This is a genomic window from Rhodococcus sp. IC4_135 (assembly GCF_011602025.1).
GTDB lineage: Bacteria > Actinomycetota > Actinomycetes > Mycobacteriales > Mycobacteriaceae > Rhodococcus_F > Rhodococcus_F baikonurensis.
Genome location: NZ_JAAOLG010000003.1, coordinates 57,672 through 115,342 on the forward strand (window position 1 = coordinate 57,672; position 57,671 = coordinate 115,342).

A 57,671-nucleotide genomic window follows, 5' to 3' on the forward strand; every position below is an offset into this window, starting at 1 on the left:
TCGAAACCGTATGTCGTGAACAGTGCGTCTTCCGTGCTCGCAGTGCGGGGAACAACGGAAACCACATCGCCGATTCGAACGGGACCTGTACTGACTCCCAGAATTTCGATGTCGGCGTCACCGATACGCACCTGCGCGATGGTCACGGGAGGTTGCACTCCGGCAATCGGAAACGCTGCAGTGCAATGCGATAAGACGGTCCCGGACTCTGCCAGTTCGATCTGCGACGCTGGGGCGTAGCACTTGGCGCAACGCTCACGGCAGGGGAAGCTGATGTTCTCGCACCGACTGCACTGCGAAGCCAGCAGTCTGATGCTCGTGCCTTCACACCGCAGGGCGGCATTGTCGAATGAAGGGTGCATTATTCGTCTGTCCTTTCGTCAGACTCGTCGAGCCTGATCAGCCCAGTAGAGTTCCCGGAGATCCTTCTTGAGGACCTTCCCGTTGACGCTGCGCGGGAGTCGTTCGACGAAGTCGATTCGCTTCGGAGCGCGGACGCCTCCGAGCTTGTTGCGACACAGGGCAATCAGTTCGTCGGCGCCTACTTCTGCGCCTTCGTTGAGCTCGACGACAGCGGTGACGGCCTCGCCCCATTCCGGGTCCGGGATGCCGATGACGGCGCAGTCCTGAACAGCGGGGTGCGACCAGATCACCTGCTCGACCTCTGCCGGAAAGACGTTGAATCCGCCCGAGATGATCATGTCTTTCTTGCGGTCGGTGAGCGTCAGGAAGCCTTCGTTGTCGAGGTATCCGATGTCGCCGGTGTGGAGCCAACCGTCACGTATGGTGTCGGCAGTCGCCTCGGGGTTGTCGTAGTACCCCTTCATGACCAAGTCGCCGCGTACGCAGATTTCGCCACGCTCACCATTCGGAAGCGCATTGTCTTCGTCGTCGCGGATTTCGACTCTGATCAACGGCGACGGCCGACCGCAAGACAGCAATCGGGCGTCGTCAGCGATCTCGCCGTCGACAAAGTGCTGCTCGGGGCGCAGGAAGCTGATGGAGCCGGGGGCTTCTGTCTGGCCGAAGCATTCGATCATCACCGGACCCAGAACCTTCAAGCACTTGCGCAGCTTCTCGGCCGACATCGGGGCAGAACCGTAGAGGAAGTAGCGCAGCGACGTGAGGTCGTACTTCGCAAGGTCGGGGTGTTCGATCAACCGGTAGATCACGGTGGGCGGCAGGAATAGGTCGGTGACGTTGTATCGGTCGATCGAATCGAGCAGGGTCTCCGGATCCGGCCGCTTCAGCACGACGACGGCGCCGCCGCGGGCAGTTGCCGGCAGGGTCAGCATTCCGGCGGAGTGCGTCATGGGAGCGGCCGCGAGGTTGACCACCTTCTCGTCGGCGCGATAGTGCATGGCAAGCATCAGCTGCGCAACACACATCGAGAAGCTGCGGTGGGTGTTCATCACACCCTTGGGAGCCCCCGTCGTGCCACCGGTCGGTGAAATCATCGCAACGGAATCCTGTGGAACGTCCACCGTCGGCCTCGTCGCCGGTACGACGCCGAGCCAGTCCGCCAACGCAACGGCGTACCCACTAGTGCCTTCGACAGAGCCACCCTCGAGACAGATGTACTGGATGCGGTCACCGACTGCACCGTGAATCTCGTCTACAGCTGCGGCGAGCGCAGGGTGATAGAAGAGAATCTCGCAATCGAACTGGTTGATGAATCCGATGCTGTCCGTGATCGGACTGTTCGGATTGAGAGGCACCCAGGTTCCACCGGCACGCCAGGCAGCGATGACGCACAACCACGCTGCGGGATCATTGGGCGCGAGAACGCCGATCTTGGTTTCCGGCTTCATTCCGTCTCGCAGCAACGCGTTAGCGACACGACAGGACAGCGAACCCGCTTCTTCGAACGTCCAGTCGACGTCACCGTGACGATATGCGATGGCGGCGGGATCGACGCTCCACCCTTGGTCGAAGAAATCGGAGAGGGCCATGGGAAACCATTCCTTCCCTCCTGCGGGCCGCAGCGTCCCAGGAAGTTGTCAGTAACTGTTTACATCTCGGTGAAACGTAAGCTCCCCCCAGCCAACCTGTCAACCATCAATGATGGCAAAACCGTTGCACAACAACACAATCCAGCCAACAGCCAAACAGGCTCAGCAGATCACCCCGTCTCGTACGCTAAACCATACGCCATTAGTTTTACCGACGGCGTACGCATTGACCATTTAACCGAACTGCGTTAGATTAACCAATGTGACTTGAGGCACACCGATTCAGTTCCCACACGAAAACTGCTGCTGGTGAACAACATCCGAGCGCACATTCCAAGCCACACCCGCAACCACCCCTTCCGACTAAGGAGCACGATGGCTTCAGCACGCGAACTGATCGATGCGTCTCCGCTCAGCAGACTCCAAATACGGGTAATCCTTCTGTGCACGCTGGTCAACATGGCCGAGGGATACGACATCCTTTCGATGTCACTCGCCATCCTGCCGATCACGGACGACTGGGGGATATCCGGCACCCAGTCCGGCATGCTTTTCAGCGCCGGCCTCATCGGCATGGCAGTCGGCTCGATCGCCTTGGGACCGGTCGGAGACCGATACGGGCGCCGCCCCCTCCTGATCGGTTCGCTGGTAGTCATCACAGTCGGTCTTCTACTATCCGCAGCCAGCGGGGACGTCACACAACTTGCGCTTGCGCGCCTGCTGGCCGGCGTCGGTATGGGCGGCATCATCCCGAGTTCGCCGATCATCGTCGGCGAGTACGCACCTGCACGCAAGCGCTCGACGCTCATCGCACTGTTCGCGATCGGCATTCCCCTCGGGGGTGTACTCGGCGGCGCCGGAGCAGCGGTGCTGATGTCGACCTACGGCTGGCACTCCGCATTCCTGCTCGGCGCGGTCGTCACGGCGACAATGGCGGGTGTGGCCTATTTCGGAATCCCCGAATCACCGGACTTCCTCGCAGCCAAGGGAACCGAGTCGTCGCGAAAGAAGCTGGACGAACTGATCTCCAAGATGAAACTGACCGGAGTCCCGGCTACGGGTAGTCACACGACACCCGCGCGGCGGTCACCGAACGTCTCCGGATCTGCGCACCTGAAGTCCTGGGCCCTGGCGACGACATGCATCGTCTTCGGCCTGGTCAACATCGCATACTTCTTCGGCAATACCTGGACACCGAAACTTCTCAAGCTTGCCGGCATGTCCAACAACGCCGGAATCAGTGGTGGACTGATGTTCTCGCTCGGAGGCGCGCTCGGAACTCTGGTCTTCGCCGGGCTGGCCCTTCGATTCGCCTCGATGTGGATCACGATGGGCTTCATCCTCGCCGGATCGCTACTGTTCGGCGTCCTCGCTCTGGTCTCGACTCAACTCAGCCCCGCGCTGGTGGCGTCAGCTCTGCTCGGGCTGTGTATGACCGCGGCCTACACCGGCCTGTACGTCATGGTGCCGATCCTCTTCCGCCCCGAAGCACGTGTCTCCGCTCTCGGAATCGCAGCGGGACTCGGCCGCATCGGAAGTATCGTGACGCCGTTGGGGATCGGTCTACTCGTCGACCGTTCGTGGACGACGGAATCCATCTTCTTCCTCTTCGTCGTACCGACCCTGCTCGCCGCCGCAACGATCGCGTACGCACAGATTCGCAATACCAGGGAATCAGTCGCCCTTGCCGTCGACGGCGAAAAGGCATCTGTACCTGCCGCTTGATCAGATCGAGTTGTCCACTTGGTCGGCGTGAAGAACCCCGTAGAGGAAACTTCGCATCATCTGTTCGTACAACTGCCTGGGCGTACGTTGATTCGACTTCAGTGCGGCGTCGAGGACCGGGTGGGCAATTCGATCTACGTTGGCAAAAACGGCGGAACGCTTGGCCTCGGGCCTCATCGCCTCCGTGAGGGTGACACCCAAGGTCAGCTTCTCGAGGCCGTCGAGGATCTGAACATGCAGCCGCACAGGAACTCCCGAACTCTCGAGGTAGTCTGCTGCCGCCTCGAACATGTCAGTCACGAGGTCTCTCGGAAGAAACTGCAACATCACCGGCGCGGCATTACGGTGTCGCAGAATCACATCCCGAAAGTTCAAGCCGTACGCGACAACCCAATCTTGCCAATCGCCCGACGCGGGTTGACGCGGAATCCTGGTCTCGAACACGATTGCTCGCGCAACCTCCGTCAAAATCTCGTTCTTGTCGGAGAAATGGTGATACAACGACGGAGCTTTGACGTCGAGGTACTTGGCCAGACGCGGAAGACTGAAAGCGTCCAAGCCCTCGGCATCGATAATCGAGATTGCCGCGGCAACTGCGGCGGTTCGGCTGATCAACGGTTTCGACGGTCGAGCCATGTCGCTCTTCACTCCTGATTTGCTCGGCGTCCGAAGATCGTACAAGCACCGATCGAAAGGTCAGGAAAGGCGCATCGAACCCGTGTCGATGTACCGCTGATGGAACGAGAAGGCCTCGCCCAGGAGGTGCGGAGTCTGCCCCGCACCCGGCTGAGCGTCGGCGCGAGCGATGTAATCGTGAAGTAGTGGCCGGAACTCCGGGTGAGCACAGTTGTCGACGATCAGGCGCGCGCGTCGCCGCGGAGACAGACCTCGCAGATCCGCCAATCCCTGCTCGGTGACAAGCACCTGGGTGTCGTGCTCGGTGTGATCGACGTGCGGGACCATCGGCACGATCGCCGAGATCTCACCGCCGCGGGCCGTCGACGGGCTCAGGAACATGGACACGTAGCCGTTGCGGGCGAAGTCTCCCGAGCCGCCGATTCCGTTCATGATCTTCGTCCCCATGACGTGCGTCGAGTTCACATTGCCGTAGATGTCGGCCTCGAGCATGCCGTTCATGGCGATGATTCCGAGTCTGCGCACCACCTCGGGGTGGTTGCTGATCTCCTGCGGTCGCAGCGTGATGTGATTGCGATAGAAGTCGATGTTCGCAGTCAGTTCCTCGATGCCTTCTTCGGTGAGCGCCAAAGCCGTCGACGACGCATGCGCGACGGTTCCGTCTTTGATGAGCTTCAGCATCCCGTCCTGGATGACCTCGGAGTAGCAGGTCAACCCTCGGTACGGACCGCGATCGAGACCTCCGAGCACCGCGTTGGCGACATTGCCGATGCCCGCCTGCAGCGGTAGCAACGTATCGGCAGGCATCCGTCCGGCACGAACCTCGAAGTCGAAGAATTCCAGGACGTGGCCGGCGATCGCCTCACTGACGGCGTCAGGCGCGGTGAGTGGGCTCGCACTGTCACGGCAGTTGGTCTCGACAACGGCCACAACCTTCGCGGGATCCACCCGGAACGTGGTCTGGCCGATCCGGTCCTCGACACGAATAATCTCGAGCGGCTTGCGATGCGGCGGCAACGCGGTGCCGTAATAGACGTCGTGAATACCTTCCATCGCCTCGGGGACCCATGAGTTGACTTCGAGGATGACCCTGTCGGCTACGTCGAGCCACGTCTTGTTGTTGCCGATCGACGCGGAGGGAATCAGTTCACCCGATTCGGTGATACCCGCGACCTCGACCACAGCGACGTCGACATTGCCGTAGTAGCCCTCCCACACCTGCTGAGCCACGTGGGATAGATGGATGTCCACGTAGTCCATGCGCCCGTCGTTGATCCGGCGACGTGCGGTGGCCTCGGACTGATACGGCATGCGCAGCGCGATTCCGTCGACCTCCGCGAGCAGTCTCTCGGTCTCGGTGGACACCGAAGCGCCGGTGAGGAGATTGATCGTGAAGTTCGATCCGTTGCCGCGGGTCTGGTGAATGCGCTCGGCGAGAGCCGGGATCACAACCTTGGGTGTACCGGCACTGGCGAAACCACTGATCGCGACGGTGTCACCCGGATGAATGAACTTCACCGCGTCGGCCGCGGACATCACCTTCGACGCAAAGGCTGTGGCGCGAATGCGGTTGGAGTTGGCTTTGTGTCCGGTCTCACCGAGGGATGAACTCACGCCACCAGGATAAACAGGGCACGTCGAAGCGATTTACGGGGATAAGCCAGACAGAATCGCTTCGACGTGCTATGCGCTGAGATCAGCTGACGACCCCGTAAGCGCCTTCGCCTACCAAGCTCGCGATCCGATACTTCTGGATCTTGCCCGACCCTGTCAGTGGAAACGCCTCCGCACTGAACCACTCCTTGGGTGCCTTGTGGCGAGCCAGTCGTTCGGTGCAGAATTCGACCAGTTCAGCGGCGGTCGGTTGGTCGGACTCGTCCTTCCACCGGATCACGGCGACGACCCGCTCACCCCACACCTCGTCGGGGACACCGACAACCGCGACGTCCAGAATCTTCGGGTGCGTGAAGATCACGGACTCGACCTCACGCGGATAGATGTTCTCCCCGCCGCGGATGATCATGTCCTTGAGGCGGCCGGTCACCCGGACGTATCCACGTTGATCCATCGTTCCCAGGTCACCGGTATGCAACCAACCGTCCTCGTCGACCGTGGCGGCCGAGGCCTCCGGATTGCGGAAGTACTCGGTCATGACGAGGTACCCGCGAGCACAGATCTCGCCTTGTTCGCCGAGCGGGGCGCTGTCCCCGGTCACGACGTCGGAGATCTTCACCTCGACCTGAGGCAACGCGAGGCCGACCGTCTCCGACTTGTCTTCGGGCCTGTCCGCCGGACTGGTTTGTGTGATCACGGGGCTGGCCTCGGTTTGTCCGTAGACGATGCTGAATCCCGCACCGAAGGCCGACTCCACCGTGCTGACGAGTTCGGGCGGCACCGACGATCCACCGGACACGACCACCGAGCAGGCCGAGAAATCGCGGCCGGCGAAGGAGGCGTCGTTGATCATGGCGATCAGCATCGTCGGCACTCCACTGACCACGTCGGCGTGAAAGCGTTCCGCCGCATCGAGAACCGCAGTCGGATCGAAGTACTGGATCAGGCCGATGGACATTCTTCGCTGTGCGGCGCCGAGAACCAGGATGCCGCACCCGGCGGTGTGGAACAGCGGCATGGCCGAGACCACCGAACCTCGTTCGGGGAATTTGCCTCGCCGACTGACGAAATCGGCATTGTTGACCAAACCTCGGTGGTGCAGCAGTGCCCCCTTGGGCGCGCCGGTGGTCCCCGACGTGTACTGGATCTGCGCATTGTCGTCAGGAGAGACTTCGGGCAGTACGCCCCGTTCGCCCGCCCAACCTCGAACCTGACGATCCCAATCCTCGAAGTTGACTGCGAGAACTTCCTCTCCCGAAATCGAAATCGCCTCGGATGCAACGGCCGCCATATCGCCGCCGCGGAACTTTCCGGTGTGGAAGAGCCCGCGAGACTGGGATTGTGACAAGACGTACGCCAGCTCCTCCGCACCCAACGCAGGATTGGCGGTCACCAGAACCATCCCGGCGAGCGCAGCGCCGTATTGCAGAATCATCCATTCCGGAACGTTCGGTGCCCAAACGGTGATCCGGTCGCCGCGGTCGAACTGCGACAAGAGGTAGTGCGCACATCCCTCCGCTTCCGCCAGAAGTTCGGCGAAGGTCCAGGTGCGATCTGTTTCAGCGGCCCCGGACAGCGAATGCGATTGCGCCGGAACCACTTCTCTGATTGCTGTCAGGTTCGGCGAGTCCGCGGCGCACTCTCGCAGCAGCCCACCCACCGTTTGTTCCGCAATCGGGTCCGACACGTCAGCAGGGAAGTACGACGTTTCGAGAACACTGCTCATCTCACATCCACTTTCTATCGAGGAGGGGTGTCGGATGCGGGGAGCGGCCCGCCTCCGTCTGGAATCTTGCGGCCGGAATCGCGGTACTGCACCGCGGCATGGAATCCGTCACGTTCGGCAAAATCCTTGAACCAGCGCCCTTCCGGAGAGTGACGCGTGATTCCGTCGAACAGGGTTGCCAGCACCTGGGTGCCCTGCAATCCCATGTTGTCGTACGCCTGATTGATCATCATCTTCTGCATTGCCAATTGATTGAGCGGGACACCGGCGATGCGATCCGCCAAGGCCTCCACCGCAGCGTCCAATTCGTCGGCGGGCACCGATTCGAGTGCCAACCCCCAATCGGCGGCGGTGACACCGTCAATGGTGTCTCCCGTCAACAACATTCGCTTGGCACGTTGGGCCCCGAGGCGGTACACCCACATCGCTGTTGTCGGGCAACCCCAGACACGCGCGGGTGGATACCCGATGCGGGCGTCGTCGGCCATGATCAGCATGTCGCAGGACAGCGCGATGTCACTCCCGCCGGCGATCGCGTATCCCTGGACCTTGCAGATCGTCGGCTTGAGCGATCGCCAGAGCGTGAAGAAGTCGTCGGTATTCTGCTTCATCCCGCGAAAGTCCTTGATGGGATCCCACACCGGGCCCTGGTTCCACTTTCCGTCGAGATCGCCCTCGGCAAACTTCTTGAGGTCGTATCCGGCACAAAACGCCGTACCCGCACCTTGCAAGATGATCACGCGAACATCGTCGTCGTCATTGGCCGCTGCCACCGCATGCCGAATGTCCGACGGCATGCGGTCGTCGATCGCGTTGAGCCGGTCGGGGCGGTTGAGCGTGATATATGCCTTACCGCTCGAGGTCTCGTATTTCAGAGTCGCAAAATCCGTCATCTTCGGTCCTGTCGACAGAGCGCACCTCGATCGAAACGAGTTGCGCTAGTTCTGGGTGAGGAGCAGGCGAACGACGCCTGCCCATTGACTGATCGAACGACGCGCAGATGCGTCGCTCTTCTGCACTGCCCGGGACAGCGCCAAACCACGGAGCATCAGCACCGTCAGATCTGCAATCTGCGAATAGTTCTCGGAAGCAACAATTTCGGGCCCGAACGCGTCGTGGACAACTCGCCGTAGATCCCGTCCGGCGATTCGCTCCGATTCCCGGAGTACCTCCGCCAAGACCGGCTCCGTGCGAGCCGCCGACCACAGTTCGAGTTCCGCTTGAAACGGCGGCTGAGTCAACGCCGAATACAGAGCGGAGATCGAGTTCTCGATCGTGTCCACCGACGAATCCTGCCGAGACATGGCAACTCGTACCGCCGCCTCGTTCCGCACGACGATGTTCGACACCAACGCCGCAGTGAGCTCCTGCATGTTCGGAAAGTGGTGCAGCAGAGCGCCACGACTGACTCCGGCAGCGGTTTGCACCGACTGCGTCGTCAGCGACGAATACCCGTCCGCTATCAATAAATCCGTTGCCGCATCGAGAATCCGGTGGCGCGTCGCTTCGCGCTGCGCATCGCGCAGGGTCACGGTCTCACCTCCAACTTCCCGAGTGGCATGGCTCACAGTTTCACAGTCCATTCAGACTGTCAACGGTCGAAACCTCCGGCGTACCCTCGATGCACCCGTCCTTCGGATTGATCGGAGCAACAAGTGAGGACCTCACCGCCGACCGTCTCGCTGACGCTCGACCAACTTGCTTCGCGCGCTGCTTCCCTGATCACCGACGACGGCCCGAGAATCCTCGGCATCACGGGCGCACCGGGAGCCGGAAAATCGACGGCATCACAGGCAATTGTGCGGAGATTGGGTTCTCGTTGCGCCATCGTCGAGATGGACGGTTTCCATCTTGCCAATCGGGAACTCGACAGACTCGGCAGGCGTGAACGCAAAGGCGCACCGGACACCTTCGACGTCGGCGGGTACGCGGCTCTACTACGCCGACTCCAAGCCTCGAACTCGACGGTCTACGCTCCCGTCTTCGATCGCGAGTTCGACGAATCGATAGGCAGCACAACGGCCGTCGATCCACGTACACCGCTGATAGTCACCGAGGGGAACTATCTCCTCCTGCCGAGTGGTGGATGGCCGGAGGTGCGAGCAGCACTCGACGAGGTCTGGTATCTCGACGTTCCGGAAGCAACACGCACGAAGCGATTGGTGAAACGCCACAGCCGCTTCGGAAAGAGTTCCGAAGCGGCTGCAGAGTGGGTGAAACGGGTAGATCAACCGAACGCCGAATTGATCAGCGGAGTCAGGTCACGCGCGGATCTGATCATCAGAATCGAACGGTCCGAGCGTCAGTGATGTCAGCCGAAAACCTGAGAACCGCCGCCGGTTCCGAGAAAGGTTGCCAGCCTGGCGACTCCGGCGATTCCGCCGAATATCGCCGCTAAGGCACCAGCGACGGCGATAACGCTGTCGAGCGCTTTGAGATCGGTGTCGGATGAACCCATGGCAGTCTCCTGGAGTCAGAATTCAACAGCTTGCAGATCCCCGAGTCACGACGACGGCCACCGGCCCGCAGCGCGGACAGGTGGCCGTCGTTGCGTATTGCCGAGGAGTCAGGCTCCCGTCACATGCATGACGTGCTTGACCCTCGTGTACTCCGCCAATGCAAATTCGGACAGGTCCTTGCCGTACCCCGAACTTCCGAATCCTCCGTGGGGCATCTCCGCCGTCAGCGTTCCGTGCGTACCCACCCAGACGCAGCCGAAATCCAGTTCTGCCGTCATTCTCATCGCAGTTCCATGGTCGGCGGTCCATACGCTCGAGGCCAGCGCATACTTCGTCCCGTTCGCAAGCTCGATCGCTTCGGCTTCAGTGGAGAAAGCTTGGACGGTGACGACCGGCCCGAAGAGTTCCTCCTGAACCAACTCGTCGTCCTGCTCGACCCCGGAGATTACCGTCGGTAGGTAGAAAAACCCAGGTCCTGCAGGTTTCCCTCCGCCAATACGTACGCTCGTATTGATCGATCGCCGGTTGACCATTTCCGCCACCCGGTCACGATGGGCTCGACTGACGAGAGGGCCGAGGCGATCAACCGCGTCAGGACCTCCCAATCGCAAGTCAGCCACCGCCGCAGTCAACCTCGCGGTGAACTCCTCCACGATCGGGTCTTGCACCAGAATCCTGGTCGCAGCAGTGCAGTCTTGACCGCTGTTGTAAAAGGCGCCGGCAACGATCCCCGCAACTGCGCCGTCGAGGTCCGCGTCGGCGAAAACAACAGCGGGGGCCTTGCCCCCGAGTTCCAGATGCAGAAGTTTCGTGTCCTCCGCCGCAGCTTTGGCCACCGCAACACCCGCCCTCGTCGACCCCGTCAGTGCAATCATTCGGGGCACTGGATGAGCAACAAGCGCGGCGCCCGTATCGCGATCACCGCACACCACGTTGAGCACTCCGGGCGGATAGATCTGTGCAGCAAGCACACCCAGCATCACCGCGGTTTCCGGAGTCTCCTCGGCCGGCTTGAGCACGAGAGTGTTCCCGGTTGCGAGTGCCGGCGCGATCTTCCAGACCGCCATCATCAACGGATAGTTCCACGGTGCGATCGAACCGACCACACCGATCGGTTCACGCCTGACATACGATGTCGCGCCCTCGGCGTACTCCATTGCGGCTGCACCGGGCAGCGAACGGGCAATGCCCGCAAAATACCGCAGGAAGTCGACACACTGAGGAATCTCGTCGTTCCGGACTTGCGCCAAAGGTTTTCCCGTACTACGACATTCGACCTCCAGAAAATACTTCGCGTTCGATTCCAGTGCGTCCGCGAGCGCAAGCAGCAACTCTTGACGTTGCGCCGGCGTCGAACGACGCCACTTCCTCGAAGCCGCCGCCGAGGACCGGCAAGCCCGATCGACCACGTCTGCCGCACCGACGGCCGCACGCGCGTACACGTCACCGGTCACAGGATTCACCAGTTCGGACTGATGCCCAACCGGTGTCTCACAGACTCCGTCGATGACGTGGCCGAAGACCTCGACGCTCATGGTCGAGGCAACACTCACGAGCGTGCTCCCGGCAGTGCGATGAAATACTTCTTGGACGGCTCGACGGTTTCCCAGACTCCGCGGAACGACTTCGGAACGAAAAACGCATCACCGGATGTGAATTCGCGACGGTTTCCGTCGAGGTCGATCAGCGCCACCCGGCCGCTGATCATGATGCAGACCTCGTCGTACGGGTAAGGATCACACAAGAGCGTCCCGGGTTCACCTTCCCAACCGCCGCCGAAGTATTCACCGTTCGAATCCCCGAACGACCGCCATTCGGATTCCGACCAGTTCGGGCTCGCATCGTCACCCCACTCCGGGACGAACCGCGTCCCCAATCCTGGCCCGAATGTTCGAATGTCGTTGACACTCATGTCAGTTTTCCTTCGTGTTGGAGCTCGAAATTTGTGCAGCAAACAGATTCAGTACGTTCGTGGTTATTTGCTCGGTGAAGGGATCGTGATGGATCAATCCGTTCACCCATTCGGTGGAACCAGCGTTGAATACCGTCCCGAGACCTCGCTTGTGACAGGCAACCATTCCCGATCCGTATTCGAGGTCACGAAGATGCTCGGGAGGCTCACTGCCGTAAAAGCATTCGATGATTCCCTGCACCTCGGCAAAGGGCGCACCGATCGGGACCGCCCCGTTCCATTTGTCCCGTGAACCGGTCACCGCCGGTGCCATCGCGATGATCTCCAGGTCCTCGGGGGCACCGTCGACTCCGGTCGCATAGGGCTGCCCCTTGCGGAACGTGAAGTCCACGCCGTCCATCTCGAAACCGGCCACACACATCGGCGCGCTTCCGAAGTTGTCTCCGTAGTACAGATCCGTTCCGTTCAGCGCCCAATGGTCAGGCCGGTACACCGTGAACCCACCGGAAGACCTGGGAGTTGTTGCTCCGTAACGACTGTAAACACCGGCCATGCCGGTCAAACCCATCGTCCACGCTCCCGGCCGGTCGATCTCGGGCGAATCCCATGCTGTCGTCACCCGCGTCGGATCGACTTCTCGCATCGGATCTTCGAACGGATTCTTGTAGCAGACCTGTGCGTCACCTTCGATGCGTACCTGCCACAGGAAGTTACCGCCGAATCGCGCCAGACCACCCCCCTCTTCGACGAAGGCGTCGATACGATCACGCATTTCCCACGACCAGTACTCGTCGTGGCCGACGATGACCGCACATGAGTATCCCTGCAGCGCTGAAGGATCCTCGTGCAGATCGTGTTGGGTGATGTGGTGGACGAGGAATGCCTGCTCTTCCGCCCACACCGTGAACGGGCGTTCGTACGTGGCCCAGAAGGCGTCCGCATGGTGACGCGAGTAGCCGTTCACCCACGCCCATTCGTACGGTGGGTGACGCGGAATCCATCCGATTCCCGGTGTGTCGGTGTGAATGTTGCGCGCTGCACCCTCAGGTTTGCGCAGCATCCCCCGCGCAACGGGACGTTGCGTCGAGGAAATCGGTGTCGGCACATCTCCGGAGCCGTCCGGAACGCCCCGGTAGTGGTTGGCCCCACCCCAGTCGTTGTAGGCCAACATCGTGCTGGTGGTGTGAATGAGAACGAAGTCGGCAGGCTCTGGTTCGCGCGCCTTGACGACGAAGAAGCCCTCCCGCTCGACAACCACACCTTCGTGGCGTATGCGCACCAGGACCAAATACATCCCCGACGCCCAGTTCGGCGCAACGGTGACGGCAACGGACTCAGACCAATCGCAACCGACTGCATAGGCGTCGTCGGGCGTGAGCTGTTGTTTGCCCGGCAAACCGAGGTATTTGACGATGCTCTGTGGACGTGCGCCGTCGCGCACCACCTCGAGGTCGTATTCGTCTGCTGTGGTGTGAACTCGAAGAGAGACGGTTTCACCGGCGAAGTACGAGAACTTGTCGGCGTACACCCAGATTTCCGGCTCTCCTGGAACCGATCCCGGCCGTTCGACCAAACCGCCGGGGACCGACCATGCGTATTCGCTCATGCTGACAACACCTCGATCGAGTGGTTACGAACCCACAGGCTCCGAATGACACCTACCGCGAAAGCAGCGATCAGTGGCGCCACGAACAGCAGATTCTGACCCGCGGTCAATCCAGTCATGGTGCCCATGTTCACTTGCAGGAATCCGAGAGCCACGACGAGTGCAACGGCAGCGAGCGAGGGTGCGATCAGCCTCTGCCACAACCCTTCTCCCCGAGCTCCTGTCGAGAAGAATCGGACCACGGCAATCGAGGTCAGGATCTGCAGAGCAAGTACGGCGATGATGGTGGGGGTATTCGTCCACAGAACAACCTCCGTGTACGGATCTGCCGGGGTCAACGCAAATCCTGCGATCGCGACGAATACCAGAACGCCCTGGACGATTCCGGCGACGCTGGGCGTACCGGTCGTCGGTGACACCTTTGCCAGAACCACGGGAAAGATTCGCGCTCGGCCCATGGCCAGTAGATAGCGACTACACGCGTTATGGAGTGCCAGGCACCCCGCGAAAAAGCTTGTCACGATGAGCAGGTGCATGACGTTCGTCATCGCTTCGCCGGCGAATTCACTGTTGAGGTCGAAGATCAGTTCCGAAGGATCATCGCCGAGGAAGTCGACCATCCGACTCGGTCCCACGGCTTGCACGATCACCCAGGCGCAGAAGGAATAGACAACTGCCAGGATGATCACCGCCGTGTACGTCGCGCGGGAGACAGTGCGCTTGGAATCGACGACCTCCTCGCTGTAGATCGCCGTTTGCTCGAAACCGACGAACGACGTGAATGTCAGAACGAAGACGCTGGCCAAGCCGGCGGTCAGGAAGGTCGACGGCGAGAAACTGGTCAGTGAGAGCCCTTCGTGTCCGCCTTTGACCAAGACCGCGATGCAGAAGACGGCGAGCACACCGAGCTCGAGTGCCATCAGCACTGCGAGAACCTTGGCACCGATGTCCACCCGGTTGTATCCCACGACAGCGACCAGAACGGCGATTGTCAGTGCACATGCGTAGACGGGCACGGATATGTCGAACAGACTGTCCAAGGTGGCCGACGTGAAGATGCCGCAGGCGACGACGAACCCGATCTGGCCACCGAGGTATCCGATGTAAGCCACTACGGAGGATCCCGCGCCGACGATCGCGCCGAGCCCTTCGGTGATGTAGGCGAAGAAGGCGCCTGCGCCTCGGATATGCCTGCTCATAGCGGTGAATCCGACCGCGAACAGCAGATAGATGATTCCCGGAATGATGTAGCCGACCGGAAGTGCAGCGCCAGCGGTCATCAGTCCGAGCGGCGCGAAGCCGGCCAAAATGGTCAGCGGAGCTGCGGCGGCGATGACGAAGAAGACCAGGTGTCTGCTGTTGATCGTCCCCTTACGAAGCCCCGGAGTATGTCCGGGCGGATGTGGGTCGGGAGCTGTGCCCACCCTTCGTGGGGCGGTGTTGTCGGTCATGGAGTGACTCCGTGCGTTATCGCAATTATGCGCTTGGACTGGAACGAGGGCGCCATGTGTGTCCAGGAAATTCATTCGGCGTTCGACTGGCGTTCCATGAGCGTGCCGAATCGTTTCAGCAGTGTCAATAGCTGCGGTGAAACGATTCGGCAATTGCCTTTCTTCAGACAACCGTCCACCAACTGCAGCAGCGCCCGATGTTCGAGCGTTACCCTTGGGTAGAAACCGACCGGCGAGTAGAGGAACGACCCCGATGTCCATGCCGAACACTCCGACGCTTCGCGATGTCGCGAGCGCCGCCGGCGTCGCGGTGTCAACGGTCTCCTATGCGCTCAACGGCAAGGGCCGAGTCGACGCGGCCACGCGAGCTCGAGTTCAAGAGGTTGCCGACCGCCTGGGATACCGGGCCAATCGCTCGGCACAGAATCTTCGAACCGGCCGTACCGCCACCCTGGGGCTCATGCTCCCCGCTCCCGACCAACTGTCATCGGCCGAGTACCTCAATTTCGACTGGTACGGGCGCGTGGCTACCGCCGCGACCCAGGCCGCATTCCACGGCGATCACTCGCTCCTGCTGCTGCCGTCGATGAAAGATCCGAATGGACTACGCCGCATCGAGATGGACGGCGTGCTGGTCGTGGACCCGATGACGCACGACCCACGTGTCGACGTCTTGAAGAAAATCGGAATCCCCGCTGTCGCAGTCGGTCCCGGAAACCCCGACCAGTTCGAATGGAGCATCTCACCCGATCTCGTCGCCACTACCGAAACGCTCTTGAACCACCTCACCGAACAGGGTGCGACGGACATACTCATCCTCAACCCCGGCATGGGTTCGGCATGGACCCGGGCAACGAACACCGCATACCTCGAGTGGTGCCGGACGCACGGAGTGACGCCCCGCGCCGCCGATGAACCGACGCCGTTCGAGGGCGTCGATACCGTCGAAAAAATGGTCGCCACGGCGTACGCATTGACCCACGAAGCCTTGACGTCCGAAAATCCACCCGACGCGATCCTGTCGGTCATCCTCGGTTGCGCCCCCGCAGCCGCGAGGGCAGCACTCGACCTCGGGCTGTCGATCCCCGGAAATGTCTTGATTGCGCAGGACAGCGACGAACCCGCTCTGCTGACCGCCGACCCCCCGATCACTGCGGTCGATTTCTTCCCGGAAGAGCAAGCTACATTGGCTGTCAGTGCGCTACTGGCCCTGATCGACGGCGACGTACCCGCTGTTCAGAGCCACACTCGCAGTGAACTACGCGTACGAGCAAGTACGGCCCGTTCGCTCACACCATAAATTCACCTGGCACCGATAGACTGATTTCCGAACAATCATCCGTCGCTCGCCGAGAGGAATCAGGTCATCGCGCACCGCTCCCGCGACCGCTTGGCCGGGTATCTCGCCGTAGTGCTCGTCTGTGTACTCGCCCTCCTCGCATCCGTCAGCAGCGCAACCGGCCTCGACCGCAACGTCGCTCCGGTGCGCATCGCATACTCCGCCGCCGCAGACACTTTCGGTGATCTGTATCTTCCAGCCGGGTCGGAGGACGATCTGCCGGTCGTCGTATTGATCCACGGCGGCGGCTGGGCGCAGAAGAGCAATCTCGAGTACGCGGGTGCGTGGGCAAAAACGCTGACCCCCTACGGAATTGCGGTCTGGAACATCGAATACAGACGCGTGGGTGGACAGGGCGGTTGGCCGACGACGCTGTCCGATACCGTTGCGGCTACCAACGCTCTGGCCGACATCGTGCAGGAAAAGGCTTCCGGGCGACTGGATTTGAGCCGTGTACATATCGCCGGATACTCCGCGGGTGGGCAACTGGCCGCCTGGGTGGCGTCGCGTTCACAACAGGGTGCAGATGCTCCGGAACCCGACCTGACCGTGCCGGTTCGCTCGGCGACGATCATGGCCGGCGTCTTCGACATGACGCTCGCCGCAACCGCGGGCAAAGATCGTTTTGTTCGAAATCTTCTGGGCGGCATGCCTACCGATCATCCTGATCGCTACCGCATCGCATCACCGATCGAACACCTCCCCACCGGCCTCCCTGTCACAGCGATCCACGGGCTCGGAGACAAGGTCGTGTCGATCGAACAGAGTCGGCGCTACGCCCGTGCAGCCCGAGCAGCAGGCGACGTGGTCGACCTGATCGAACTACCCGGCGTCGGCCACGGCGAATTCGGCAACCCGACAAGCGACGCCTGGGCTATCACCAAGCAAGCAATAATCGACCACGTAAACACTCCCTGAGCAGGTGAAACCGCCTACTGTGAGCACGATCGCCCGCAAAAGGATTAGCTGAAACCAACTCCATGACGTACGGTGGGGTTATCAGAGGGCAGCCGTCAGTCAGGCAGCCGGTCGCTTCGCCCGGGACAACAGTTCCAGTATTCGTTCCAGGGGCAGACTTCCAGTTCGGTGCAAACCCGCGCCTTTGATCACTACGCACTTTCATCAGTCCCGCAGATTGTTGACCAGGCCGAAGACTCCGACGGAGTCCGCCGCCAATCGCGTACCGACTGCACCAGTATCAACATGCGCTACACACCGCACGGGCCCAAAACCCATGCGGTTCAAAGGAATACCTTGATCAACACCATGATTCACCCCAACGACACGAACAACCAGGCGAACGGCAACTCGACGAACGGTCTTCGGATCCCGACTACTTCGGGCCGGATCCGCGAGCGCGCCATCGAAATCGTCTGCACCCTCTACCGTTGCAGCACCGACGAAGCCGCCGAGCTGTTGGTCCGACATTCTCAGACCAACAACCTCAAGGTCACCAGCCTGATCAAAGCGCTTGTCGCCCTGATCGACGAGGACACGTCCGGCACCGGCTATGGAAGCAACAACGCGCTGGCGTCTCACTTCTGGCTGCGTGAGATCAGAAATCTCAGCCAGGCGCACCGCCGCAGCGATCATTTTCATCGCCATCTCGTCGGCGCGTAACAGGCACTGAACGACAACTGACCTGAAACGACAGCTGGGGCAGTACACGGAAATCGTGTACTGCCCCAGCTTCGTGTTTTCAGTTGTCAGGCAGAAGCCGATTCCTTGTTCAGGCCCTGCGGGTTCTGGTTCTGCGGAACGCCGTCGGTATCGGTCGCTTCGTCCACGTGCTGCGGAGCGAAGAGCAGGCAGACGATGCTCAGGATGCACATGCCGATCAGCAGTGCGATGACCGGCCAGATGCTGCCGGTTGCCTTGTACATCAGCGTCGACACCAGCGGGGACAGTCCGCCGAAGATCGCGCCTGCACCCTGGTACGCCAACGAGATGCTCGTGTAACGAGCCTGCGGCTTGAACATCTGCGACAGTACGGCGGCGATCGGACCGTACGTGGCCGCCAGCACCAGTCGCATGACAGCGAAGGTCAGGAAGATCAGGAACACGGATCCGGACTTCAGCACCAGGAACTGCGGCGCTGCGAGTATTGCGACCGCAGCAAGACCCCAGATGACGACGCGGACGCGTCCCACCTTGTCGCCTAGCCACGCCACTCCGAGAGTCGCGATCAACTCGACCACGGCAGCAACACTGAGCGCGTTGAGAATCAACGTCTCGGACAAACCGACATCGGGATCGGTTGCGTACGCCGTGATGAACGTCGTCACGAGGTAGTAGCCGCCGACTGCGACGGGCAGAATGCCGATGCCCAGGATGATCGGGCGCCAGTTTGTCACCAGCGCGTACTTGAGCGGCAGCATTTCCGGTACGTCCGCGGACTTCACCTCGGACTCGAACACCGGAGACTCTTCGACCTTGAGGCGAACGACCAAGCCCACCAGAATCAGCAGCGCAGAGCAGAGGAACGGCAGACGCCAAGCCCACTCGCGCAGAGCGTCGTCGCCGAAGGTGGAGAGAATGCTGAAGAAACCGGTGGCCAGAAGCGCACCCGCAGGATTGCCGAGCTGGGCGAAACCGCCGTAGAAAGTCTTCTTGTCCTCGGGAGCATGCTCGACGGCCATCAGGACCGCGCCGCCCCATTCGCCACCGACGGCGAAGCCCTGGACGAAACGGAGCAGAACCAGCAGCAGCGGCGCCCAGAACCCGATCGACGCGTAAGTGGGCAACATGCCGATGAGGAAGGTGCCTGCACCCATCAGCGTCAGCGTGACGACGAGTGCGGTGCGCCTGCCCATCTTGTCACCGACATGGCCGAACACGATTCCGCCGAGCGGGCGAGCGAAGAACCCGACGGCGTACGTCGCGAACGCCGCCGCAACACCGGTCAGGCGATCGGTTCCGGGCGGGAAGAAGATGTCACCGAACACCAGGGCGGCTGCCGTGGCATATACGTAGAAGTCGTACCACTCGATAGTTGTACCGACGAAGGCTGCGAATCCCGCCTTGCGGGCCTTCACGATCTGTTGCTCTCGGTTCATTACTTTTCCTCGGTGGTCGAAGTGCTCGACAATAGGTGGTTATGACCTGAATGTGCGAGTTCGCCGTCGATCCAGGTCTCCCTGACCTCGATCTGCGCAATCGCGTCGGCCGGAACCTCGAGGGGATCCGCGCCCAGAATGACGAAGTCGGCCCGCTTGCCGACCGAGATGCTGCCCAGCTCTGCTTCACGGCCCAGCGCACGCGCACCGTTGAGCGTGTGAGCCTGCAATGCCTGGTCGGCGGTGATGCGGAGTGCATCGGAGCCGAGCTGATGGCCCTGACGCGTCACACGAGTCACGGCTGCCTGAATTGCTTCGAGCGGCTTGGGCTCGGCGACGGGGGCGTCGGAGCTGATGGTCACCGGAACCTCGGCAGCGATGAACTCGCCGAGGGGGTTGAACCGCTCACCCGGAGTACCGATCGCAGCAGTGACGCCCTCGCCCCAGTTGTAGTAGTGCTGCGGCTGGTTCACCGGGTAGACGCCGGCCAGGTTCATCCGGGCGATCTGCTCGGCAGTCGGGAGACCGCAGTGCTCGATGCGGTGACGAGCGTCGGCGTCGGGGTGAGCCTTCTGCGCAGCTTCGATGGCATCGAGCACCATGTCGATGGCGGTCGGAGACTGAGCGTGCGTGGCGGTCTGCAGACCCACCGAGTGCGCCTTGGCAATCAGATCCGAGTAATCCGCCGGCTCGTGATAGAGCTGCCCGGTGCGGCACGGGTCGCCGACGTAACCGTCGGGGAAGTATGCAGTCCAGCCGCCGAGAGTGCCGTCGGCGTAGAACTTGATGCCGCCGAACGCGAGCCGCGAATTGCCGAAGGCGCCGTGCATTCCCGTGTCGATGACATGATCGAGGAGGTGGCTGAGCATGTACATGCTGACGCGGGTCTTGAGCTGATCCTGCTCGGCCAGACGCAGGTACATGTCGAATTCACGACGGGTCACCTGGCAGTCGCCGATGGTGGTGACGCCGCCGGCCAGGAACTTGTCCTGAGCGACCGAGAGCTGACGAAGGTGTTCTTCGGGCTCGTCCTCGAGATGGAAGTTGGGTCCGTGATGACCGACCTTCACTCCGTTGACGCCGGTGAGGATGTTGCACGCGGCGTCGGAGAGCTCACCGGTGAGTTCACCGTCTGCATCTCGGAAGAACTCGCCACCGGCCGGATTCTCGGTGCTCGCGTCAATGCCGTGCTTGTCGAAAGTGAAGGAGTTGACGACGCCGCCGTGACCGCTCGCGTTCATGAGGTAGACCTCGCGATCGGTGGCCACCTGATCGAGCTCTTCCTTGAGTGGATGGCGCCCTTCGATCAGGTTGCGGTGCTCGTAGCCGTAGCCGCGAATCGGGACACCCGCAGGAGCCGTGAGCGCCGCTTCCTGAAGTAGCGCAATGATTCCGGGGATGGAATGTGCCTTCTCCGGCCCACAGTCCACCCAGCTGAGCATCTGCCCGTACATCAACGGGTGTGCATGCGGATCGACGAAGCCGGGGACGACGGTGGCGCCGTCGAGTTCGACCACCGCGGTCGTGCGAGTGCTCAGCCGACGCGCCTCGGTGCGGCATTCCTCGAGTGTTCCCACCGCGGCAAAGCGGTTTCCGAACACCAGGAACGCTTCAGCGCCTGCCGTGTTGTCGTCAACGGTGTGGATCTTGGCACCGGTGAAGATCGTGCCGGTGGCGTCGAGAGGCGAGGCTTCGTGCGTGTGCAACTTGCGCATGGTGGTCCTTCGTCGAGATGGTGGTGCAGGTCACTGCGTGTTGAGCGAAAACTACGCCCTGACCTGGCGCTATGCAATGCATCAAAGTTTCAGACCAGGCGGTACACAACTTTTTTGTGCGAGTTTTCGAGCATTTCTGCACTTATCCGCATCATTCATAGCCACATGCGACTGTTCTAATAGGAAGCTCATACAGAAAAATCTCTGGAAAAGTTGGGGCAACCATGACGGTCGATCTCGATTCCAAGCTCATTGCCGCACTTCAGCGCAACGGGCGAGCGACGTACCGCGAACTGTCCGTGGCGGTCGACGCACCACGAGCGGCGGTGTCCACCAGAGTGCAGGCGCTACTCGATTCGGGAACGGTGTCCGTAGTGGCCGTCGCACACCCCGAACTTCTCGGATTGAAGGCGCTTGCACACGTCTCGATCGCAGTGTCCGGACCGATGACTCCGGTGCTGGACGCGTTGATCGAATCCGAGGCTGCCGTCTACATCTCGGCAGTCAGCGGGCAGTACAACGTGATTGCGGAACTTCGGGTGCCCAGTCACGACGATCTGTACCGTGCCATCGCCGAACTCCGCTCACAACGTGGCGTTCGATCGGTGAGCACGCTGGTCTACGTCGACGTCATCAAGGGAATCTTCATGCCCGAGAGCGCTTTACAAGCCGATATCCGACTCGACTCGACGGATGTCGCGTTGATCGAACTACTCGAACGCAACGGGCGCATGCCGTTTCTCGAACTGGCCGAACACACCGGACTGTCACCGAGTGCCGTACGCAACCGGGTCAATCACCTGATCGCGAGCACGGCACTGCGCGTCGGCGCCGTCGTCAAGCGGCGAGGCGGTGGCCGGACGTTGGCGATGGGCATCGGCGTCAATCTGGGCTCACGGGACGACAACGCGGTATCGGAGATCGAATCCCTGCCCGGAATCGAATTCCTCGCCCGGACCCTGGGACGATACGACGTGATCGCGACGGTTGCTGCCAACTCCTCGAGCGACCTGCATGCGCTGTCCGAACGAATCCGCGGGATCGACGGCGTCAGCGGCTTGGAATCCTGGGCTCATCTCGAGGTGTTCAAGGAGCACTACGCCCGCAGCCTGGACGTACGCGGGTAAAATCCAAGTCATTGACCCACTTGGTCGGACGCGCTAACCTCGGTCAAGTCATTGACCCACTTACCTGAGGTGGCACACATGTCCGACTCCGGGCGCAAGGTAGACATCGTCGCTGCGGCGATCGAGGAGGCGATATCGACCGGTCGATGGCCCGTCGGATCAAAACTCCCGCCGGAGACCGCACTGGTCGAGGAATTGGGAGTTGCCCGAAACACCATGCGCGAAGCGGTACGGGCGCTTGCACACGCCGGAGTTCTGTCCGTTCGTCACGGCGGCGGCGTGTACGTCATGGCGGCGTCGCCGGTCGAAGGACTACTCGGGCGCCGACTCGCCAGAAGCGACGTTCTCGACGTACTGAGCTTGCGACGAGGACTCGAGGTCGAAGCCGCGCGCCTCGCAGCGCAGCACCGCACCCCCGAAGATCTCGCGCGGATACACGCCGCCTGGAACGCCCACCCCGGACACGTCGGCGGCTTCACTGTCGAAGCCGGCATGGCCCTGCACCTTTCGATCGTCGAGGCGTCCCACAATTCCGCACTGATCGACGTCTACCGGGGAGTCCTTGCCGCCGTGGCGGATTCACTGTCCACCGTGAGCATCGGTCCGGGATTCCACGTCGACGAGCACCGCGCCTTGATCGCAGCCATCGAGGAAGGCAACCCCGACGAGGCGGCGCGTGCGGCCGGCGCAGCGCTAGATACGGTCATCGACACAATTGAGAGGAGCTTGTCGTGAATCGGGGAGAATGGAACGGTGCAACGTATTCCCCTCTTGCCGAACAACTCTCACCGGCGTCGATGGAGGCACTGAGCGCGATCGGACACGTCAGCACGGTGTACGACGTCTGCGCCGGAACCGGGAACTTTGCGCTGCCGGCGGCCCGGTCCGGCATCGCAGTCCACGCACTCGATCTCTCCGCCAGCCAGCTCGAGGTCGCGCGCGAACGCTGGATTCCCCACCCCGGCACTACCGAACCCACCTTCACGGTCGGCGATGCACAGTCTTTGCCGTGGCCGGATTCGAGCGCCGACGCCTGTGTCAGCATCTTCGGGATCATCTTCTGTCCCGATCCCGCGATCGCCCTCTCGGAAATGATGCGGGTGACCCGGCCGGGCGGAAGCGTTTGTGTCGCAACGTGGTCGGAGAACGGGTGGGCAGCAGCACTCCGCAGGGAGGCCGCCTCTGCGTGGAATGGCATCACACCACTACCGACGACATGGTCGAACTCGAACGAATTCGAGAAGGCGGCAGCGGGATTGGTATCGGTGCGTTCGACCTCTCACGTGCTCGAATGGCACCTACCTGCCGGATCGGACCCCGTCGAGGAACTGTGCGACCAGGCACCGGCGTTGAAGGACTTTCGCGAGACCGTTCGACGCGCAGGGAATTGGGCTTCGATGTCAGCGCACCTCCGCTCGACGCTCGCGCCCTATCTCAGGTCGAGCGCGGCCAGTCCCGTCGCCACCAGCGAATACATCCTCCACGTGGGCACTGTCCCGAACGCTGATACCGCACCATTCCGAACGCGCGGGTAACCAGCTTTGCCGGATACGGTCTCCTCACCGTCCAACGACCCGAAGAGGCCCGCTCGATGTCTGAATCGACCTCCCTGCCCGAATCGACGCAAGCATCGAAGCGAGCGTCGAAACACACCCTGTCCATGACCGTCCTCATGACGCCGGACATGTCCAATTTCTCGGGCAACGTTCACGGCGGAACGATTCTGAAGTTTCTCGACCAGGTTGCCTATGCGTGCGCGAGTCGATACGCCCAGACGTACGTCGTGACCCTGTCGGTGGATCGTGTGGTCTTCCGTGAACCGGTGCACGTCGGAGAACTCGTCACGTTCAGCGCTTCCGTCAATTACACCGGTCGCACGTCGATGGAAATCGGAATACGCGTCGAAACCGAAGACATTCTTCTCGGAAAATCTCGACACACCAATAGTTGCTACTTCACGATGGTCGCAATGGGAAGCGACGGAAAACCGGCTGAGGTCCCCCAACTCCGGCCGACCGAAACAATCGCGAGGCAGCGATTCGAGGCCGGGCGTCGGCGTCGTGAACTGCGCAGAGAGAACGAGCTTCGTGAACAGTCCATTCGCGCCGCAGTTCGGGACTTAACGCCCGAACACGATGACTAAATCCGGTCATATTTAAGTTATAACCTTATGCATTAAACTTGTCGGCGTGACTTCGAAGGCACGGGCAAAATATGACGTCGTGATTGTCGGCGCGAGCATCGCTGGATGCGCGGCCGCAATCATGTACGCGCAACAAGGTCTGCGGATAGCGCTTCTCGACGCTCGCTCCGACGTCCGGGCGCACAAGGTCCTGTGCACTCACCACCTACAACCGTGCGGTGCCCCGATCCTGCAACGACTGGGCGCCACGGAAAAACTGCTCGCCCTGGGAATGGTGGAAACCGTTCCGAAGTTCTGGACCCCATGGGGATGGATCACCCCTGACACCGCAGACGACTCGTCGCCACCTGGGTTCAACGTCCGAAGGGAAACGCTCGATCCCCTCCTGCGCCAACTCGCGAACGACTACCCGAACGTCGACCTTCTTCTCGGACATCGTGTTTCCGGGTTGCTGACCGAGAACGGCGCTACTGCAGGCGTCTACGGAACCGCACAGGGTTCGGCCTTCACTGTGGAAGCACGATTGACCGTCGGCGCAGACGGCAAGGATTCGACCGTCGCACGATCCGCGCGTTGCGACTCCGTGACTGCATCCAACGGACGTTTCAGCTACTTCGCCCAACTCTCCGGACTCGAACGACCCGACGGAGAATCTTCGCTGTCGTGGTTCATGGATCCCGACGTCGCCTATCTGCTCCCCAACGACGGCGGAATCAGCGTGCTGGTCGTCTTCCCCGCCCTCGACAAGCTCGGCTCGTTCACCGGCGACCTGTCTACCGCCTTCCTCGAATACGCCAATGCATTACCCGACGCTCCACTGATTCGCCGCGAGCACATCGTCGGGAAGATCGTTGGTACCAAGCACTTCTCCACAACTCTCACAGAGCCGGTAGGTAACGGGTTCGCACTCATCGGCGACGCCGCGGCAACCAACGACCCGTTGTGGGGCATCGGATGCTCGTGGGCACTCGAGACCGCACAGATGCTGGTCGACGCCACCGCGCACATGCTGACGGAGACGACGGCGCACACACTCGACTCACATCGGAACGTGAACGCTGCCTTGACCGAATACCGCAGTGCCAGAGCGAGTATGACGAGCCATATCGACTACATGAGCGGTTACGCCGGTGGGCGAAAGTTCACCGCGATCGAACGTCTGCTGATCTCCGCGGCCACCCATGACAAAGACGAAGCTCGAAGGTTCTACTTGTTCGGTTCCCGGTTGATACCAGCCGAGCAGTATCTCTCGGCTCGTTCGGTGGCGCGGGCAGCACAAAAACATCTCAGGCACCGTCTGCGTCGTAGATCTGTGGCCGGGACGTAATCTGCCAAGCGTTTTTTCGGCGCCGGCAACGGGGAACCCTCCGATCGCAACCGAGCCGGAGGAGCGACCATGCGTGCACACATCGCCATTCCGAATGAATCGACTTGTCACAGGTACGTAGTCGCGGTCGCCAGCTCCACCTTCGCCGAATCGGTCATCTGGTGCGACGGCCCCGCGTTCGACGCAGTACTCGTTCTGGGCAGCGAGATTCCGCAGCACAGTGGCCACCGAGCCGTACTCGCCTGGAACCACTACTTCGGGTGGGCGCTCGGCGTGGAAACCACACCGGATGCGTCGTTCGCCGTTGTCGAATGCCTCGGTATCGGGAGAATGCCGGATCCGGAACTGTGCGCCGACCGCGCTGTCGAGTTGATTGCCCAGGCGGGTAGTTAAGGAACTCGTCGCGCGGCGCGCAATCCGGCGGGCATAAGATCGAGCGCGAGTTTCGCACGCCCGACGAAAGAGAGCCCGACATGGACCCGCTGAGCAGGCCTGCCGGTCAGTTGGCTCTCGAGAACGAACCGGACGGCAGGGCGACGCTGCGGGCGCGTCAGACGCCTCGCAGTGAGCGTCGCAAGATCGGGAAAGGTCTGCGTAAGCGAGTAGCGCGCTCGTCGCTCGGTGACTGGACGCCCCCACCCGACCGACGTGACCCGGTCGATCAGGTCAACACGGCACACGAGGGAAGACTCGACTGGCTGGTTCCGATTCGGGTGGGACGCATGGTCGCTTCACCGTACGGATTTCTGCGCGGTACTGCCGGATTGATGGCCGAGGACATGGCGCAGCTCCCGTCCACCGGCATCACACCCGTCATCTGTGGGGATGCGCACGTCGGAAACTTCGGGTTCTACGGATCCCCGGAACGCGAACTTGTCATAGACCTCAACGATTTCGACGAAGCACATCCCGGCCCCTGGGAATGGGATCTGCGAAGGCTGGCCGCGAGTATCTGGGTGGCCGGGCGGCAGAACGGTCTCACCGAAGCTCAATGCGAAACAGCAACAACCTCGTGTGTGTCCGCATATCGCCTCCACCTGGCAAAGCTGTCCGAACGTCCACTGTTCGATCGCTCCTTCGACCGGGTCGATCTCGACGGACTCACCGACCACGTCACTGATCCCGGATTGCTGGCGGAGATCCGACGCGCCGCGGAGCGCGCACGACGACGGACGAGCGATCACGCAGTGCCACGGTTCACCATCGAGGATCACGGGCGACGCCAGCTACTCGAGAACCCGCCGCTCACAACACGACTCACGCCGCAGGACACCGACTTCCTCCTGGAAGGCCTGGACGAGTATCTCGAAACCCTTGCACCGCACTGGCGCCGAGTGGTCTCGGGATACAACGTCATCGACGTCGCGCACCGGGTCGTCGGAGTCGGAAGCGTCGCTCTGCGTGCCTATGTCGCACTGTGCGAAGGGAGCATCCCGGACGACGTCATTTTCTTACAGCTCAAACAGGCACGTCGATCCGTGGTTGCGCCCTTCGTGCACGGCGACTCCGCCTGGCACGATCACCAAGGACGGCGCGTCGCGGAATACCAGCAGGCTCTCCAGACGGTCAGCGATCCACTGCTCGGTTGGTGCACCGTCGACGACCGCCAGTACTACGTCCGTCAGTTCCGGAACATGAAAGGTTCTGTGGACCTGAACAATATCGACGCAGCAGCGCTGACCGACTACGTCGCGATCTGTGGTCGTCTGTTGGCGAAGGGGCACGCCCGAACCAGTGGTGCGTCACTGATTTCCGGTTACCTGGGAAGCTCGGACGCGGTCGATACCGCCCTCACCCGGTTCGCTCGGCTCTATGCCGATCAGACCGAACGTGACCACGACGCTCTGTGTCGGGCGGTATCGGCCGGCACGATCGCCGCGGAGCCCGGAATCTGATCTCTCACGCCGCGACGATCCTGCCCTGCTCGAATTTCACTCCACCCCAGATTCCGGTCTGACCAGTGACAGAGGCGAATTCACGACACGAAGTCGCGATCGGGCATCTGTTGCACACGTCGGTCGCGTAGTCGTATCCCTCGGACGGGAAGGGAAACCAACGGTCCGGCTCGGGGTCTCCTCGGCATTCCGCCTGCCACCAGGTCCGTCCGTCCGAGATCGGCAGAAGCTCAGCCAGATTCGAGATTTCGTCAGTGCTCATTCCTTACTCCCTTCGACCGTCACGTCCGACTCAGTTCACGCCAGATCTTCTGTTGCACCTTCTCGATGCGTCGAGGTGCCTTCGGTTCCCACAGCAGCCGCATACCGGCCTCAGCCGGTGTGCGGTCCGCTTTGCGCTGATTGCAGGAACTGCAGCAGGCCACCAGATTTCCCCACGTGTTCGGCCCGTTGCGGCTTCGCGGCTGGACGTGGTCGATGGTCGTTGCCCGGTCGGCGCAGTACGCACATTGACGACCGTCCCGGTCGAAGATGCCGGCGAACGTCGCCCTGCTGGAATCGGTGACCGTGACCCGGTGGGCGACATACACGTACTCGGCGAGCAGGATTGTGCGCGGCAGTGGGATCTCGACGTGCTTGGAACGCACCGGAAATATCGGAATCACGTCTTCGGTGGACTGCGCGGAACCGGTGGCGATGAGGACCACCGCACGATCGGCGCTCACTTCACCGAGGTACTCGTACGTGGCGTTGAGTACACGGACGGGTCGGTTCATCCAGCTGTGAGAAGCGCCGGTAGATGCGCGGTTCGGGTTCCGCATGGGAAGTCTCAGTTCATGTCGAGGAGTGGAACTCCTGGACACGAAGACTGGTCAGGAGCAAGTGCGATAACTGGGGAACGGCATATATCCAGCGCCACTCTGTTCCCCGAATGCGGGACGGGAAATGCCGCGGGGTGAGTGCCCGCGCAGGTGCAACGCTTGCTTCCAGTCGCGCATGCCTGTCCCCTTCCACTTCTTGTTCGCTTCACCGGCGAATGCCGGCGCCCATCATCACACGGGAGATGCCCTTCGCGGTATCGATTTATCAGGTCGGAACAGTCGTCCTGAAAACATCGCGGTTTGACGCCGGATCGCGCAACTTGATCGAATGAGCCATGACTTCGTCGTACATCGACCTACGTTCGGACACCGTCACCAAGCCTGATGCGGAAATGCGCAAGGCCATGGCCGACGCCGAGGTCGGTGACGACGTCCTCGACCACGACCCCACCATGGCGGCGCTCGAGGAAGAAGTGGCGCACACTCTGGGGTTTCCGGCGGCGCTGTGGGTGCCGAGCGGATCGATGGGCAACTTGATCGCGCTGATGTTGCACCTTCGCCGCGGCGATCAGTTCCTGGCACCGGAACACTCTCACGTCTTGGGTTCCGAGTTGGGCACCGCCGCCTGGCTCGCCCAGGGAATGCCGGTGGCGCTGCCGCACGACGGCGGACCGGGACGTCCCAGCCCGGAGACCGTCGTGAAGGCGGCAGGCTCCCCCGGCCCGTACTTCACGTTGAACACCACGCTGCTCTGCCTGGAAAACACGCACAACTTCGCCGGTGGCGCCGTCATGAATCCAACCGAATGGACGACGCTGGTCGACGCGGCGCGATCACGCGACTTGAAGGTTCACCTCGACGGCGCCCGTCTCTGGAATGCCGCTGCTGCACTGGACGTTTCGCCTACCGAGTTGACTTCCGGCGCCGATACCGTCCAGGTGTGCCTGAGCAAGGGACTCGGTGCGCCCGTCGGCTCGATACTGGCCGCATCACCCGAATTGATCACCGAAGCCCGAAGGATCCGCAAGATGCTCGGCGGCGGCGTTCGCCAGGGTGGCGTGCTGGCCGCGGCCGGCATAGTCGCGCTTCGCTCACAAGCTCGATTGTCGGACGATCACGACAATGCGCAGCGCCTCGCGTCGGGCCTTCGTGAGCGCGGCTGGGCTGTCGACGAACCCGCCACCAACATCGTTCTCGCTGCCACAGCCGATCCGTCGGCCACCGTCGCTCAGCTGGCCGCTGTCGACGTCGGCGCGGTCACCGTTGCCGGGAAGGTTCGGTTCGTGACACATCGAGACGTGAGCACTGCCGACATCGACGCCGTTCTGTCCCGAATAGCCTCCTGAACTACGCCAGAAGCGGTTGAACCTCCTGCGCGACAAGGCGAATGAACTCTCGGACGTCCGGCTCGTCAACGGTCGGTTGGAGTACCACGGTGGTCGCACCCGCGTCCGTCCATCGCTGCGCTGCTGCCGCAACGTCGGCCGCAGTGCCCGCGGCAATCGCTTCCTCCGGCGACTCGCACCCGGACCCCAAGGCTTCGGCAAGGGCGCGCTCACGACCGCCAGAACCAAACGCACAGATGACGTAAACGACCACCTCGTGATCCTGCGTTCCGATGTGAGCGATCGCTCGGCGCACGCCGTCCGGGGTCGTCCCTCCCGAGAGCACGGTGCCCTGAGCCAACTCGCCACTGAGCGCCAAAGTCTTTGGCCCCGTGGCACCGACGAGCAACTGCGGCACCTTCTCCGGGGGCCACGCCAGCTCGACGTCCGTGAGATTGACGTATCGACCGGAAACCGTCACCGACTCACCGCGCAGTAGCCGCTCGACTGCTCCGAACTGCTCCCGGAGGAGGGTCAACGGCGATTCGGCCTTGGCGCCGATCTGCCGCATCCAACTCTGAACGCCGTGACCGAAGCCGACCCGCAGTCGATCCGGATGAACTCTGGCCAGCGCCGAAACCTCCATCGCCGTGATCGCTGTGTTGCGCATCGGGGTCGGCAGCACACCGATCGCTACTCCCAGACGTTCGGTTGCAGCCAATACAGTTGCAGCAGTGGCAATTCCTCCGCCGAAGAAGCAGTCCTCCCACAGCCAGACCTCCTCGATACCCACTTCGTCGGCATACCTCGCATGCCGAACCAGATCCTCCGGGGACTGCTCCGGGCGCACGACGACGGCGATCCGTGGGGCGCTCATGCCGTCACCAGAAACGCGGCGATCTCGTCGGCTGTTCGACGGCCCTGTTCGCGGCCGAGTTCAGCTGCCGGACGTCTGGTTGTCGGCGAGAGGGAGTTGGTTCCGATCGCTTCGACGACGGCGTCGTCGGCGAAGATCGGCAGCACGCGCTTGGGCGCCATCACATCGATTTCCTCTCGTAGACTGCCGCCGAGAAGATTCGGGGCGGGGTCGGCTGCAGGTGAAAGAACCACGACCACATCGCAGTCGGCAGCCAACTGAACATTCGAGCCACTTGCCATTCCGCCGTCCATGTACCGCTCGCCGTCGATCGTGACTACCGGCCACACCCCGGGGACGGCGCAACTCGCTCCGACTGCGTCGACCAGGTCTACGCCGTCGGCATTGCCGAACACCCTCAACTCACCGGTCCGTGTGTTGATCGCCGGGATACGCAACTCGCGATCGGGCCACACGCGATTGCGCAGCCTCGCCTCGATGACCGCACGACGCACGGCGGGTTCGACGGTGTCGGCGTCCGTCGCCGCCTCGCCGAGCGCACGGAGTTGCTCGGCCCGGTCCTGCGATCCTGCAATCGCGTCGACGAACATCTGACCGAGAATCTCGACATCGATCTTCGGGTCGAGCTCCCCGGTCGCCTCCGCTGTTTGAGCGTCGAAAAGTTCCTGCAGTGTTGCACCGCCCGCAATCTGAGCGCTCACCGTGGAACCTGCAGATGTGCCGATGAACACGTCCGCCGTCAGCAACGCTGCGGCAGCGTCCGGCGATTTGTCCTGAACGCCCAACAGAAAACCTGTTTCCCAGGCAATTCCTGCTACGCCGCCACCGGCAAGTACCAACCCCAATTTCACGCCGTCCACCTCTCGTCGATCGTGATCCGTGCCCGAAGTCGACGTTAGACCTACTCTGAAGTGATGTTCATGCGCAGCGCAAAGACATTTGTTCCCGACGCACTCCGCGGGTTGATCGCATCCACCGACGACATCGCGTGGAATCCCGACCCGGGATACCTCACTCGCGCGACACCACTTCCCCGCGGACGTGTCGCACTCGTCTCCGGTGGCGGTTCCGGTCACGAACCCATGCACGCCGGATTCATCGGCGAAGGAATGCTCACGGCCGTCTGCCCCGGTTTGGTCTTCAGTTCACCCAATGCACTTCAGATCCACGAGGGATCCAAGGCTGCCGATGCGGGCGGCGGCGTTCTGCACATCGTGAAGAACTACACCGGCGACGTGATGAACTTCGGCATCGCGCGAGAGTTGCTACGCGAGGACAAGATCGACACAGACGTCGTGCTGGTGGACGACGACGTCGCGACGGAACGCGCGGACGGCAGCGGCCCGGGGCGACGCGGTACTGCGGCAACCATCGTGGTGGAGAAGGTCTGCGGCGCTTCCGCCGCCCGCGGCGACGACCTGGCCGAGGTGACCCGGATCGGACAACACGTCGCGCACTCCGCACGAAGCATGGCCGTCGCTCTGCGCCCGTGTACTTTGCCGGGGGCTGACGAGCCGTCCTTCGACCTACCGGACGGCCAGATGGAACTCGGTATCGGAATCCACGGCGAACGCGGCACAGAACGCGTGGACGCCCTGCCCGCACCGGAATTGATGCAGCGGCTGACGGACCCGATCATCAAGTCCCTGAGTCTCGCCGAAGGTGATCGCGTCATCGCCGTCGTCAACGGTCTCGGTGCAACCCACCCGCTGGAGTTGCAAATACTGTTCGCCGAACTCGGAGAATATCTGGACGAACAGGGAATTCACATCGAGCGGACATTGATCGGAACGTTCGTCACTGCATTGAACATGGCCGGGGCATCCATCACCCTTGTTCGCACAGACAAAGAAATCCTCGAATTATGGGACGCACCAACAAAAGCGCCCGCCTGGCCGAATGCTATGGCGCGTGAGTACACCGGTGTCGGCAAGCGCGAATCATTCGGTCCCACATTCACACCCGACACCTCACGCACGGCCGAAAGCAGCTTCGTCGGCAGCTGGATTGCGGACTGGGCCGAAAAGGTACTGGAGCAGGAGCCGGCACTGACCGATCTCGATCGACGCGCGGGCGACGGCGATTTCGGAACCAACATGGTGGCCGCACTGGATCAGCTCGACATCTCGGCGATCCGTGACACATATTCCACCGCAACGATATTCGATGCAGTCTCACAGGCGTACCTCGGCCATGCCGGTGGTACGTCCGGTGCGTTGTTCGGCATCTGGTTCCGGCATTTCTTCCGCGTCGCCGCAGACTCGGCGGACTCCGAACTCGGCCTCGGTGCGATCGCGGCTGCAGCGCGGGCGGGGCTCGACAACATCACCTCGCTCGGCGGCGCACGCGTCGGCGACAAGACGATGGTCGACGCGATAGTTCCGGCGGTCGAGTCGTTGGAACAATCCGTGACCGCAGAAGCGGATCGGGACACTGCTCTGGCGAGCGCAGCGGACGCGGCAAGGGCCGGGGCGGAGTCGACCGAAACCATGCTCGCGAACCGCGGACGTGCAAGTTATGTGGGCGAAGCCGCTCGCGGAGTGGTCGATCCGGGGGCGCTACTCATAGCGTGGTTCTTCGCCAGTGCAGTGGGTCACTAGCGAGCACTTCGGAGCTGTGACTAATCTGGCAGCCACAGCACATCGTTTGTGACGGCCCGTGGGCAAAAGCACCGGTCTCACTCACCACACAGGAGCAGCCCATGCTGAGCACCATGCAAGACGCCCCCCTCTCCATTGCTCAACTTCTCCGCCACGGCGCCTCCGTTCACGGCGCCTCCGAAGTTGTCACGTGGACCGAGTCAGGCCCGCGCCGTGTGTCCTACGCTGACGTCGGCAAGCGCTGCGCACAGCTCGCACACGCCCTGCGCGGACTCGGGGTCGAGGGTGACGAGCGAGTCGCCACGTTCATGTGGAACAACTCCGAGCACCTCGAGGCGTACCTGGCGATCCCCTCGATGGGCGCCGTGCTCCACACGCTGAACATTCGCCTGTTCCCGGAGCAGTTGATCCACGTCGCCAATCACGCCGAGGACCGCGTGATCATCGTCGATCCGTCTCTGATTCCGCTTCTCTCCCCGCAGCTTCCGTCACTGACGACCGTCAAGCACATCATCGTCACCGGCTCCTCCACTGCAGGGCTCGAAGCTCCCGAGGGCGTGCAGGTTCACACCTACGAGGGCTTGATCGCCGATCAGCCCACCGAGTTCGACTGGCCAGAGGTCGACGAACTCAGTGCTGCCGCAATGTGTTACACGTCCGGCACCACGGGCGACCCCAAGGGCGTCGTTTACTCCCACCGTTCGATCTACCTGCACTCCATGCAGGTCTGCATGAGCGACGGCCCCAACCTGGCACAGGGCGATCGTGCACTCGCCGTGGTACCTCAGTTCCACGCCATGTCGTGGGGACTTCCCTACGCCGCATTCATGATCGGTGCTTCGCTGATCATGCCCGACCGCTTCCTCCAGCCTGCCCCGTTGGCAGCGATCATCGCCAGCGAGAAGCCGACGTTCGCCGCAGCCGTACCCACCATCTGGCAGGGGCTGCACCTCTACCTCGAGCAGAACCCGCAGGACATCTCCTCGATGCGCGAGGTTCTGATCGGCGGGTCCGCGGTACCGCCCGCACTCATGCACGCGTTCGAAGCCGATCACAACGTCTCGGTCCTGCACGCCTGGGGCATGACCGAAACCTCCCCGCTCGGATCCGTTGCCCGCCCGCCGGCCGGTGTCACCGGCGACGCGATGTGGAAGTACCGCTACTCACAGGGCCGCTTCCCGGCATCGGTCCAGGCACGTCTCATCGACGACGACGGTAAAGTTGTTGCACACGACGGTGTTTCCGTCGGCGAACTCGAAGTGCGCGGACCCTGGATCACCGGGTCGTACTACGGCGTCGATGCGGAAGACAAATTCAACGACGGCTGGCTCAAGACCGGCGACGTCGGATCCATCACGGCCGACGGCTTCCTGAGCTTGTCCGACCGCTCCAAGGACATCATCAAGTCCGGCGGCGAATGGATCTCATCGGTCGACCTCGAGAACGCCGTGATGGGTCACCCCGACGTCACCGAAGCTGCCGTCATCGGCGTGCCGGACGAGAAGTGGGACGAGCGCCCGTTGGTCGCGGTTGTTCTTCGCGCCGGTTCCGAGACCACGATGTCCGAACTACAGCAGTACCTTTCGGACAAGGTCGCCAAGTGGCAGCTCCCGGAGAACTGGGCTGTGGTTCAGGAAGTCCCGAAGACGAGCGTCGGCAAGTTCGACAAGAAGCGCTTGAGGGCCGACTACCACGAGGGCGGACTCGAAGTCACGCGACTCTGACACGGAGTGGATTCTGAAGTACGAATACCGAAGGTGGGCAACAGGTTTTCGACCTGTTGCCCACCTTCGTTCAGGTCGAGACACTTTTACGGACGATACCCGACCGTGTGCAATGCGATGTCGACGTACTTCTGCGCCAATTGCGACGGTGACATCGGGCCACCGGTCTGAAACCAACGCGGTAGCGACTGGGCCATGCCGAGTATGGCCCGGACAGTCTCTTCGGTGTCGGTGACCGAGAAATCTCCAGATGCCACACCGTCGTCGACGATCCTGCGCATGAGCAACTCGAGCCGCTTACGACTGGCGGCGTATCGGCTGCGGCTTTCCGGTGAGACATGCCGGATCTCGGTGTCCAACGCAGCATGCCGCGATCGGTGGGTCATGTAGAGAACGATCGCCTCCACCACCAAGGCGAAGCGTCGTACCGGGTTTTCGCCGGCTTCCGCCTCTGCCGCTTCGGTTCTGGTATTCAGCTCACTCATCGAGATCTCGAACAGAGCGACGAGGACTGCCTCTTTGTTCGCGTGGTGATAATAGAGCGCGGGAACGGTTACCCCGACACGATTGGCGATCTGCCGCACCGTCGTGCCGTGGTAACCGTTCTCGTCGAACAACTCGAGCGAAGCCGTCAGGATGTCGGTCATCACCAGCGGCGGGAAGGACCTCCAGTCCACGGCCACCGAATTCACCGACTCCACCTCGCCAGTCATGTATTGGCCGAAATTACCGCGGTGCCATACGGATTGCACCGTCGAGGCGAATCGTCTCACCGTTGAGCATCGGATTGGAGACGATGTGCGCAGCGAGCGCGCCGTACTCGCTGGGATCGCCCAGACGAGAGGGGTGGGGCACCTGCTGCCCCAGCGATGCCTGGGCGGCTTCAGGCAGTCCTGCCAGCAACGGGGTCTTGAACAGGCCGGGAGCGATGGTGTTGACGCGGATCAGCAGCGACGCGAGGTCACGGGCGATGGGGAGCGTCATACCGACGACGCCACCCTTCGATGCGGAGTACGCAGCCTGTCCGATCTGACCGTCGTACGCTGCGACCGAGGCGGTGTTGATGATGACGCCGCGTTCGCCGTCGATGGGTTCGGTCTTCGAAATACGTTCCGCAGCAAGACGAAGGACGTTGAAGGTGCCGATCAGGTTGACGTCGACGACCTTCTTGAACGCGTCGAGCGGGAAGGCGCCCTTCTTGCTGACTGTCTTGACTGCGTTGCCGATTCCCGCGCAGTTGACTGCCACGCGCAGGGGCCCGAGCGACTCGGCCACGTCGAGTGCAGCGGTGACCGCGGCCTCGTCGGTGACGTCTGCCGCCGCGAAGCGGACTCGGTCACCGAGTTCCTTGGCGATGGCTTCACCGTTCGACGACGGAAGGTCGATGATGACGACGCTGGCGCCGTCGGCAAGAAGAGCTTTGGTGGTGGCCAGGCCGAGGCCGGATGCTCCACCGGTGACGACGGCGACGCTGTCGTTGACGATCATGAGAGTTCCCTTTCGAAAGGTTATGTGTTTCAGATGCGTTCGATGATGGTGGCGTTGGCCATGCCGGCGCCCTCGCACATGGTCTGCAGTCCGTAGCGTCCGCCGGTGGCCTCGAGATGGTTGACCATCGTGGTCAGCAGACGAGTACCCGAGGACCCCAGGGCGTGTCCGAGGGCAATGGCGCCGCCCCACGGGTTGAGCTTTGCCGGGTCGGCGCCGAACTCGTGAGCCCAGGCGAGCGGCACCGGGGCAAATGCCTCGTTGACCTCGTAGGTATCGATGTCGTCGATGCTCAGACCGGCGCGAGCGAGCACCTTGTGGGTGGCCGGGATGGGCGCGGTGAGCATGAAGATCGGGTCGTCGCCCGCGACGGAGAAGGAGTGGAAGCGTGCTCGCGGGGTCAGCCCCAGCTTCGACGCCATTTCTTCGCTCATGATCAGTGCCGCGGATGCGCCGTCGGTGAGCGGCGACGAGTTGCCGGGAGTGATCGACCATTGCGCCTCGGGGAAGCGCTGCGCGTACTTCTCCGAGTAGAACGACGGCTTCAAGCCGGCGAGGCCCTCGGCGGTGGTGGACGCGCGAACCGTCTCGTCGACGGTGTGCGAGACGGTCTCACCGGCGGCGTTGGTCACCGAGATCGGCAGGATCTCCTTGTCGAAGAGTCCCTTCGCCGCTGCCTCCGCTGCCCGCTGGTGGGACTGCGCGGCGAATGCGTCGAGAGCCTCGCGGTCGAACTTCCACTTCGCGGTGATCAACTCCGCGGAGATGCCCTGATTGACCAGGCCTTCGGGGTAGCGAGCCGCGATGCCCGGACCGGACGCGTCCTTCCCCATCGTCGTGGTGCCCATCGGGACACGACTCATCGATTCGACGCCCGCCGCGATCACGATGTCGTAGGCTCCGGCGATCACGCCCTGTGCCGCAAAGTGCGCAGCTTGCTGACTTGATCCACACTGGCGATCGATCGTGGTGGCGGGTACCGACTCGGGGAACCCTGCCGAGAGGACCGCGCTGCGGGTGATGTTGAGCGCCTGCTCACCGGCCTGGCCGACGCAACCGCCGATCACGTCGTCCACCAGGGCGGGGTCGAGGCCGTTTCGGGAAGTGATGGAACGCAGAACGTGGGCCATCAGTTCGACAGGGTGCGTCCCGGACAGTGCTCCGCCCGGCTTCCCCTTGCCGGACGCGATCCGGACTACATCGACGATCACTGCCTTGGTCATCTTCGTTCCCTTCGAGGACGTGCATTGCTGGGGCGGTCCGGCACCCGAGTTTCGTGGCGCCGGGCACCGGACCGAGATCGAGGGAGCACCCTGACTTAGCGCTCGCTAAACAATTACCACTGAGTTGATCCCCTCGTCAAGAGGAGGTCGCCGAACTCGAAACAAATGTGGGCCGATTGAAGCTGGGCGATCAGTGACCTCGCCTGGCCCACGCCCTTCCTTAGTACTTTCGAATGATAGGTATTCAATCTTCGCCCGAAATGTCCGGAATCGGATAACCTTCCGCCACAAGCAATCCAAGCCACAGGGGATTCGGGGCGTGGCATCAATCGATGACAACCGCAGGGGGACTGACCGGGAGGTTGAGCGTGGACCTGCGATACGTTGCCTTCACATGCGCCGACTCGCATTTCTACGACCGAATCAGAACGGTCACCCGAGCTGATACATCGACTGACCAGCACTTTATCCCCGCAAAGTCGGTGGATTGGTCGCTCTGGCGGCGCGGCCCCCAAAGCGGGCCGTGGAACTACTTCCAACCGACCGACGGTCTGCTGCCAGAACAAGGATGGAAGATTCACTGCTCCGCTACCCAAGCCAACGCGCAGGAGCTACTCGACACCGTTTCCGCGTATTGCGGCCGCAATCATGTGCCGTTCAAATTTCTTCGGACGGCAACAGACCTCATGTTGTCCAACAGCAAGCAGGCCAATCGAACATCCAGCGGAAAATTCATCACGATTTATCCGACGGATGGCGTTGCCACACAACGTGTCATCATCGAACTGGACGAGCTTGTCACCGGTGCCGACGGGCCGTACATCCTCAGCGATGTGCGATGGAACCGGGGACCGCTCTACTTGCGGTACGGCGCATATCTGCCCATGCAGACCTACGATTCATTCGGCGATAGCGTCCCGGCAATTCGGCGTCCTGACGGATCGCTCGAACCCGATGTGCGCGGCACTTCCTTCAGAACTCCGGACTGGGTACAAATCCCGGACTTCGTTCGCGCACAGCAAGACAAGCTGAAATCACGCGACGCCTTCCCCTATTCGATCAGTGAAGCCCTGCACTTCAGCAACAGCGGAGGGATCTACACCGCACAGGGTGACGCCGGCATCGATCTGGTCATCAAAGAAGGCCGACCCTTTACCGCCCCGGACGCCAACGGCCGATACGCAATCGACCGCCTTCGTAACGAGTACGACAAGCTGACTCACCTTGCCGACAACCCGTACTCACCTTCCGCGATCAGCCTGTTCGAGCGCGAAGGCCACCACTTTCTTGTCACCGAGCGCGCTCCCGGTACACCCCTGAATCAGGAAATCGCGATCCGCTATCCGCTCATCCGTGCCGACCAGACACTCAGTTCCCGAACGGAATACAGGACCTGGGCGCTCGACATCGCACTCCAGTTGACCACCGCGGTCGAGAGCTTCCACAGCGCCGGAATCGTTCATGCCGACCTTCACCCCGGCAACGTCCTGTGCTCACCCTCGGGTATTCGGGTAGTCGACTTCGAGATGGCACACAACATCGACGAGTATCCGCCCCGGTCCACCGGAGCACCCGGATACACCGCACCGCCACAGCTGAAAGGTGTCGATGCGGACCGCTACTCCTTGGGATGCATCGAGCTGGGACTCTTTGTCCCACTTACTACATTGTTCCCTCTCGATCACAACAAGATTCCCGAACTCATCGACTACGCGGTGTCTCGATTCGATCTACCTCGCACCTTCCGGGCCTCGCTCTACTCGATGCTCGACGTACACACGCCGGAACCGGAGAACCGCCGGCATCGTTGGGACACGTCGTCGAGGGAATCTCTGCAGCGTACGGACGCTCGATTGCGTTGCGGCATCCTCGCCTCGCTCGATCTCTCCCGCTCTGATCGACTTTTTCCCGGAGACATCGCCCAATTCGAAGTGAACGGCTACGGCATTGCGCACGGCTCGTGCGGAAACCTGCTCGCCGATGATCTGCCCACCGACACCTTGGAGTCAGTTCTGGAATGGACTGAACACCAGGTTGATTCGGATGCGCAGCCACAGTTCGGATTCTTCGACGGACTCGCGGGTGCGGTGCACACCTTTCGGCAACTAGGACGACACTCGACTGCCGACAGATGGGTCGAGACTTTGTGTAAAGCTCCACTCGACGAGCTCGATTCCAGCCTCTTCCAAGGCCTTTCCGGAATCGGCTGCCTTCTGCTCGAGGAATCGGAGTCATGTCCGGCGGCGTCGTCAGCGCTCGCTCTCGTCACCGAGACTCTGCGAGATCGCCTTCCGAAGGCTCGCGCACATGTTCGCTCTGACGACGGAATAGCTTGGGCGACAGCGGGTCGAGGCGGCTTGATGAGAGGGCCGAGCGGGCAAGCGTTGTTCTGGACTCGCCACTACGAACGGACCGGCGATCCTCGATCACTGGAACACGCACGACAGCTTGTCGACATCGACCTGTCCGTGATGCAGATGTGCCCTGACGGTTCGATGCAGCTGAGAGAAGAGCGCCGGACAATGCCGTATCTGGGATCGGGATCCGTCGGTGTGGGCCTGGTGCTTCTACAACTAGTGCGACATGTCGACGAACCGCGCTATGCGTCTGCCCTACTCGCCATAGCCCGCGCTGCCGCCGTCGAATTCACTGCCCAAGCCGGACTACTCAACGGGAGAGCCGGGCTGATTCTCTTCCTCGGCGAACTCTCCAAGACTCCATATGCCGGCGCCGATTGCGAACAGACGCTTGCGCAGCAGTTCCAGCTTCTGGGCTTGCACAGCCTCGATCACAAAGGAGGCCTTTACTTTCCAGGCGAGCAGAACCTGAGACTCTCGACAGACTGGGCAACCGGATCTGCGGGAATTCTCGCATTGCTCCGAGATACCGGATCGGCACCTCGCCCACCGTTGTTCCCACTGATGTGTGCGTCGAACTGCCACATCACCTGATTGTTCGACAGTTATCACCCACGGCAGATTGGAGCACGGAAGTATCAGGCCAAGAACCTGAAATGGAATCAGCACGGCAAGACAATTCGATCGATGACATCCATCGGCAAGATAGCCGATCAACAAAGGAAATGACAATGGACGCTATTCTCTCCCTTCAAGATCTGTCAGTCGCCGCCGGCAATGTCGGAGACGCCGGCCAGCTCGAGCAGAACGCGGCAATCAGTTCGCTCAGTTTCTTCTGCCTCTGACCTCAGGCCGATACCTCGGAGCAGGTCCGGGGTATCGGCTTTCGAAATCCATGTGGATCACCAAACGAACAGTATTGTTTCATCATGAGACGCATCCCCACGTCACCGAGCTGCATTCGCCGATGATCTACGCGACCTGGAGGCAATGTCGAGGGCAGATCCTATGGTCGTTGGCGGTGATATTCCTCCTGATCTTGACAGCCGCCGTTTCAGGCTGGTTCGTTCAACGTTCGGGCGAGAGTTGGGACTTCGGGGGCATCTGCTCGCGCTGGTACGACGGAGGTGGCGGTTGCCGCGCCGACACCGCTCTTACCTTGACGGCGCTTCTTGTTCTTCTTCTTCCGTTTACCTCAGGAATGCTGGTGGGTGTCACCACTTTCTCCCGAGACTTCGAGCAGGGCCCCGAGAATCTCGACCTTCGCGAGTCCACCGGCCTTGTTCGATGGTATTTCCTGCGAGTCCTGGTGGCCTTCGTTCCCATCACCCTTGCGATGACAGTCCTGGGCCTGGTGCTCGGCTGGACCCATACACTGGGCCGGGGACAGGCAACAGATGAAGCCACCTCGTTTTCCTTGATGGAGTTCCCCAATTTTCAAACGACGGGAATCGCCGTCGGCGCCTACGCCTTTCTGGCGATGAGTACCGGCAGCGCAGCCGCATTGCTCATCCGCAACACCGTCGTCGCAATGGTCACGACTCTTCTCGTGTTCTTCATCGTGCCCGTCGCACTGAGCGCGATGGTCCGCGAGCATTACACGGCGCCCGACATTGACGTCCAACCCATCGACGGACTGGCCCGTGCAGCGGAATACGCACCGTCGCCGTATAGAAATCTCGACTCGAGATGGGTCATCGGAGCCGGCTTCGCCGATACGGACGGCAACATGATCGACGCCGACTACACAATATGCTGGGGCTCAGACAATTCCGATCGCCAGCAGCAAGCCCTCGAAGTCGACAACTGCCTTCGAGAACAGGGAATCGATCACTATGCCGTGGTCTATCACCCGCAGAGCCGGTACTGGCATTTTCAGTTCATCGAGACTGCCGTGATGCTGTTGTGCTCCGGGTTGATGATGGCGCTCGCACTCGTCGGCGCACACGGACTGCGTCGGCAGCCCGCCGAGAACCGAATGTCCGAAATGCCGAAATCGGTTTAACATCAGCAGTTTTCGATCAATTTCTTCTTGCGTTCGAATCTTTGTTCGAATATGATTGCTGCATGGACAGTCGGGATGCGTGGCAGCTGGATGGCGAGGACCTCAAGGGTGAGGTTCTGGATCTGGTGCGCGTCCGTCGCGAGTTGCAGTCGCGGATAGTGTTGCTGATCGTGGAGATGTTTTCCCGGGATGTTCTCGGTGGGAAGGGGTTTCGGGCGATCGCGCAGTGGTTGCATGGTTCGACGAATCTGGAGATCGGTGAGTGCAGCCTGCTGGTGGGCCTGGCGCGGTTGCTGATGCTCGAACCGGTGGTGGGCGATGCGTTTCATCGCGGTGACGTGGATGCGTTGAAAGCCCGTCAGGTGGCGTCGTTTTGTCAGCATCCGCCCAAGAACATGACCCTGGCCGATGTGGACAAGGCGCGCGGGATCCTGCTCGGCCTGGCGTCGAAGAACATTGCGGATTGTGATGCGGTGCGGGCAGCGATCCGCCGAATCGAGAAGCAGTACGGCAAGCGCGAGGACGGTGTTCCGGTCGGGGAAGACTCTGAGCGCAATGAGTTCTATGCCTCGAAGGGCCTGTACGGGCGGGTCACGGTCAAGGGTGACTTGGATGCGATCAACGGGGCGCGGTTGATCACGTTGTTGTCGAGCCTGTCGGCTCCGACGCCGGAGAAGGACGGCGTCAAGGACACGCGTACTCCGGCTTTACGGCGCGCGGACGGGTTTTGCGAATTGTTGCGCCGGTACGAGCGGGCGGGGTTGGGTCCGATCGAAGGTGGGGTGAAACCGCACATCACGGTCACCGCATCGGCGAAAGACATGACGGACTTGCAAGCGTTGAAGGACCTCCTGCCGTCCAGCGTGGAGTTGGGGTTCGCGTGGACGGATTGGGTGGGCCCGATCAGTATCGACACTGCCCGGATGCTGGCCTGCGACTGCACAGTGACCCGGATCTTGTTGGATGAGAATGGTGTTCCGCTCGACTGCGGCAAGGAAGCCAGAACCGCGACGGTGCCGCAGCGACGGGCGTTGGCAGTTCGTGATGGCGGGTGTGCGTTTCCGGGGTGCGGGACACCATCGGGATGGTGCGACGCCCACCATATCGTTCACTGGAACGACGGTGGCCCAACAGATCTCGACAATCTGATCTTGTTGTGCGGCCACCATCACCGGACACTGCACCACACGGAATGGAGAGTGGAGATCGGAGCGGATCGGAAGTCGGTGTTCTATCCGCCGATGTCGATCGACCCGTATCAACAGCCGATCGGCGGGAACAGCCCACCCACAGCGGCGTGAATCGCGACAATTGAATACATCAGTACCGGGGACGAACCATGCCCCGGTACTGACGCGCGTTTTTGGTCAGATCCCAACCCTTCAAATCCCAGCTCTACGCACGAGTGCATCTGTAGCCGAGGGAGATACGACGTCGATCGCTCGTAACAGCCCCGCGTACCGCGGATACAGCTCGACGGGACGCGTATTGATCGCCCGCAAGATCCACGATGCAGCTTGATCGGCCGTCAGCGCCGGCTGGCTCACGTAATCCGCCGTCGGCGCGATCATCGGTGTTCGTATGAGCGGGAATTGCACTGTGGTGACGTCGACGCCAGTGCCGTGACATTCCGCGCCGAGGCTTCGGCCGAAGGCACTGAGCGCAGACTTCGACGCGTGGTAGGCGCTGAACCTCGGCATCACCCCGGCAGTGACTCCCCAGGTTCCGACGTTGATGATGTGCCCGACCTTCGCCTCGAGCATCGCAGGCAGCAGACGCAACGTCAGTCGTGTAGGTCCGAAGTAATTCAGCGCCATGGTGCGCTCGTAGTCGTGGAATCGGTCGACCGAATCCAACGCGGTACGCCGGATCGAGCGCCCCGCATTGTTGACGAGGATGTCGATCGACCCGAATCGATCCGCGATCGTCTCCGCGAGTTCGTCGACAGCTTCCCCACGGGATAGGTCCGCAGGCACGATGTGCGCCCATCCGCCCTTGCGGTGGATCTCGTCGCGTACGTGTTCGAGGTTTTCCTCACCGCGCGCAACCAGGATCATCTCGGCCCCTCGGCGGGCCAAGAGATGAGCAGTCGCCTCACCGATCCCCGAGGAAGCTCCTGTCAGAACGATCGTCTTGTCGGAGAGCGTGACACCGCGTGACGGAACAAGAGAGCGCAGACGCGTCGGCGGACTCAAGGCAATATTGCTGAGCAGCGTTCTGATCACATCGGCCTCGGTTCGATCTTCGCGTGCGTTTCGGTGCGAACCCATCCCTGAACAGCCAACTTCGAGCGCACCGCGGAAATTACTCAAAAGTAAGTTATGGCGCCGTTTCGACCGTGTCAAGAATTCGTCGAGATCCAGGAGTATCTGCCACTAGCTTTTCCTGATACCTCGGGTTACATTAAATCCAGACCGAGTGCCAGCGATCACACAACCGGCCCTCGATTCCACCGAACACCGCGAGAAATACCAGCGGTGACCGAAACGAAGAGGAGACGCCATGACGCTCACATCGCCGCTCGACAAGCGCGGAGAAGCATCCGACGACTCGTACAACGAGACGCTTCGACTCCTGTCCGAGGGCTCGGTGCACAAGCACTTCGACCCGTACCTCGACATCGACTGGGACTCCCCCGAGTTTGCCGTCGTCCCGAACGATCGCCGTTGGATCCTCCCGGCCGAGACTGACCCGTTGGGTGCACACCCCTGGTACCAGTCGCAGTCCGAGGCCAAGCAGATCGAAATCGGCATGTGGCGCCAGGCCAACGTCGCGAAGGTCGGTCTCCAGTTCGAGAACATCCTGATCCGCGGCATGATGCAGTACGTCTTCTCGCTGCCCAACGATTCGGCCGAGGCGCGCTACTGCACGCACGAGTCCGTCGAAGAGTGCAACCACACGATGATGTTCCAGGAGATGGTCAACCGCATCGGTGCCGACGCTCCCGGCATGAGCCGTCCGATGAAGATGCTTGCACCCTTCATCCCCCTTGCTGCGGGTCCGTTCCCCGAACTGTTCTTCGTCGGTGTCCTCGCCGGTGAAGAGCCGATCGACCACATTCAGAAGAGCATCCTGCGCGCCGGCGGCCAGATCCACCCGATCATGCAGTCGGTCATGGCCATCCACGTAGCCGAGGAAGCACGTCACATCTCGTTCGCTCACAAGCTTCTGAGCCGTCGCATCCCGCTGATGTCACGCCCGAACCGGTTCGTCCTCTCGCTGCTGTTCCCGATCGTCATGCGCATTCTCTGTGACGCCATCGTCATCCCGCCGAAGTCCTTCTGGAAGCAGTTCGACATCCCGAAGTCCGTGAAGAAGGACCTGTTCTGGGATCTGCCCGAATCGCGTCAGACCCTGCGCAACTACTTCGGTGACGTCCGCATGCTGGCCACCGACACCGGCCTGATGAACCGTGCCTCGCGCCTGGTGTGGAAGGCCTGCAAGATGGACGGCCGCGCATCACGCTTCCGCAGCGAACCTCACCGCAGCTCGCACAACGCCGCCGCGTAGCTCCCGGACAGTCGAGATCGGACTCATAGCGCCATGCCACACGTAGTCACGCAGTCCTGTTGCAGCGACGCCTCGTGCGTCTACGCCTGCCCGGTCAACTGCATCCATCCGACGCCGGACGAGCCGGACTTCCTCACCGCCGAGATGCTGCATATCGATCCGCAGGCCTGCGTCGACTGCGGCGCATGTGTCTCGGCCTGCCCGGTCGATGCCATCGTCCCCGAATCGAAGCTGACCGACCCTCAGCGGGTATTCCTGTCCATCAATGCGGACTTCTACAAGGAAGAGCGGCCTCGGCCGCTTCTCGCCAAGGTCATCCCGGCAGCGCACGTCGACAAGGGCCGACCGCCGTTGCGAGTTGCGATCGTCGGTTCCGGCCCGTCCGCGATGTATGCCGCGGACGAGTTGCTGACGCAGCCCGACGTGCAGGTCAACGTTTTCGATCGCCTTCCCGTGCCCTACGGCCTGGTCAGAGCCGGAGTTGCTCCGGATCATCAGAAGACCAAGCAGGTCACTCGCTTGTTCGACAAGATCGCCGCACAAAAGGGTTTCGAGTTCTACCTCAACGTCGAGATCGGCAAGCACATCTCGCACAGCGAACTGCTCGAAAATCACCATGCGGTGCTCTACGCAGTCGGCGCATCGTCCGACCGTGGTCTCGGCATTCCGGGTGCTGATCTGCCTGGCACGGCATCGGCCACCGACTTCGTGGCCTGGTACAACGGCCACCCCGATCACGCCGACGACGTCTTCGACCTCTCGCATCGCCGCGCGGTCATCATCGGAAACGGAAACGTCGCGCTCGACGTCGCTCGCATTCTCACGGCCGATCCCGAGAAGTTGGCGGGCACTGACATCTCCGCTCACGCACTCGCCGCTCTGCGGAAGAGTCGCGTCGAAGAAGTTGTCATCGTGGGTCGACGCGGAATCGCGCAGTCCGCGTTCACAGTCCCCGAGTTCACCGGCCTGATGGCACTGCCGGACATCGAACTCTCTGTCGGACCCGACGACATGGTTCTCGACTCGGCCACCGAAGAACTGGCAAAACGCGGCGAGCTTCCGCATGCCGTCGAGCAGAAGTTGCGTCTACTCGAAGCACTGAAGAACCGCGATCACGTCGACGTCGGCAACAAGCGCATCACGTTGCGCTACCTGCTCACGCCGACGTCGATCACCGGCGACGATCAGGTCAGTGGAATCGAGTTCGCTCGCAACGCCCTGGTCGACGGCAACGGAACCGTACAGATCGAGGCGACCGGCGATACCGAGACCATCGATGCCGGTTTGGTCCTCACCTCGATCGGCTACCGCGGAGTGCCCATCCCCGGCGTCCCGTTCGACGAGCGTGCTTCGGTCATTCCGAATGAGAACGGCCGCGTCCTCGAAGCTCCGAACGGCGATCCCGCCACCGGCGTCTACGCGACCGGTTGGATCAAGCGCGGACCGAGTGGGTTCATCGGCACCAACAAGTCCTGCGCGCAGGAAACGATCAGGATGCTCGTCGACGACTTCAACGACGGCCGCCTGACCAACCCTGTCGCCGACGACTCCGCGGTCGATCGTCTGGTCCGAGCTCGACAGTCCGACGTCGTCGACCGTGAGGGCTGGCACGCCATCGACAAGGCAGAGTTGGAACGCGGCGCTGCGCACGATCGCGTCCGCGAAAAGGTTCTGGATCAGGTCGAGATCACCTCCATCCTCGACGCTGCGGCCAGGGTGAAGCCGACTCGTCGATTCGGTCGACCCGTTCGCGCTCGCTGATCCACCACAGGTAAACAGCTACTTTCACGCACACGGCCCCGCCTGCAGACTCGTCTGCCCGGCGGGGCCGTCTGCGTTCCGGCAGCGTCCCACTCAGCGAAAATTTATGCCCGTCATCGGCCGAAATCGTGTAATACTGCAACCTGTTCCAGTAAGCGGCACAGCGGGCCCACGATCCCCCGGATCAGGCTCGCCAACCAGATGAGGATTGCATGAGCGAGACTGCAACGCCGGCGCCGAACGGGAGTGTGACACCTGCAGTAGAGGGTTGGTTCACCACCGGCGACGAACCTGCACTGATCGGCACGAAGTGCCAATCCTGCGGCACCATTTCTTTCCCTCGTGAGGCGACGTTCTGCAAGAACCCGAGCTGCTTCAGCGAGGAGTTCGACGACGTGGAACTCTCCCGCCGCGGCACCGTCTGGTCGTACACCGACGCGCAGTACCAGCCCCCGCCGCCGTACATCCCGCGCTCGGATCCGTACGAGCCCTTTGCTCTCGCAGCAGTCGAACTACCCGAGGGCATCGTCATCCTCGGCCAGGTGGCCGACGGCTTCGGCGTCGACGATCTCAAGGTCGGCAATACCGTCGAGTTGGTTGTCGAGCCGCTGTACACCGACGAAACCGGAGTACGTACGACGTGGCGCTGGAAGCCTGTCGCCGCAGCTGATCAGGAGTCGCAGTCATGAGCAAGGACGTCGCAGTACTCGGTGTCGGAATGCACCCCTGGGGCAAGTGGGGGCAGTCGTTCGTGAAATACGGCGTTGCCGCCGCTCGCGCCGCGCTCGCCGATTCGGGTGTGAATTGGCAGGACGTCGACTTCATCGTCGGCGGCGAAACTGTCCGCAACGGATACGGCGGATACGTCGCCGGAGCCACGTTCGCTCAGGCCCTCGGCTGGAACGGCGCTCGCGTCGCCACGTCGTACGCAGCGTGCGCGACGGGAGCCCAGGCACTCGACACAGCTCGCGCACGAATCCTGGCCGGCCTCAGCGAAGTTGCCCTGGTCGTCGGCGCGGACACCACCCCCAAGGGTTTCCTCGCTCCCGTCGCCGGTGAGCGTTGGGACGACCCGGACTGGCTGCGCTTCCGCCTCATGGGCATGACCAACCCGGCGTACTTCGCGCTCAACGCGCGTCGTCGCATCGACCTCTACGGCGCCACCGCGGAGGACTTCGCCAACGTGAAGGTCAAGAACGCCAAGCACGGGCTCAATAATCCGAATGCGCGCTACCGCAAGGAAGTCACCGTCGAGAACGTGTTGGCCTCCCCCGTGGTGTCCAATCCTCTGCATTTGCTCGACATCTGCGCGACCTCCGACGGCGGCGCCGCAATCTTGCTGACGTCGATGGAATACGCCCGCAAGATGGGCATCGCGGAACCTGTTCGCATCAAGGCTATTTCGACGGTCACGCCGACGTTCCCGCAGACGATCATGGACATGCCGAACTTCTCCACCGATTCCAGCTCTGCCGTCCCCGCTCCGGAGCGCACCTTCAAGGAATCCATCGGCTACGCCGCGTACGAGGAAGCCGGGATCTCTCCCGAGGACGTCGACGTCGCCGAGGTCTACGACCTCGCCACCTCGGTGGAACTGGACTGGATCGAAGACCTCGCCCTGTGCAAGCGGGGCGAGGCGGAGCACCTTCTGCGTGCGGGTGACACCAGCATCGGTGGCCGCATCCCGGTCAATCCGTCCGGTGGACTCGCGTGCTTCGGCGAAGCCGTTCCCGCACAGGCACTTGCGCAGGTCTGCGAGCTCACCTGGCAGCTTCGTGGACAGGCCGAAGGCCGCCAGGTCGAAGGTGCTCGCATCGGAATCACCGCCAACCAGGGCCTGTTCGGCCACGGCTCCTCGGTGATCGTTTCCGCCTGACCCTAGTTCTTCTTTCGTGGCGGTCGCTCACTCATCCGTGAGCGGCCGCCACGATCACGTCTGCCACTGCCCCCGGCTGTGAAACCAGCGATGCATGCGACGTCGGGAGCTCGCTCGTGTTCGCTCCCATCCGATTTGCCATGAACCGCTGCGCCGTCGCAGGGATCACTCGGTCCTCACCGGCGACCAGATACCAACTCGGTGTGTTCGCCCACGACGGAGGCCCGCCGAGCTCGAGGTTCGCCCACAGAGCCGCGGACTTCTGATGCGCCAACATCGTTGCCGCTGTCTCGTCGGAAACGTCCTGAGCGAAGACGGAATGGAAATACTCGTCCGTGACATAGCCGTCGACGTTCTTACCGCCGATCGCGTGAGGATCGTCCACGATCTTCAATCCCAGAGCCGGCGGCAGCAATTGGCTGCCCGGGAATCGAATCGGATCGATCGTGATCTGTACCGGTTCTCCCTGAACCGGAGCAAACGCCGCGATGTACACCAACGACAGCACCTTCGGATCATGGACGTTGGTGATCACCGCTCCGCCGTACGAGTGGCCCACGAGCACGACGGGTCCGTCGATGTCCGCAACCGTCTTCTCGATCACGGACGCATCGTAAGCAGGCCCACGCAGAGGATTGTCCGGCACCACGACTCGATAGCCGCGCGAACGTAAGTCGGCGGCGACGCCGTCCCAACTGGTCGCGTCGGCAAAGGCGCCGTGAACCAGAACGACAGTCGGCTTGGGGCTTGCCACCGCGGCACCAGAGCCGAAGATCAGTCCGGCCGCGACTGTCATGAGCATTGCCAGAACTGCTGTGAATACACGTGAGATCTTCATGCGTTTCCTTCACTCTCGTCGAAAAGCGAGAAACTGCGGTAAGCCGGGACATGCCCGTTTCGATCCTAGAAACACCGGGTGCGACGGACATGACTGTCCGTGCAGACTTCTGGGCTCACACTGCACAGCTTCTGGTTGAGCGTCCGCATCGCGGGGTATCAAGCCTGCATGGCTTTGCTCCTGGATACCTCCGTGTTGGAGCCTGACCAACGCACGGACGCCTTTGTCGACGCGATGGGTCGCGCCTCGGTTCCGTGCGCAATCCACGTGGAGAACCCGGATCGGGTGAGCGCAAGAATGAACGTATGGAATCTGGGCGCCGCATCACTGTTCCGCTCCGAGTCGACCGGGATGCGATTGACCCGTGCCCCACACCACGTCCGGTCCACATCGATGCCCGTTCTTGCGATTGCTCTGCAGGAGAGCGGAATCGGCCATCTCGACCAGTACCAATCACAGCGCAGGGTCCCGGCCGGTGAACTCCTCATGACGGACCTGACCTCGACCTACGATTTCTCCTGGTCGGGAACGGGCGCTTCCCAGTGCCTCTACGTTCCGATGGATCGGCTGGGATTGCCGATCGACACCGTCCGCGACGCAGCTACCCGGCCTCATCACAGCAACCTGTACCCCTTGATGATTGCGCACGTTCGCGAATTGTTCCGTGGCGCCGACCTACTGGACACCGATCCTGCGGCCGAACAACTGGGTGAGGCTTCGATCGAACTCGCGCGCGCGTTGGTCACCTCGATCGCGCATGCGAATCCCCACGTGTCGACCCCGAGATCGGCACTCGCCATGACCTCGATCCGTCGATACATCCGCGAACACCTTCACGATCCGGCGCTGCATCCCGCACGAATTGCCCACGCCCACAACATCTCACTGCGACAGCTGTACAAGATCTGCTCGGACAACGACTTTCGGATCGAACAGTGGATCATCACCCAGCGTCTGCGGAAGGCTCGTGAAGAACTTCATGGACCGGCCACCGCCGACCTGCCGATCGCGGCCATCGCCCACCGGGCAGGCTTCGTCGACGCCGGCCACTTCAGCCGACGCTTTCGCCAGGCCTACGGAATCAGCCCGACTCGTTGGCGTCAGCTCCGCGATTGAAGCAGCGCCACAACGTCTGTCTGACCACGACTTTCGGCATTGTCCAACGCCGTCTTTCCCGACGCATCCCGGATCGAGGGATCTGCCCCTGCGTCGAGTAGCTGAGTGATCACATCGACATAGCGCGCGGATCCGTCACCGTAGACGACAGCTTCGAGTAGGGCAGTCCACCCTGGATCATTGACGTGATCGACCGGGACCCCGGCAGCGATCAGCATCCGGACCGTCTCGACATGCGCGTGTTCACTCGCGGGAATCAGAGCCGTACCGCCGTAACGGTTCACGCTGTCGACGTCCGCGCCGTGGGTGAGCGTGAGCGCCAGAATCTCGTTCAATCCCTCGGCTCCGGAATACAGGAAGGCCGAATCCTGCATGGAGTCCTTCGCATTCACGTCTGCCCCGGCAAGAATCAACGTCGACGCCGCGGCGACGGCGTTGTTCTTGGTGGCCTCGACGAGCGGAGTACGTTCATCTTCGCCGCGAGCTTCGATGTTCGCGCCGGCGCCCAAGGCAGCGGTGATCGCTGCCGGATCATTGCGGTCCACAGCGTCGAAGAGGGCGCGTTCGGATTCCGGCGTCGATGGTGGCAAGGCACTCGTAGGCGGTACACCCGTAGGCGGTACGGCTGCCGTGGTAGTCACAGACGACGAGGTAGTCGGCGCCACCGAGGTGTCGGAAGAACTGCAGCTCGTCACAGCTCCGGTCACCGACGCCGCGATGATTCCGCAAGAAAGGACAGTTCTCGACATCCGCTTCATGGAACCAGTCTTCCACAGCCGGCCGAATGGACTGACGATCAAAGATAGGGCGACATCTTCAGCATCGATCTTCTCACCAACGGTTTGACCGCCGGAATGATCCACCGTTTCCATCCGAGCGTGGCTGCGATGTCGGCGGTGATGTCGTCGAAACTTCGGCTCTGATACCGCAACAACCGCTGACTTTCCTCGGTGTCCACCCAGTCGGTCACGTACTCCTTGCCACTGAAGGCACTATCGGGCAACGGTTCCAACCCCATTGCCTGCAGCATTCTCGCCAGATATTCGCGATAGGTCACCTGACAAGACTCACCACCACCGACGAAGAGCACCCGGCCCCATACCTGCGGCGTCTCCAGCGCGTTGGCAAGTGCGACAGCAGCGTCGTCGGGGTGCAGCACTTCGATCCTGTTGTCCAAACCGATCTCGAACATGATGGGATCGGCTCCACGCGCGCCGATGATCGGAACGTCGGCGAACCGCGGTATGAACCACGTCAGACCGGACTCTCGCACTATGCGTTCACCCTCGATCTTGTGGGCGGTGTACCCATCCGTCGCCTCGAGTGGATCATCCACTCTACGAGGAGGTTTCCGATGCATCGTTCGGCCGTGAACATCGAATGTCGATGCAAAGACAAGTTTGGGCGGATCACTCTGCGACAGCGCTGCCGTGACGACGTTACGGGTTCCCTCGACGTTGACCTTCTCCGCACCAGCAACATCGAGCTCGCTGGCGGGCGGAATGACTGCAGCCAAGTGAACTACGACCTCGATACCCGCCACTGCAGCCTCGACCGTCTGGTAGTCACGAATATCTCCCCAGACCGTTTCGACGGCGCGAAAGGCACTCGCCCGCTTGCGATCCTCGGGAGTTGCCAGCGCAAGACAACGAACATCGTGGCCTCGGCGCACGAGCTCCGCCAGAACGTGCGAACCGATGTTCCCGAAGGCTCCGGTCAAGAGCACCTTCATGATCGGATGGTGCCTCGCCCGGCGACAAGGGGGAGATCCAGCGCCGAAACGAGCCCGGCCTCGATCCCGTCGAGCATCGGAATGGCATTGATCGCTCGCATTCCCGTCGCCAGGCACCCTCCGGTGATCGGATCCCCGTCGAGCGCTCCACGGAACGCCGTTTCCTGCGTGATGTCCGGACTACCTTTGATGATGACGCGATAGACGTCGTTCTCCACGGAAGTTGCTCTGGGCCAGTGCGTTGCTGCGTCGTTGGTGATGCGGTTGACGTGCTCGATCACGATCTTCGCGTCGTCTCCCACCCAACCGCGGATCTCGAATCGGACTGCGGCACATTGGCCAGGCTCGATGACTCCGAACGGATACGTGATCGGTTCGGTAGCCGCCCACTTCTCGTACACGGTGTCGATGCGGTCCAACTTGACCCCGACGGCGTCGGCGATCATCGGAATGGTGTGACCCCATGCGAAGATCAGCACCTCGGGAATCTCGAGTACCGCCGGCGTATCCACCGAGACGCCGATTCCCATCGTCGAACTGTAGTCACCTGCGTAGTTCGCATAGTCCAACAGTTCCTGCACCCGTACGCTGTCTACGCGGCCACACACCCCCATGAGCGTCAGCGGGAAGAGATCGTTGGCAAATCCCGGATCGATTCCCGTGGTGAAGCACGACTTTCCGCTTTCGCGACAAGCCTTTTCGAGGTCCATGAGCATTTCTTCGGGGCAGGCCTTCGGATAGACCAACGGCGTCATCGACGTCGACACCACGTGCTTACCCGACAGCAGGGAGCGCGACATGTTCGCGATGTTCTCGACGGCGAACTCCGCAGTCGGACCGAAGTATGCAACGGCGTCGGCATCGACGGCCAGGGCTGCCTCACTGTCGATCGTGGCTGCCAGCCCCACCGGCTCGACTCCGATGAGCGTGCCGACGTCGACGCCGTCCTTGTCGGGGTTGTGCACGATCACGCCGACCAGTTCGAATTCGGGATGATCGAGCAGTTCGCGGATGACCAACTTACCCACGACGCCCGTACCCCACACGATGACCTTGTGTTTCATTGCAGTGCAGTCCTTTCCGGAACAGAGCCGATAGACGGTCAGCGAAAGAACTCGCCGCCGTTGACGAAAAGCGTCTGCCCGGTCAACATCCGGGCGCGGTTGGAGGCGAAGAAGACCACGGCGTCCGCTACGTCGTCGTCTGCCGGGATTTCACCGAGCGGCATGTTCTTGCTGATCTCGGCGATGATGTCTTCTTCGGGGACCCGACGGTCGGCGGCCGCGAGCCCGACGTACAGCTGTACCGGCGGTCCCCACATCCAGGTCGGGACCACGGTGTTGACTCGGATTCGATACTGTCCCAGTTCTTTTGCCAGCGACCACATCGCTGCATACAGCGCACCTTTGGACGTCGCGTATGCCGATTGCGGCAACTGAGGATGAAACATGGCCTGCGAGCCGATCATGACGACGGCGCCGCCACGCTTCTTCAATTCCGGTAGCGCCGCCTGCGTCAAAGTGAGAGTTCCGATGACGTTGACGTCCAACATGGCCTTCCAGGCACTCAGATCGGCACCTTCGAGCCCACCGAACACGTCCTCCTTGGCTGCGACGTTGACCAACGCGTCCACTCGCCCGAAACGTTCTGTGGCGGTGGCGATCAACCGTGAGCACGACTCCGGATCGGCGATGTCCGTCACCGAGTAGGCGACGTGAGCACCGGTCGGATCTATCTCCTCGCAGACGGATTTCAAATTCTCTTCGGTTCTCGCGCCGAGTACTACGTTGGCCCCGTCACGGACTGCAGCCAATGCGATTTCACGCCCCAGGCCGGTTCCGACGCCGGAAATCACCACGGTCGAATCTTCGAGCAATTGAGTCATGACGCGCACCTCCACAGGGCACCCGATGGATAACGTAACGCCGTGTTACGAATATGGAGAAACGTAACACTGCGTTACGCTATTCACAATGGATTTCGAAGAAGTCGCCCCAGACAACCTCACCCCGGACAACGTCACCCCGGACGAGGACACCGAACGGCTACGCGGAAGGCCCCGCGATCCCGCCATCGGTGATTCAGCCCTGGCCGCGGCACGTGAGTTGCTCGCCGAGGTCGGCTGGGACAAGACGACGATGGTGGCGATCTCCGAGCGCGCAGGCGTAGGCAAGCCCGCTCTGTACCGTCGGTGGCCGTCCAAGACTCACCTGGTTTTCGAAGCAGTCTTCGGTTGGGTCGACGAGTCTCCGCCCGTCGCAGACGCCACAGATCCCGAAGAGTGGGTACGGGCCTCGTGTAACTACACCCTGGAACTCTTTGCAAAGCCCGAGGTGAAGGCTGCACTGCCCGGCCTGCTTTCCGCATTCGCGGAGCGCGGCGACCTGCCGTCGACATTGTGGTCGGAGTTCGGTGGCCCCGGCATCGCCATGCTCGCGCAGATGCTGAACCGTGGCGGCGGTGATGCCGACGCGATGCGGGACGCTCAGGCAACGATGCTGTTCATCGTCGGCGGCACGATGGTCCTGAGAATGCTGATGCCCGAAACCGACTCCGCTCCCCTCGTCGAACGGATGCCGGACATACTTCTGCACGGCGTCACACCGAAGGAGCAGAAGGACACATGAGCGCAGCAGAACCGACCACCTGTCTCGACGACGATCGTGTGCGCGTCACCTCGTGGCGCTTTCCGGCCGACGGCAGTGCCACCGGACGCCATCGACACGAGTACGACTACATCGTCGTGCCGGTCACCGGCGGCCGATTCGTCGTGTCCGATGCCGATGGTTCCACCCGCGAGATGACTCAAACTCCCGGTCAGTCGTACCAGGGAACCGCGGGCACGGTGCACGACGTCACCAACGCGTCGGGTACGGAAGCCGTCTTCGTGGAGATCGAACTCAAGACTCGCTAAATCAGGGACTTTGGTCCGAATTTCTTACTTGGGCGCTTATTTGGTGTCCGAATTGGGTAGTTTCACATCATCTAACTCGTTCAAAATTTCGATCCAGCGGTCACGTCCAGTGGAGCCAGTCGAACAGGAGTCGGATGAGCAGCCCATTTCGTGATGCCGCTGCAGTGACGCTCGATGCGTCTTCGCGCGGTGAGCGTGCGCGCGTGCCCGGCGCCCCGATCAACGGTCGCTTTCACCCGCCGTCGGCCGTCAAAGGACTGGTCCCGCGTCCGCGCCTGCATCGCAAACTCACCGCGTCCACCGCTGCCGATGGCGTCGGCCCTGGACCCGTGGGGTTGCTGTCCGCCCCGGCCGGTGCCGGGAAGACCTTGCTGCTGGCCGATTGGGCGCGCGAGTATTCTCGCGCGTCCCCCGATGCGGACCTGGCGTGGTTGACTCTCGCCGAGCGCGACAACAACGTGTCGGTGCTGTGTGAATCCCTGGCCGAAGCAATCGCCACGCCTATCGATCCGACCGGCCGGAGGCTTCCCGCGCAAACGGGATCCAGGCGACCGGTGGAGCAATGGCTCGCGCATTTCGCCGAAACTCTCGAAACGCACGATCGTCGAACGACGCTGATCCTCGACGACGTTCACACACTTCACGATCCACTGTCGATCAGTCTTCTCGATCGGATACTCACTCACACCCCAGGCAATCTGTCGATCATCGTCGCCGCACGATACGAACCACCTCTCACGTGGCATCGTTTGGCTCTGGACGGCCGACTCACCCGCTTCGCATCCACCGATCTCGCTTTCGACCGGTCCGAGATCACTACGATGTTCGGTGAATACGACATCATGTTGGGCGAAGACGAGTTGGCAATCGTCGAAGACTTCACCAAGGGGTGGGGTGCTGTCGTTCGCCTCACCGCAGCGTTTCTGGCCGGCCGCAGTGACATCGCCGACGCGCTGGACGAATTCACGCACACACCACGGCCGATCGCCGATTTCCTGGTCGACGAGGTGCTGACGTCCTTACCCGAACACATCACCTCGTTCATGCTGCGGACATCGATAGTCGATTCGTTCTCCGCTCCACTGGCGGAAACTCTGACCGATTCGAACGCACGATCCGAGATCGACTCTCTGATTCAGTTCAACTTTCCGGTGACCCGTACCGATTCCGCCGACCACACGACCTGGTTCAGCTATCACCCGCTACTGCGCGAACACCTTCGGGCAGAGTTCCGCCGCGTCGATCACGTCGAGAGGAAGCGCGCACACGTGCGCGCAGCAAGCTGGTACGAAAGCCATCATCTCGAACTCGAGGCGCTCGAACTCGAGGTGTCGATCGGCGACCCGTGCCGCATTCTCGCGTTTCTCGAACGCTGCGGGCTGGGGCTCGTGCTCGACGGTCACAGCGGTGACGTCGTGCGAGTCCTCGAATCCGCCCCGACGCAGGTCTCGGAATCCCCGATCACCCGACTGATTCTGGCAGCGGCCGCCCTCCATTCCGGTGACGTGACCTCGGCTACGACATGTCTCGACCTTCTCGAGGCAACTCATCCCCCCATTGCAGACGATCCGCTGTTCCTGGCGATGAGCCTGGAAATCTCCTGCGTTTCGGCAACTTCCGACAACCAACCATTGGTGTCACGCCTGCAGCGACGCCCGAACAGCACCCACTCCGACGTCGAGGCGTACGTGCACCTCGAATTGGCGACGGCGCACTTGCTCCGGCGCGAGTTCGAAAAGGCGACTGTCGAGTACACCCAGGCCGCAGCCCTCGGGGCGCTACGGGGCCGGTCGCGATTCGTCCTGAAGTCACTGACCGGAT

General features: G+C 61.9%; 53 protein-coding genes (2 of these 53 cut by a window edge). 26 read left to right on the plus strand and 27 right to left on the minus strand.

Features of this window, described 5'->3' with window-relative positions:
* Together G8767_RS08370 and G8767_RS08375 are read right to left on the minus strand one after the other, a co-directional pair.
* A protein-coding gene (locus tag G8767_RS08370; protein ID WP_166809845.1) for a hypothetical protein crosses the window boundary here: on the minus strand, nt 1-146 show its 5' portion. Its footprint begins 22 nt before the window's first position; the window shows 146 of its 168 coding nt (coding positions 1-146); the start codon lies at nt 144-146; its stop codon lies off the left edge, out of view.
* A 234-nt stretch (nt 147-380) separates the two neighbouring features.
* Nucleotides 381-1,952, minus strand: coding sequence for an AMP-binding protein (locus tag G8767_RS08375; RefSeq protein ID WP_166809846.1), 1,572 nt, complete (start codon nt 1,950-1,952; stop codon nt 381-383).
* A 375-nt stretch (nt 1,953-2,327) separates the two neighbouring features.
* Here G8767_RS08375 and G8767_RS08380 point away from each other — a divergent pair, with 375 nt between their 5' ends.
* Nucleotides 2,328-3,677 (plus strand): MFS transporter, encoded by a 1,350-nt coding sequence (locus G8767_RS08380; RefSeq protein WP_166809847.1) that lies wholly within the window; start codon nt 2,328-2,330, stop codon nt 3,675-3,677.
* Here G8767_RS08380 and G8767_RS08385 read toward each other — a convergent pair whose 3' ends face one another.
* From G8767_RS08385 to G8767_RS08405, 5 genes are all read right to left on the minus strand, one after another.
* A complete protein-coding gene (locus tag G8767_RS08385; protein ID WP_095972388.1) occupies nt 3,678-4,313 on the minus strand; it encodes a TetR family transcriptional regulator in 636 nt (211 codons plus the stop codon).
* 60 nt (nt 4,314-4,373) lie between these two features.
* Nucleotides 4,374-5,927: an acetyl-CoA hydrolase/transferase family protein gene (locus G8767_RS08390; protein ID WP_166809848.1), complete on the minus strand. Its 1,554-nt coding sequence runs from the start codon at nt 5,925-5,927 to the stop codon at nt 4,374-4,376.
* Between the two features lie 82 nt (nt 5,928-6,009).
* Nucleotides 6,010-7,653, minus strand: a complete 1,644-nt coding sequence (locus G8767_RS08395; RefSeq protein ID WP_166809849.1) for an AMP-binding protein — start codon at nt 7,651-7,653, stop codon at nt 6,010-6,012.
* Between the two features lie 14 nt (nt 7,654-7,667).
* Nucleotides 7,668-8,546, minus strand: coding sequence for a crotonase/enoyl-CoA hydratase family protein (locus G8767_RS08400; RefSeq protein WP_095972357.1), 879 nt, complete (start codon nt 8,544-8,546; stop codon nt 7,668-7,670).
* A 45-nt stretch (nt 8,547-8,591) separates the two neighbouring features.
* Complete coding sequence (locus G8767_RS08405) at nt 8,592-9,185, minus strand: TetR/AcrR family transcriptional regulator (protein ID WP_166809850.1); 594 nt, start codon at nt 9,183-9,185, stop codon at nt 8,592-8,594.
* 123 nt (nt 9,186-9,308) lie between these two features.
* On the opposite strand from G8767_RS08405, the gene G8767_RS08410 reads away from it, so the two are divergent.
* The gene (locus G8767_RS08410) at nt 9,309-9,962 is read left to right on the plus strand and encodes a nucleoside/nucleotide kinase family protein (protein WP_166809851.1); all 654 of its coding nucleotides are present in this window, start codon (nt 9,309-9,311) and stop codon (nt 9,960-9,962) included.
* Nucleotides 9,963-9,964: 2 nt separating this feature from the next.
* Here the strand turns inward: G8767_RS08410 and G8767_RS08415 are convergent, their stop codons facing one another.
* The 5 genes from G8767_RS08415 to G8767_RS08435 all read right to left on the minus strand — a co-directional run bounded on the left by G8767_RS08415 (nt 9,965) and on the right by G8767_RS08435 (nt 15,081).
* Nucleotides 9,965-10,111, minus strand: coding sequence for a hypothetical protein (locus G8767_RS08415; RefSeq protein WP_166809852.1), 147 nt, complete (start codon nt 10,109-10,111; stop codon nt 9,965-9,967).
* A gap of 108 nt (nt 10,112-10,219) precedes the next feature.
* Nucleotides 10,220-11,665, minus strand: a complete 1,446-nt coding sequence (locus tag G8767_RS08420) for an aminobutyraldehyde dehydrogenase (protein WP_346842965.1) — start codon at nt 11,663-11,665, stop codon at nt 10,220-10,222.
* Nucleotides 11,662-12,024: a cupin domain-containing protein gene (locus tag G8767_RS08425; protein WP_124568035.1), complete on the minus strand. Its 363-nt coding sequence runs from the start codon at nt 12,022-12,024 to the stop codon at nt 11,662-11,664. Before G8767_RS08425 ends, G8767_RS08420 begins: the two co-directional genes overlap by 4 nt.
* Nucleotide 12,025: 1 nt before the next feature.
* On the minus strand, nt 12,026-13,630 hold the full coding sequence (locus tag G8767_RS08430) for a N,N-dimethylformamidase beta subunit family domain-containing protein (protein ID WP_166809853.1): 1,605 nt from the start codon (nt 13,628-13,630) through the stop codon (nt 12,026-12,028).
* The gene (locus tag G8767_RS08435; protein WP_166809854.1) at nt 13,627-15,081 is read right to left on the minus strand and encodes an APC family permease; all 1,455 of its coding nucleotides are present in this window, start codon (nt 15,079-15,081) and stop codon (nt 13,627-13,629) included. The genes G8767_RS08430 and G8767_RS08435 overlap by 4 nt, the downstream gene beginning before the upstream one ends.
* A 253-nt stretch (nt 15,082-15,334) precedes the next feature.
* Here G8767_RS08435 and G8767_RS08440 point away from each other — a divergent pair, with 253 nt between their 5' ends.
* The 3 genes from G8767_RS08440 (at nt 15,335) to G8767_RS08450 (ending at nt 18,040) form a co-directional block, all read left to right on the plus strand.
* Nucleotides 15,335-16,381 carry a LacI family DNA-binding transcriptional regulator gene (locus tag G8767_RS08440; RefSeq protein WP_124568032.1) on the plus strand — a complete coding sequence of 349 codons (1,047 nt, stop codon included), beginning with the start codon at nt 15,335-15,337 and terminating at the stop codon, nt 16,379-16,381.
* 90 nt (nt 16,382-16,471) lie between these two features.
* A complete protein-coding gene (locus G8767_RS08445) occupies nt 16,472-17,338 on the plus strand; it encodes an alpha/beta hydrolase (protein ID WP_206029119.1) in 867 nt (288 codons plus the stop codon).
* Between the two features lie 168 nt (nt 17,339-17,506).
* Nucleotides 17,507-18,040, plus strand: coding sequence for an ANTAR domain-containing protein (locus tag G8767_RS08450; protein ID WP_232508961.1), 534 nt, complete (start codon nt 17,507-17,509; stop codon nt 18,038-18,040).
* 86 nt (nt 18,041-18,126) lie between these two features.
* Here G8767_RS08450 and G8767_RS08455 read toward each other — a convergent pair whose 3' ends face one another.
* Entirely contained in the window at nt 18,127-19,476 is a 1,350-nt protein-coding gene (locus G8767_RS08455; RefSeq protein WP_166809855.1) for an MFS transporter, read from the minus strand.
* Nucleotides 19,476-21,191 carry an amidohydrolase gene (locus G8767_RS08460; RefSeq protein ID WP_003942831.1) on the minus strand — a complete coding sequence of 572 codons (1,716 nt, stop codon included), beginning with the start codon at nt 21,189-21,191 and terminating at the stop codon, nt 19,476-19,478. The genes G8767_RS08455 and G8767_RS08460 overlap by 1 nt, the downstream gene beginning before the upstream one ends.
* A gap of 224 nt (nt 21,192-21,415) precedes the next feature.
* Between G8767_RS08460 and G8767_RS08465 the strand changes: the two genes are divergently transcribed.
* The 7 genes from G8767_RS08465 (at nt 21,416) to G8767_RS08495 (ending at nt 27,683) form a co-directional block, all read left to right on the plus strand.
* Complete coding sequence (locus G8767_RS08465) at nt 21,416-22,318, plus strand: Lrp/AsnC family transcriptional regulator (protein WP_095972349.1); 903 nt, start codon at nt 21,416-21,418, stop codon at nt 22,316-22,318.
* 78 nt (nt 22,319-22,396) lie between these two features.
* Complete coding sequence (locus G8767_RS08470) at nt 22,397-23,053, plus strand: FadR/GntR family transcriptional regulator (RefSeq protein ID WP_166809856.1); 657 nt, start codon at nt 22,397-22,399, stop codon at nt 23,051-23,053.
* Nucleotides 23,050-23,853, plus strand: coding sequence for a class I SAM-dependent methyltransferase (locus tag G8767_RS08475; protein ID WP_095972347.1), 804 nt, complete (start codon nt 23,050-23,052; stop codon nt 23,851-23,853). The genes G8767_RS08470 and G8767_RS08475 overlap by 4 nt, the downstream gene beginning before the upstream one ends.
* A gap of 125 nt (nt 23,854-23,978) precedes the next feature.
* Nucleotides 23,979-24,461 (plus strand): acyl-CoA thioesterase, encoded by a 483-nt coding sequence (locus G8767_RS08480; RefSeq protein ID WP_172436667.1) that lies wholly within the window; start codon nt 23,979-23,981, stop codon nt 24,459-24,461.
* Between the two features lie 46 nt (nt 24,462-24,507).
* Entirely contained in the window at nt 24,508-25,788 is a 1,281-nt protein-coding gene (locus tag G8767_RS08485) for an NAD(P)/FAD-dependent oxidoreductase (protein ID WP_346842966.1), read from the plus strand.
* Nucleotides 25,789-25,857: 69 nt separating this feature from the next.
* Nucleotides 25,858-26,181: a DUF6292 family protein gene (locus tag G8767_RS08490; protein ID WP_095972344.1), complete on the plus strand. Its 324-nt coding sequence runs from the start codon at nt 25,858-25,860 to the stop codon at nt 26,179-26,181.
* An 80-nt stretch (nt 26,182-26,261) separates the two neighbouring features.
* Nucleotides 26,262-27,683 (plus strand): DUF2252 domain-containing protein, encoded by a 1,422-nt coding sequence (locus G8767_RS08495; RefSeq protein ID WP_095972343.1) that lies wholly within the window; start codon nt 26,262-26,264, stop codon nt 27,681-27,683.
* 4 nt (nt 27,684-27,687) lie between these two features.
* Here G8767_RS08495 and G8767_RS08500 read toward each other — a convergent pair whose 3' ends face one another.
* Nucleotides 27,688-27,945, minus strand: coding sequence for a WhiB family transcriptional regulator (locus G8767_RS08500; protein ID WP_095972342.1), 258 nt, complete (start codon nt 27,943-27,945; stop codon nt 27,688-27,690).
* Between the two features lie 19 nt (nt 27,946-27,964).
* Nucleotides 27,965-28,504, minus strand: coding sequence for an HNH endonuclease (locus G8767_RS08505; protein ID WP_095972341.1), 540 nt, complete (start codon nt 28,502-28,504; stop codon nt 27,965-27,967).
* A 335-nt stretch (nt 28,505-28,839) separates the two neighbouring features.
* Here G8767_RS08505 and G8767_RS08510 point away from each other — a divergent pair, with 335 nt between their 5' ends.
* Nucleotides 28,840-29,850, plus strand: coding sequence for a GntG family PLP-dependent aldolase (locus G8767_RS08510; protein WP_095972340.1), 1,011 nt, complete (start codon nt 28,840-28,842; stop codon nt 29,848-29,850).
* A 1-nt stretch (nt 29,851) separates the two neighbouring features.
* Here G8767_RS08510 and G8767_RS08515 read toward each other — a convergent pair whose 3' ends face one another.
* Entirely contained in the window at nt 29,852-30,706 is an 855-nt protein-coding gene (locus tag G8767_RS08515; protein WP_095972339.1) for an LLM class flavin-dependent oxidoreductase, read from the minus strand.
* A complete protein-coding gene (locus G8767_RS08520) occupies nt 30,703-31,566 on the minus strand; it encodes a patatin-like phospholipase family protein (RefSeq protein WP_166809857.1) in 864 nt (287 codons plus the stop codon). Before G8767_RS08520 ends, G8767_RS08515 begins: the two co-directional genes overlap by 4 nt.
* A 54-nt stretch (nt 31,567-31,620) precedes the next feature.
* Here G8767_RS08520 and G8767_RS08525 point away from each other — a divergent pair, with 54 nt between their 5' ends.
* Both G8767_RS08525 and G8767_RS08530 read left to right on the plus strand, forming a co-directional pair.
* Complete coding sequence (locus tag G8767_RS08525) at nt 31,621-33,306, plus strand: dihydroxyacetone kinase family protein (protein ID WP_166809858.1); 1,686 nt, start codon at nt 31,621-31,623, stop codon at nt 33,304-33,306.
* 101 nt (nt 33,307-33,407) lie between these two features.
* Entirely contained in the window at nt 33,408-35,030 is a 1,623-nt protein-coding gene (locus G8767_RS08530) for a long-chain fatty acid--CoA ligase (RefSeq protein WP_095972336.1), read from the plus strand.
* A gap of 86 nt (nt 35,031-35,116) precedes the next feature.
* Here the strand turns inward: G8767_RS08530 and G8767_RS08535 are convergent, their stop codons facing one another.
* From G8767_RS08535 to G8767_RS08545, 3 genes are read right to left on the minus strand one after another with little or no spacing between them, the layout of a single operon-like run.
* Nucleotides 35,117-35,743: a TetR/AcrR family transcriptional regulator gene (locus G8767_RS08535; RefSeq protein WP_166809859.1), complete on the minus strand. Its 627-nt coding sequence runs from the start codon at nt 35,741-35,743 to the stop codon at nt 35,117-35,119.
* Nucleotides 35,744-35,756: 13 nt separating this feature from the next.
* On the minus strand, nt 35,757-36,518 hold the full coding sequence (locus G8767_RS08540) for a 3-hydroxyacyl-CoA dehydrogenase (protein WP_095972334.1): 762 nt from the start codon (nt 36,516-36,518) through the stop codon (nt 35,757-35,759).
* Nucleotides 36,519-36,547: 29 nt separating this feature from the next.
* Nucleotides 36,548-37,741 (minus strand): acetyl-CoA C-acyltransferase, encoded by a 1,194-nt coding sequence (locus G8767_RS08545; protein ID WP_095972333.1) that lies wholly within the window; start codon nt 37,739-37,741, stop codon nt 36,548-36,550.
* 332 nt (nt 37,742-38,073) lie between these two features.
* Here G8767_RS08545 and lanKC point away from each other — a divergent pair, with 332 nt between their 5' ends.
* The 3 genes from lanKC to G8767_RS08560 all read left to right on the plus strand — a co-directional run bounded on the left by lanKC (nt 38,074) and on the right by G8767_RS08560 (nt 43,404).
* Nucleotides 38,074-40,692 carry a class III lanthionine synthetase LanKC gene (gene lanKC / locus G8767_RS08550; RefSeq protein ID WP_206029120.1) on the plus strand — a complete coding sequence of 873 codons (2,619 nt, stop codon included), beginning with the start codon at nt 38,074-38,076 and terminating at the stop codon, nt 40,690-40,692.
* 613 nt (nt 40,693-41,305) lie between these two features.
* On the plus strand, nt 41,306-42,103 hold the full coding sequence (locus G8767_RS08555) for a hypothetical protein (RefSeq protein ID WP_166809860.1): 798 nt from the start codon (nt 41,306-41,308) through the stop codon (nt 42,101-42,103).
* 62 nt (nt 42,104-42,165) lie between these two features.
* Nucleotides 42,166-43,404 (plus strand): HNH endonuclease signature motif containing protein, encoded by a 1,239-nt coding sequence (locus G8767_RS08560; protein WP_166809861.1) that lies wholly within the window; start codon nt 42,166-42,168, stop codon nt 43,402-43,404.
* An 81-nt stretch (nt 43,405-43,485) separates the two neighbouring features.
* Here the strand turns inward: G8767_RS08560 and G8767_RS08565 are convergent, their stop codons facing one another.
* Entirely contained in the window at nt 43,486-44,373 is an 888-nt protein-coding gene (locus G8767_RS08565; RefSeq protein ID WP_166809862.1) for an SDR family oxidoreductase, read from the minus strand.
* A 232-nt stretch (nt 44,374-44,605) separates the two neighbouring features.
* On the opposite strand from G8767_RS08565, the gene G8767_RS08570 reads away from it, so the two are divergent.
* The 4 genes from G8767_RS08570 to G8767_RS08585 all read left to right on the plus strand — a co-directional run bounded on the left by G8767_RS08570 (nt 44,606) and on the right by G8767_RS08585 (nt 49,250).
* On the plus strand, nt 44,606-45,613 hold the full coding sequence (locus G8767_RS08570) for a diiron oxygenase (RefSeq protein ID WP_124568020.1): 1,008 nt from the start codon (nt 44,606-44,608) through the stop codon (nt 45,611-45,613).
* A gap of 33 nt (nt 45,614-45,646) precedes the next feature.
* A complete protein-coding gene (locus G8767_RS08575) occupies nt 45,647-47,374 on the plus strand; it encodes an FAD-dependent oxidoreductase (protein WP_166809863.1) in 1,728 nt (575 codons plus the stop codon).
* A 212-nt stretch (nt 47,375-47,586) separates the two neighbouring features.
* Entirely contained in the window at nt 47,587-48,063 is a 477-nt protein-coding gene (locus G8767_RS08580; protein ID WP_019745839.1) for an OB-fold domain-containing protein, read from the plus strand.
* A complete protein-coding gene (locus G8767_RS08585) occupies nt 48,060-49,250 on the plus strand; it encodes a lipid-transfer protein (RefSeq protein WP_020909545.1) in 1,191 nt (396 codons plus the stop codon). Before G8767_RS08580 ends, G8767_RS08585 begins: the two co-directional genes overlap by 4 nt.
* 31 nt (nt 49,251-49,281) lie before the next feature.
* Here G8767_RS08585 and G8767_RS08590 read toward each other — a convergent pair whose 3' ends face one another.
* Complete coding sequence (locus G8767_RS08590) at nt 49,282-50,088, minus strand: alpha/beta hydrolase (RefSeq protein ID WP_166809864.1); 807 nt, start codon at nt 50,086-50,088, stop codon at nt 49,282-49,284.
* A gap of 168 nt (nt 50,089-50,256) precedes the next feature.
* On the opposite strand from G8767_RS08590, the gene G8767_RS08595 reads away from it, so the two are divergent.
* Nucleotides 50,257-51,204, plus strand: a complete 948-nt coding sequence (locus tag G8767_RS08595) for a helix-turn-helix domain-containing protein (RefSeq protein WP_166809865.1) — start codon at nt 50,257-50,259, stop codon at nt 51,202-51,204.
* Here the strand turns inward: G8767_RS08595 and G8767_RS08600 are convergent.
* The 4 genes from G8767_RS08600 to G8767_RS08615 are packed head-to-tail and all read right to left on the minus strand — an operon-like array spanning nt 51,189 to nt 54,821.
* Nucleotides 51,189-51,962: an ankyrin repeat domain-containing protein gene (locus G8767_RS08600; protein WP_166809866.1), complete on the minus strand. Its 774-nt coding sequence runs from the start codon at nt 51,960-51,962 to the stop codon at nt 51,189-51,191. The genes G8767_RS08595 and G8767_RS08600 overlap by 16 nt on opposite strands.
* Nucleotides 51,963-52,000: 38 nt before the next feature.
* Complete coding sequence (locus G8767_RS08605; RefSeq protein WP_166809867.1) at nt 52,001-52,936, minus strand: NAD(P)-dependent oxidoreductase; 936 nt, start codon at nt 52,934-52,936, stop codon at nt 52,001-52,003.
* Complete coding sequence (locus G8767_RS08610; RefSeq protein ID WP_095972322.1) at nt 52,933-54,000, minus strand: dihydrodipicolinate reductase; 1,068 nt, start codon at nt 53,998-54,000, stop codon at nt 52,933-52,935. The genes G8767_RS08605 and G8767_RS08610 overlap by 4 nt, the downstream gene beginning before the upstream one ends.
* A gap of 38 nt (nt 54,001-54,038) precedes the next feature.
* Nucleotides 54,039-54,821: an SDR family oxidoreductase gene (locus G8767_RS08615; protein WP_124568011.1), complete on the minus strand. Its 783-nt coding sequence runs from the start codon at nt 54,819-54,821 to the stop codon at nt 54,039-54,041.
* 88 nt (nt 54,822-54,909) lie between these two features.
* Here G8767_RS08615 and G8767_RS36515 point away from each other — a divergent pair, with 88 nt between their 5' ends.
* The 3 genes from G8767_RS36515 to G8767_RS08630 all read left to right on the plus strand — a co-directional run.
* Entirely contained in the window at nt 54,910-55,563 is a 654-nt protein-coding gene (locus tag G8767_RS36515; protein ID WP_166809868.1) for a TetR/AcrR family transcriptional regulator, read from the plus strand.
* Nucleotides 55,560-55,850: a cupin domain-containing protein gene (locus G8767_RS08625; RefSeq protein WP_166809869.1), complete on the plus strand. Its 291-nt coding sequence runs from the start codon at nt 55,560-55,562 to the stop codon at nt 55,848-55,850. The genes G8767_RS36515 and G8767_RS08625 overlap by 4 nt, the downstream gene beginning before the upstream one ends.
* A 134-nt stretch (nt 55,851-55,984) precedes the next feature.
* Nucleotides 55,985-57,671, plus strand: the 5' portion of a protein-coding gene (locus G8767_RS08630; RefSeq protein WP_166809870.1) for a LuxR C-terminal-related transcriptional regulator. It continues 1,013 nt past the right edge of the window; the window shows 1,687 of its 2,700 coding nt (coding positions 1-1,687); the start codon lies at nt 55,985-55,987; its stop codon lies off the right edge, out of view.

Excerpts from the sequence above, each read along its gene's own strand:
- G8767_RS08430 (WP_166809853.1), bottom strand. The coding sequence starts at position 13,630 with ATGAGCGAATACGCATGGTCGGTCCCCGGCGGTTTGGTCGAACGGCCG.
- G8767_RS08400 (WP_095972357.1), bottom strand. The coding sequence starts at position 8,546 with ATGACGGATTTTGCGACTCTGAAATACGAGACCTCGAGCGGTAAGGCA.
- G8767_RS08395 (WP_166809849.1), bottom strand. The coding sequence starts at position 7,653 with ATGAGCAGTGTTCTCGAAACGTCGTACTTCCCTGCTGACGTGTCGGAC.
- G8767_RS36515 (WP_166809868.1), top strand. The coding sequence starts at position 54,910 with ATGGATTTCGAAGAAGTCGCCCCAGACAACCTCACCCCGGACAACGTC.
- G8767_RS08515 (WP_095972339.1), bottom strand. The coding sequence starts at position 30,706 with ATGAGCGCCCCACGGATCGCCGTCGTCGTGCGCCCGGAGCAGTCCCCG.
- G8767_RS08505 (WP_095972341.1), bottom strand. The coding sequence starts at position 28,504 with ATGCGGAACCCGAACCGCGCATCTACCGGCGCTTCTCACAGCTGGATG.
- G8767_RS08605 (WP_166809867.1), bottom strand. The coding sequence starts at position 52,936 with ATGAAGGTGCTCTTGACCGGAGCCTTCGGGAACATCGGTTCGCACGTT.
- G8767_RS08415 (WP_166809852.1), bottom strand. The coding sequence starts at position 10,111 with ATGGGTTCATCCGACACCGATCTCAAAGCGCTCGACAGCGTTATCGCC.
- G8767_RS08375 (WP_166809846.1), bottom strand. The coding sequence starts at position 1,952 with ATGGCCCTCTCCGATTTCTTCGACCAAGGGTGGAGCGTCGATCCCGCC.
- G8767_RS08595 (WP_166809865.1), top strand. The coding sequence starts at position 50,257 with ATGGCTTTGCTCCTGGATACCTCCGTGTTGGAGCCTGACCAACGCACG.
- G8767_RS08615 (WP_124568011.1), bottom strand. The coding sequence starts at position 54,821 with ATGACTCAATTGCTCGAAGATTCGACCGTGGTGATTTCCGGCGTCGGA.
- lanKC (WP_206029120.1), top strand. The coding sequence starts at position 38,074 with ATGACAACCGCAGGGGGACTGACCGGGAGGTTGAGCGTGGACCTGCGA.
- G8767_RS08585 (WP_020909545.1), top strand. The coding sequence starts at position 48,060 with ATGAGCAAGGACGTCGCAGTACTCGGTGTCGGAATGCACCCCTGGGGC.
- G8767_RS08465 (WP_095972349.1), top strand. The coding sequence starts at position 21,416 with ATGACGGTCGATCTCGATTCCAAGCTCATTGCCGCACTTCAGCGCAAC.
- G8767_RS08455 (WP_166809855.1), bottom strand. The coding sequence starts at position 19,476 with ATGAACCGAGAGCAACAGATCGTGAAGGCCCGCAAGGCGGGATTCGCA.
- G8767_RS08490 (WP_095972344.1), top strand. The coding sequence starts at position 25,858 with ATGCGTGCACACATCGCCATTCCGAATGAATCGACTTGTCACAGGTAC.
- G8767_RS08610 (WP_095972322.1), bottom strand. The coding sequence starts at position 54,000 with ATGAAACACAAGGTCATCGTGTGGGGTACGGGCGTCGTGGGTAAGTTG.
- G8767_RS08540 (WP_095972334.1), bottom strand. The coding sequence starts at position 36,518 with ATGATCGTCAACGACAGCGTCGCCGTCGTCACCGGTGGAGCATCCGGC.
- G8767_RS08535 (WP_166809859.1), bottom strand. The coding sequence starts at position 35,743 with ATGACTGGCGAGGTGGAGTCGGTGAATTCGGTGGCCGTGGACTGGAGG.
- G8767_RS08525 (WP_166809858.1), top strand. The coding sequence starts at position 31,621 with ATGTTCATGCGCAGCGCAAAGACATTTGTTCCCGACGCACTCCGCGGG.
- G8767_RS08425 (WP_124568035.1), bottom strand. The coding sequence starts at position 12,024 with ATGAGTGTCAACGACATTCGAACATTCGGGCCAGGATTGGGGACGCGG.
- G8767_RS08580 (WP_019745839.1), top strand. The coding sequence starts at position 47,587 with ATGAGCGAGACTGCAACGCCGGCGCCGAACGGGAGTGTGACACCTGCA.
- G8767_RS08600 (WP_166809866.1), bottom strand. The coding sequence starts at position 51,962 with ATGAAGCGGATGTCGAGAACTGTCCTTTCTTGCGGAATCATCGCGGCG.
- G8767_RS08545 (WP_095972333.1), bottom strand. The coding sequence starts at position 37,741 with ATGACCAAGGCAGTGATCGTCGATGTAGTCCGGATCGCGTCCGGCAAG.
- G8767_RS08435 (WP_166809854.1), bottom strand. The coding sequence starts at position 15,081 with ATGACCGACAACACCGCCCCACGAAGGGTGGGCACAGCTCCCGACCCA.
- G8767_RS08385 (WP_095972388.1), bottom strand. The coding sequence starts at position 4,313 with ATGGCTCGACCGTCGAAACCGTTGATCAGCCGAACCGCCGCAGTTGCC.
- G8767_RS08565 (WP_166809862.1), bottom strand. The coding sequence starts at position 44,373 with ATGGGTTCGCACCGAAACGCACGCGAAGATCGAACCGAGGCCGATGTG.
- G8767_RS08500 (WP_095972342.1), bottom strand. The coding sequence starts at position 27,945 with ATGAGCACTGACGAAATCTCGAATCTGGCTGAGCTTCTGCCGATCTCG.
- G8767_RS08460 (WP_003942831.1), bottom strand. The coding sequence starts at position 21,191 with ATGCGCAAGTTGCACACGCACGAAGCCTCGCCTCTCGACGCCACCGGC.
- G8767_RS08380 (WP_166809847.1), top strand. The coding sequence starts at position 2,328 with ATGGCTTCAGCACGCGAACTGATCGATGCGTCTCCGCTCAGCAGACTC.
- G8767_RS08440 (WP_124568032.1), top strand. The coding sequence starts at position 15,335 with ATGTCCATGCCGAACACTCCGACGCTTCGCGATGTCGCGAGCGCCGCC.
- G8767_RS08560 (WP_166809861.1), top strand. The coding sequence starts at position 42,166 with ATGGACAGTCGGGATGCGTGGCAGCTGGATGGCGAGGACCTCAAGGGT.
- G8767_RS08570 (WP_124568020.1), top strand. The coding sequence starts at position 44,606 with ATGACGCTCACATCGCCGCTCGACAAGCGCGGAGAAGCATCCGACGAC.
- G8767_RS08590 (WP_166809864.1), bottom strand. The coding sequence starts at position 50,088 with ATGAAGATCTCACGTGTATTCACAGCAGTTCTGGCAATGCTCATGACA.
- G8767_RS08470 (WP_166809856.1), top strand. The coding sequence starts at position 22,397 with ATGTCCGACTCCGGGCGCAAGGTAGACATCGTCGCTGCGGCGATCGAG.
- G8767_RS08625 (WP_166809869.1), top strand. The coding sequence starts at position 55,560 with ATGAGCGCAGCAGAACCGACCACCTGTCTCGACGACGATCGTGTGCGC.
- G8767_RS08495 (WP_095972343.1), top strand. The coding sequence starts at position 26,262 with ATGGACCCGCTGAGCAGGCCTGCCGGTCAGTTGGCTCTCGAGAACGAA.
- G8767_RS08510 (WP_095972340.1), top strand. The coding sequence starts at position 28,840 with ATGACTTCGTCGTACATCGACCTACGTTCGGACACCGTCACCAAGCCT.
- G8767_RS08575 (WP_166809863.1), top strand. The coding sequence starts at position 45,647 with ATGCCACACGTAGTCACGCAGTCCTGTTGCAGCGACGCCTCGTGCGTC.
- G8767_RS08530 (WP_095972336.1), top strand. The coding sequence starts at position 33,408 with ATGCTGAGCACCATGCAAGACGCCCCCCTCTCCATTGCTCAACTTCTC.
- G8767_RS08480 (WP_172436667.1), top strand. The coding sequence starts at position 23,979 with ATGACCGTCCTCATGACGCCGGACATGTCCAATTTCTCGGGCAACGTT.